Origin of the sequence: Nostoc sp. (genome assembly GCF_036917675.1) — a bacterium.
In the GTDB taxonomy this organism is placed as follows: domain Bacteria; phylum Cyanobacteriota; class Cyanobacteriia; order Cyanobacteriales; family Nostocaceae; genus Nostoc.
Genome location: NZ_JBALCT010000071.1, coordinates 115,343 through 173,013 on the forward strand (window position 1 = coordinate 115,343; position 57,671 = coordinate 173,013).

50 protein-coding genes (2 of these 50 running past the window's edge) are annotated in these 57,671 nt (G+C 42.7%); 25 read left to right on the top strand and 25 right to left on the bottom strand.

What is annotated here, in order from left to right:
• Together V7K31_RS27610 and V7K31_RS27615 are read left to right on the top strand one after the other, a co-directional pair.
• Positions 1 to 355: the 3' end of a hypothetical protein gene (locus V7K31_RS27610; RefSeq protein WP_335098786.1), read on the top strand. The gene continues 530 nt to the left of window position 1, outside the view; 355 of the gene's 885 nt are visible here — the last part of the coding sequence; the start codon falls outside the window, past its left edge; its stop codon occupies positions 353 to 355.
• Between the two features lie 66 nt (positions 356 to 421).
• Positions 422 to 1,249 carry a hypothetical protein gene (locus V7K31_RS27615; protein WP_335098789.1) on the top strand — a complete coding sequence of 276 codons (828 nt, stop codon included), beginning with the start codon at positions 422 to 424 and terminating at the stop codon, positions 1,247 to 1,249.
• A gap of 46 nt (positions 1,250 to 1,295) precedes the next feature.
• On the opposite strand, the gene clpP is transcribed toward V7K31_RS27615, so the two are convergent.
• Complete coding sequence (gene clpP, locus V7K31_RS27620) at positions 1,296 to 1,904, bottom strand: ATP-dependent Clp endopeptidase proteolytic subunit ClpP (protein WP_335098792.1); 609 nt, start codon at positions 1,902 to 1,904, stop codon at positions 1,296 to 1,298.
• A gap of 469 nt (positions 1,905 to 2,373) precedes the next feature.
• Between clpP and V7K31_RS27625 the strand changes: the two genes are divergently transcribed.
• The 4 genes from V7K31_RS27625 (at position 2,374) to V7K31_RS27640 (ending at position 6,272) form a co-directional block, all read left to right on the top strand.
• Entirely contained in the window at positions 2,374 to 2,529 is a 156-nt protein-coding gene (locus V7K31_RS27625) for a hypothetical protein (RefSeq protein ID WP_335098795.1), read from the top strand.
• A 286-nt stretch (positions 2,530 to 2,815) separates the two neighbouring features.
• A complete protein-coding gene (locus tag V7K31_RS27630) occupies positions 2,816 to 4,870 on the top strand; it encodes a thioredoxin domain-containing protein (protein ID WP_335098798.1) in 2,055 nt (684 codons plus the stop codon).
• A gap of 75 nt (positions 4,871 to 4,945) precedes the next feature.
• Positions 4,946 to 5,287, top strand: a complete 342-nt coding sequence (locus tag V7K31_RS27635; protein WP_335098801.1) for a hypothetical protein — start codon at positions 4,946 to 4,948, stop codon at positions 5,285 to 5,287.
• Between the two features lie 382 nt (positions 5,288 to 5,669).
• Positions 5,670 to 6,272, top strand: coding sequence for a molybdenum cofactor guanylyltransferase (locus V7K31_RS27640; protein WP_335098804.1), 603 nt, complete (start codon positions 5,670 to 5,672; stop codon positions 6,270 to 6,272).
• A gap of 23 nt (positions 6,273 to 6,295) precedes the next feature.
• Here V7K31_RS27640 and V7K31_RS27645 read toward each other — a convergent pair whose 3' ends face one another.
• Positions 6,296 to 6,934 carry a hypothetical protein gene (locus tag V7K31_RS27645; RefSeq protein ID WP_335098806.1) on the bottom strand — a complete coding sequence of 213 codons (639 nt, stop codon included), beginning with the start codon at positions 6,932 to 6,934 and terminating at the stop codon, positions 6,296 to 6,298.
• A complete protein-coding gene (locus V7K31_RS27650; protein ID WP_335098809.1) occupies positions 6,900 to 8,399 on the bottom strand; it encodes a family 10 glycosylhydrolase in 1,500 nt (499 codons plus the stop codon). The genes V7K31_RS27645 and V7K31_RS27650 overlap by 35 nt, the downstream gene beginning before the upstream one ends.
• 601 nt (positions 8,400 to 9,000) lie before the next feature.
• On the opposite strand from V7K31_RS27650, the gene V7K31_RS27655 reads away from it, so the two are divergent.
• Positions 9,001 to 9,936, top strand: a complete 936-nt coding sequence (locus tag V7K31_RS27655; RefSeq protein WP_335098812.1) for an ABC transporter substrate-binding protein — start codon at positions 9,001 to 9,003, stop codon at positions 9,934 to 9,936.
• A 65-nt stretch (positions 9,937 to 10,001) separates the two neighbouring features.
• On the opposite strand, the gene msrA is transcribed toward V7K31_RS27655, so the two are convergent.
• From msrA to V7K31_RS27690, 7 genes are all read right to left on the bottom strand, one after another.
• Positions 10,002 to 10,682 (bottom strand): peptide-methionine (S)-S-oxide reductase MsrA, encoded by a 681-nt coding sequence (msrA, locus tag V7K31_RS27660; protein ID WP_335098814.1) that lies wholly within the window; start codon positions 10,680 to 10,682, stop codon positions 10,002 to 10,004.
• Between the two features lie 654 nt (positions 10,683 to 11,336).
• Complete coding sequence (locus V7K31_RS27665) at positions 11,337 to 12,305, bottom strand: FTR1 family iron permease (RefSeq protein ID WP_335098816.1); 969 nt, start codon at positions 12,303 to 12,305, stop codon at positions 11,337 to 11,339.
• Positions 12,306 to 12,425: 120 nt separating this feature from the next.
• Positions 12,426 to 12,860: a ferritin-like domain-containing protein gene (locus V7K31_RS27670; RefSeq protein ID WP_334948209.1), complete on the bottom strand. Its 435-nt coding sequence runs from the start codon at positions 12,858 to 12,860 to the stop codon at positions 12,426 to 12,428.
• 123 nt (positions 12,861 to 12,983) lie between these two features.
• The gene (locus V7K31_RS27675) at positions 12,984 to 14,015 is read right to left on the bottom strand and encodes a helix-hairpin-helix domain-containing protein (RefSeq protein ID WP_335098818.1); all 1,032 of its coding nucleotides are present in this window, start codon (positions 14,013 to 14,015) and stop codon (positions 12,984 to 12,986) included.
• Positions 14,016 to 14,187: 172 nt separating this feature from the next.
• The gene (locus V7K31_RS27680; protein ID WP_335098820.1) at positions 14,188 to 15,213 is read right to left on the bottom strand and encodes a multicopper oxidase domain-containing protein; all 1,026 of its coding nucleotides are present in this window, start codon (positions 15,211 to 15,213) and stop codon (positions 14,188 to 14,190) included.
• Between the two features lie 724 nt (positions 15,214 to 15,937).
• Entirely contained in the window at positions 15,938 to 17,152 is a 1,215-nt protein-coding gene (locus V7K31_RS27685) for a hypothetical protein (protein ID WP_335098822.1), read from the bottom strand.
• Between the two features lie 38 nt (positions 17,153 to 17,190).
• Positions 17,191 to 17,382 (bottom strand): CbtB-domain containing protein, encoded by a 192-nt coding sequence (locus V7K31_RS27690; protein WP_335098824.1) that lies wholly within the window; start codon positions 17,380 to 17,382, stop codon positions 17,191 to 17,193.
• A gap of 961 nt (positions 17,383 to 18,343) precedes the next feature.
• Between V7K31_RS27690 and cofH the strand changes: the two genes are divergently transcribed.
• The 3 genes from cofH to V7K31_RS27705 all read left to right on the top strand — a co-directional run bounded on the left by cofH (position 18,344) and on the right by V7K31_RS27705 (position 21,737).
• Positions 18,344 to 19,486, top strand: a complete 1,143-nt coding sequence (cofH, locus tag V7K31_RS27695; protein WP_335098826.1) for a 7,8-didemethyl-8-hydroxy-5-deazariboflavin synthase subunit CofH — start codon at positions 18,344 to 18,346, stop codon at positions 19,484 to 19,486.
• 88 nt (positions 19,487 to 19,574) lie between these two features.
• Complete coding sequence (locus V7K31_RS27700) at positions 19,575 to 20,249, top strand: response regulator transcription factor (RefSeq protein ID WP_335099171.1); 675 nt, start codon at positions 19,575 to 19,577, stop codon at positions 20,247 to 20,249.
• Positions 20,250 to 20,504: 255 nt separating this feature from the next.
• A complete protein-coding gene (locus tag V7K31_RS27705; RefSeq protein ID WP_335098829.1) occupies positions 20,505 to 21,737 on the top strand; it encodes a sensor histidine kinase in 1,233 nt (410 codons plus the stop codon).
• 157 nt (positions 21,738 to 21,894) lie between these two features.
• On the opposite strand, the gene V7K31_RS27710 is transcribed toward V7K31_RS27705, so the two are convergent.
• Complete coding sequence (locus V7K31_RS27710; RefSeq protein WP_335098831.1) at positions 21,895 to 22,368, bottom strand: PepSY domain-containing protein; 474 nt, start codon at positions 22,366 to 22,368, stop codon at positions 21,895 to 21,897.
• Between the two features lie 408 nt (positions 22,369 to 22,776).
• Between V7K31_RS27710 and V7K31_RS27715 the strand changes: the two genes are divergently transcribed.
• The 4 genes from V7K31_RS27715 to psb27 all read left to right on the top strand — a co-directional run bounded on the left by V7K31_RS27715 (position 22,777) and on the right by psb27 (position 25,910).
• Positions 22,777 to 23,544, top strand: a complete 768-nt coding sequence (locus V7K31_RS27715) for a COG4705 family protein (RefSeq protein ID WP_335098835.1) — start codon at positions 22,777 to 22,779, stop codon at positions 23,542 to 23,544.
• Between the two features lie 190 nt (positions 23,545 to 23,734).
• A complete protein-coding gene (locus V7K31_RS27720) occupies positions 23,735 to 24,439 on the top strand; it encodes a COG4705 family protein (RefSeq protein ID WP_335099173.1) in 705 nt (234 codons plus the stop codon).
• A 146-nt stretch (positions 24,440 to 24,585) separates the two neighbouring features.
• Positions 24,586 to 25,266, top strand: a complete 681-nt coding sequence (locus tag V7K31_RS27725; RefSeq protein WP_335098838.1) for a phosphatase PAP2 family protein — start codon at positions 24,586 to 24,588, stop codon at positions 25,264 to 25,266.
• Between the two features lie 239 nt (positions 25,267 to 25,505).
• Entirely contained in the window at positions 25,506 to 25,910 is a 405-nt protein-coding gene (psb27, locus tag V7K31_RS27730; protein WP_335098841.1) for a photosystem II protein Psb27, read from the top strand.
• A 129-nt stretch (positions 25,911 to 26,039) separates the two neighbouring features.
• Here the strand turns inward: psb27 and polA are convergent, their stop codons facing one another.
• The gene (gene polA / locus V7K31_RS27735; protein WP_335098843.1) at positions 26,040 to 28,982 is read right to left on the bottom strand and encodes a DNA polymerase I; all 2,943 of its coding nucleotides are present in this window, start codon (positions 28,980 to 28,982) and stop codon (positions 26,040 to 26,042) included.
• A gap of 265 nt (positions 28,983 to 29,247) precedes the next feature.
• Between polA and V7K31_RS27740 the strand changes: the two genes are divergently transcribed.
• On the top strand, positions 29,248 to 30,117 hold the full coding sequence (locus tag V7K31_RS27740; protein WP_335098845.1) for a Cof-type HAD-IIB family hydrolase: 870 nt from the start codon (positions 29,248 to 29,250) through the stop codon (positions 30,115 to 30,117).
• Between the two features lie 620 nt (positions 30,118 to 30,737).
• Here V7K31_RS27740 and V7K31_RS27745 read toward each other — a convergent pair.
• Positions 30,738 to 31,436: a DALR anticodon-binding domain-containing protein gene (locus V7K31_RS27745; RefSeq protein ID WP_335098847.1), complete on the bottom strand. Its 699-nt coding sequence runs from the start codon at positions 31,434 to 31,436 to the stop codon at positions 30,738 to 30,740.
• 527 nt (positions 31,437 to 31,963) lie between these two features.
• Here V7K31_RS27745 and V7K31_RS27750 point away from each other — a divergent pair.
• Positions 31,964 to 32,683 (top strand): Crp/Fnr family transcriptional regulator, encoded by a 720-nt coding sequence (locus tag V7K31_RS27750; protein ID WP_292795523.1) that lies wholly within the window; start codon positions 31,964 to 31,966, stop codon positions 32,681 to 32,683.
• 78 nt (positions 32,684 to 32,761) lie between these two features.
• On the opposite strand, the gene V7K31_RS27755 is transcribed toward V7K31_RS27750, so the two are convergent.
• From V7K31_RS27755 to V7K31_RS27790, 8 genes are all read right to left on the bottom strand, one after another.
• Positions 32,762 to 33,808, bottom strand: coding sequence for a PstS family phosphate ABC transporter substrate-binding protein (locus tag V7K31_RS27755; protein WP_335098849.1), 1,047 nt, complete (start codon positions 33,806 to 33,808; stop codon positions 32,762 to 32,764).
• 205 nt (positions 33,809 to 34,013) lie between these two features.
• Complete coding sequence (locus tag V7K31_RS27760) at positions 34,014 to 34,991, bottom strand: hypothetical protein (protein WP_335098851.1); 978 nt, start codon at positions 34,989 to 34,991, stop codon at positions 34,014 to 34,016.
• A 95-nt stretch (positions 34,992 to 35,086) separates the two neighbouring features.
• Complete coding sequence (locus V7K31_RS27765; RefSeq protein WP_335098853.1) at positions 35,087 to 37,144, bottom strand: phospholipase C; 2,058 nt, start codon at positions 37,142 to 37,144, stop codon at positions 35,087 to 35,089.
• Positions 37,145 to 37,326: 182 nt separating this feature from the next.
• The gene (locus V7K31_RS27770; RefSeq protein ID WP_335098855.1) at positions 37,327 to 37,947 is read right to left on the bottom strand and encodes a PEP-CTERM sorting domain-containing protein; all 621 of its coding nucleotides are present in this window, start codon (positions 37,945 to 37,947) and stop codon (positions 37,327 to 37,329) included.
• 510 nt (positions 37,948 to 38,457) lie between these two features.
• On the bottom strand, positions 38,458 to 39,870 hold the full coding sequence (locus V7K31_RS27775; protein WP_335098859.1) for an ABC transporter substrate-binding protein: 1,413 nt from the start codon (positions 39,868 to 39,870) through the stop codon (positions 38,458 to 38,460).
• Positions 39,871 to 40,176: 306 nt separating this feature from the next.
• Positions 40,177 to 41,265, bottom strand: coding sequence for a substrate-binding domain-containing protein (locus tag V7K31_RS27780; RefSeq protein WP_335098862.1), 1,089 nt, complete (start codon positions 41,263 to 41,265; stop codon positions 40,177 to 40,179).
• Between the two features lie 26 nt (positions 41,266 to 41,291).
• Positions 41,292 to 42,695, bottom strand: a complete 1,404-nt coding sequence (locus V7K31_RS27785; protein ID WP_335098865.1) for a serine/threonine-protein kinase — start codon at positions 42,693 to 42,695, stop codon at positions 41,292 to 41,294.
• Between the two features lie 471 nt (positions 42,696 to 43,166).
• The gene (locus tag V7K31_RS27790; protein WP_335098868.1) at positions 43,167 to 44,180 is read right to left on the bottom strand and encodes a LysR family transcriptional regulator; all 1,014 of its coding nucleotides are present in this window, start codon (positions 44,178 to 44,180) and stop codon (positions 43,167 to 43,169) included.
• 212 nt (positions 44,181 to 44,392) lie between these two features.
• Here V7K31_RS27790 and V7K31_RS27795 point away from each other — a divergent pair, with 212 nt between their 5' ends.
• The 5 genes from V7K31_RS27795 to V7K31_RS27815 all read left to right on the top strand — a co-directional run bounded on the left by V7K31_RS27795 (position 44,393) and on the right by V7K31_RS27815 (position 49,036).
• Positions 44,393 to 45,109 (top strand): NnrU family protein, encoded by a 717-nt coding sequence (locus tag V7K31_RS27795; protein ID WP_335098871.1) that lies wholly within the window; start codon positions 44,393 to 44,395, stop codon positions 45,107 to 45,109.
• A 523-nt stretch (positions 45,110 to 45,632) separates the two neighbouring features.
• Entirely contained in the window at positions 45,633 to 46,019 is a 387-nt protein-coding gene (locus V7K31_RS27800) for a thioredoxin family protein (RefSeq protein ID WP_335098874.1), read from the top strand.
• Positions 46,020 to 46,216: 197 nt separating this feature from the next.
• Entirely contained in the window at positions 46,217 to 48,319 is a 2,103-nt protein-coding gene (locus V7K31_RS27805; protein WP_335098877.1) for an NAD(P)H-quinone oxidoreductase subunit 5, read from the top strand.
• A 193-nt stretch (positions 48,320 to 48,512) separates the two neighbouring features.
• On the top strand, positions 48,513 to 48,743 hold the full coding sequence (locus V7K31_RS27810) for an addiction module protein (protein WP_335098880.1): 231 nt from the start codon (positions 48,513 to 48,515) through the stop codon (positions 48,741 to 48,743).
• Positions 48,740 to 49,036 (top strand): type II toxin-antitoxin system RelE/ParE family toxin, encoded by a 297-nt coding sequence (locus V7K31_RS27815; protein ID WP_335098883.1) that lies wholly within the window; start codon positions 48,740 to 48,742, stop codon positions 49,034 to 49,036. Before V7K31_RS27810 ends, V7K31_RS27815 begins: the two co-directional genes overlap by 4 nt.
• A 44-nt stretch (positions 49,037 to 49,080) precedes the next feature.
• Here the strand turns inward: V7K31_RS27815 and V7K31_RS27820 are convergent, their stop codons facing one another.
• The 3 genes from V7K31_RS27820 to V7K31_RS27825 form a co-directional block, all read right to left on the bottom strand.
• A complete protein-coding gene (locus V7K31_RS27820; RefSeq protein WP_335098886.1) occupies positions 49,081 to 49,284 on the bottom strand; it encodes a hypothetical protein in 204 nt (67 codons plus the stop codon).
• A 461-nt stretch (positions 49,285 to 49,745) separates the two neighbouring features.
• Complete coding sequence (locus V7K31_RS32005) at positions 49,746 to 49,865, bottom strand: hypothetical protein (RefSeq protein ID WP_442941399.1); 120 nt, start codon at positions 49,863 to 49,865, stop codon at positions 49,746 to 49,748.
• Positions 49,866 to 50,114: 249 nt separating this feature from the next.
• Positions 50,115 to 52,637 carry an N-6 DNA methylase gene (locus V7K31_RS27825; RefSeq protein ID WP_335098889.1) on the bottom strand — a complete coding sequence of 841 codons (2,523 nt, stop codon included), beginning with the start codon at positions 52,635 to 52,637 and terminating at the stop codon, positions 50,115 to 50,117.
• Positions 52,638 to 52,883: 246 nt separating this feature from the next.
• On the opposite strand from V7K31_RS27825, the gene V7K31_RS27830 reads away from it, so the two are divergent.
• Both V7K31_RS27830 and V7K31_RS27835 read left to right on the top strand, forming a co-directional pair.
• Positions 52,884 to 53,111, top strand: a complete 228-nt coding sequence (locus V7K31_RS27830; protein ID WP_335098892.1) for a type II toxin-antitoxin system MqsA family antitoxin — start codon at positions 52,884 to 52,886, stop codon at positions 53,109 to 53,111.
• A 396-nt stretch (positions 53,112 to 53,507) separates the two neighbouring features.
• On the top strand, positions 53,508 to 55,085 hold the full coding sequence (locus tag V7K31_RS27835) for an NAD(P)H-quinone oxidoreductase subunit 4 (RefSeq protein ID WP_335098894.1): 1,578 nt from the start codon (positions 53,508 to 53,510) through the stop codon (positions 55,083 to 55,085).
• 186 nt (positions 55,086 to 55,271) lie between these two features.
• On the opposite strand, the gene V7K31_RS27840 is transcribed toward V7K31_RS27835, so the two are convergent.
• Complete coding sequence (locus tag V7K31_RS27840; RefSeq protein ID WP_335098897.1) at positions 55,272 to 56,150, bottom strand: DUF4351 domain-containing protein; 879 nt, start codon at positions 56,148 to 56,150, stop codon at positions 55,272 to 55,274.
• Positions 56,151 to 56,382: 232 nt separating this feature from the next.
• Between V7K31_RS27840 and V7K31_RS27845 the strand changes: the two genes are divergently transcribed.
• Positions 56,383 to 57,105, top strand: a complete 723-nt coding sequence (locus V7K31_RS27845) for a Uma2 family endonuclease (protein WP_335098899.1) — start codon at positions 56,383 to 56,385, stop codon at positions 57,103 to 57,105.
• A gap of 399 nt (positions 57,106 to 57,504) precedes the next feature.
• Positions 57,505 to 57,671, top strand: the 5' portion of a protein-coding gene (locus tag V7K31_RS27850; protein ID WP_335098901.1) for a DUF433 domain-containing protein. It continues 67 nt past the right edge of the window; 167 of the gene's 234 nt are visible here — the first part of the coding sequence; the start codon lies at positions 57,505 to 57,507; its stop codon lies off the right edge, out of view.

The window sequence follows — 57,671 nt, forward strand, 5'->3', positions numbered from 1 at the left end:
TCCAGTTGAAAACTTGGAAATAACCTTTGATAACCAGGTGGAAAATCAAACCTTTCCCGGAATTTCTGCCAATAATGTCACACCATTTACACCTCGGAGTTATAGCCCTCAAGAGGATGTCGGCATTCCGTCAGTCACAGGAAAGAGAAAGAAGAAAGCTGAACCCGTGGATTTATCGGATGTAATTGCTAAAACCGATGTCGAACTTCAGCGTTTAGGTTGGACACCAGAACAAGGTCGGGAGCATCTGATTAAAACCTACGGTAAGCGGGGGCGAACTTTGCTGACTGAAGAAGAATTGCATGGATTCCTCAAATACTTACAATCACAGCCTGACCCAATCGCGGGATTTTGATTTGTCATTGGTCATTAGTGAGTACTAATGACTAATAACGTAGGCTATTGAAACTGTGACGAAGTTATGGAACCTGTGAATTTTTCTGAAGTAATTGCTCAAATACGTGTCGAAATCCAGCAATTAGGCTGGACAACAGACCAAGTACGAGAACATCTCAAAAAAAACTATAGGGCGCATACTTTGCTGACAGAAGTAGAATTATTAGACTTCCTCCAATACCTTGCACCTCAACCGACATCAGGATTAGACGAAATTCTGATTGCCAAAATTAATGTTGAAATCGAACGGTTATGTTGGACACGACAGCAGGGACGGGAGCATCTGAAAAAAACTTATAGGAAGCGATCGCGTACTTTGCTGACAGAAGTAGAATTACTAGACTTCCTTCAATACCTTGCATCTTTACCTATGCCAACATTAGACGAAGCTCTGATCGCCAAAATTAATGTTGAAATAGAACGCTTATTCTGGACACAAAAGGAGGAAGAACAGTATTTCATAACAACTTATAACAAGCCTGTTCGCACTTTGCTTACCCAGGAAGAATTACTAGATTTCCTCAGATACTTGGAATCTCACTCTATACCAGAAGACAACTCCGAGCTTTACGCGGAATATGAAGAGTTACAAAATTTATCTATATACTCAGAAGAATCAGACAATATAACCACAAAAATGCATCCTGTACATTTATTGTATCCTGTGCATTTTTTTGAAGTACTGACTAAAACTGATGCTGAAATGCAGCGTTCAGGGTTGACGGTAGAGTGGGGACGGGAACATCTGATTAAAACTTATGGGAAGCGATCGCGTTTTTTACTAACCGATGAGGAATTAGAAGAATTCCTCAAATACCTCCAATCTCAGCCAGACCCGTTAGCGGGATTTTGATTAGTCATTAGTCTTTTGCTAATGACTAATGACTAATGATTAATGACTAAACAAGAGCAACTGCTGGACGGCTACCAGCAGCGTGACGGTCAATCACTTGGTCAATTAAGCCATATTCTCTGGCTTCCTCTGGCGACATGAAAAAGTCACGTTCAGTATCTTCAGCAATCCGCTCAATTGGTTGACCTGTATGTTCAGCTAAATAGTCGTTTAGCCGCCGCTTGTGGTACAGAATTTCCCGCGCCTGAATTTCAATATCAGTCGCCTGTCCTTGAGCGCCGCCTAAAGGTTGATGAATCATAATCCGAGAATGGGGTAAACTCATCCGCTTACCTTTAGCACCAGCGCTGAGGAGAAAAGCACCCATACTCGCCGCCAATCCGGTACAAATGGTACAGACATCAGGGCGAATATGTTTCATAGTGTCAAAAATGCCCATACCAGCCGTCACCGAACCACCGGGAGAATTGATGTACATATAAATGTCTTTCTCCGAGTCTTCAGCATCCAAATACAGCAGTTGGGCAACAATCAAGTTAGCAATGTTGTTATCAACTTGTTGTCCCAAAAAGATGATGCGCTCACGTAACAGCCGTGAGTAGATGTCAAAGGCGCGTTCACCTCGACCCGATTGTTCAATAACGATAGGAATCATGGAAGCGTGTTTGTGGCTACTTTAAATCCATTTTATCGGTGACAGCACCAAACTAGGGTTGATCTCTACTGTTCCCAGGTAGATAAATTAAATCTTTTTCGTTTTCCTTTGCCCAGCATTACTTAATTACGAATTATTTTAACCTCTAAGGGCACTTTTTAGTGACAAAAGCTGTCTAATAGAATATCCCGATTTAGGGAAGAATAAATCAAAAAACTCCAACCGCCGCCAATTTCATGTCTCGCCCTTTGCTGCCCAACCTTGGCGATGTGGTAATTAGACCGATAACCGCAATCCAACTTGCTTAAGTAATTACGCTAAATATCCAGTAACATTTTAAACATTTTCTTAGGATTTACCTCAGCAATTATGAAGTTATTTTTGTTAGATTCGGTAAATCGAGAGTACGAGGTGTATTTAGAATAACCAGTCCTACTTGAAATGCTATCCACTCAGAGAGAGACGTGCCATGCTGGAAAAATTTGTACAAGCCGCCATCATCACCTTGTTGCTCCACCTGATAGCAGGACTTAGCCCAAATATTTTAATTCAGACAAAGACAGCATCCCCTGTGCCAGAAACGCCACCAAATATGGTTAGCTTACTATTGCGATCGTTTCAATAAAATTGTTTCATAAATTCCACAGGTGTAGGCGATATCAAACAATTTTGGATTTTAGATTTGCAATTTTAGATTTGAGAGCAAGCATAGCGGCCTTGCTTGAACCGAAAAACCAATTCCATTATCCATTATCCAAAATCTCAAATTGGTACGGTCAAAGACATACACTACTTCTACCTAAGGGGTAATTCGCTTGTAGGGTTTTTTGCGTATCTACAATAGCCGTCTAGGCTAACACTCCTGGGAACAGGGTAGACTGAGCAAAGAAGGCAACTACTTGCATTTGATCATGACTAATCGCCTTGCTGAAGCTAAGAGCCTGTATCTCCGCAAACACGCCGAAAACCCGATTGATTGGTGGCCTTGGTGTGACGAAGCACTTGCAACTGCAAGGGCGCAAAATAAACCGATTTTTCTCTCCATTGGCTATTCTAGTTGCCACTGGTGTACTGTCATGGAAGGCGAGGCTTTTTCTGATATTGCGATCGCTGACTACATGAATGCCAATTATCTTCCCATCAAAGTAGACAGGGAAGAAAGACCTGACCTCGATAGCATCTATATGCAGGCTTTGCAGATGATGAGCGGTCAAGGGGGTTGGCCTTTGAATATTTTTCTTTCCCCAGAAGATTTAGTGCCGTTTTACGCTGGTACTTATTTCCCTGTAGACCCGCGTTATGGTCGTCCGGGATTTTTGCAGGTGTTGCAAACGCTTCGCCGTTATTACGATACAGAAAAAGAAGACTTACAGCAACGCAAAGCCTTAATTATTGAGTCTCTTCTCACGTCTGCGGTGTTGCAAGACGGTATGACAACCGAGCTTGAAGACCATAAATTACTTCGCCAAGGTTGGGAAACCAGTACAGCTATAATTTCTTCTAGTCAATCTGGCAATAGCTTTCCGATGATTCCCTACACAGAATTAGCACTGCGGGGAACTAGATTTAATTTTGAATCTCGCTATGATGGCAACCAAGTTTGTACCCAACGGGCACTAGACTTAGCACTGGGAGGCATTTATGACCATGTGGGCGGTGGCTTTCATCGCTATACTGTTGACCCGACTTGGACAGTACCCCACTTTGAAAAGATGCTCTACGATAATGGACAGATTGTGGAGTTTCTGGCTTCTTTGTGGAGTACAGGAGTGCAAGAACTAGCGTTTCAGAGGGCAGTTGCTGGTACTGTACTATGGCTAAAGCGGGAAATGACCGCGCCGGAAGGTTACTTCTATGCCTCTCAAGATGCCGACAGTTTCACTGAATCGACGGCGGTAGAACCAGAAGAAGGAGCCTTTTACGTCTGGAATTACAGCGAATTAGAACAACTGTTAACGCCTGAAGAATTAAAGGAATTAGAACAGTTTACGGTGACACCTAACGGCAACTTTGAAGGTCGTAATGTCTTGCAAAGACGCTATTCAGGGCAACTGAGTGCAACGTTGGAAACGGCACTGAGCAAGCTGTTTACCGCTCGCTATGGCGTTAGTTCTGAAGAAGAGGAAACTTTTCCCCCGGCTCGTAACAACCAGGAAGCAAAAACCGCTAACTGGCCAGGTCGTATTCCCTCGGTGACAGATACGAAGATGATTGTCGCCTGGAATAGCTTGATGATTTCTGGGCTGGCTAGGGCTGCTGGGGTTTTCCAAGAACCGTTATATCTGGAATTAGCAGCACGAGCGGCGAATTTTATCTGGGAAAATCAGTTTGTCGATGGGCGGTTCCACCGACTCAACTATCAAGGAGAACCAAGCGTTTTAGCTCAGTCTGAAGATTATGCCTTTTTTATTAAAGCTCTCTTGGATTTACAAGCTTCCAACCCTGAGCAGAAGCAATGGTTAGAAAAAGCGATCGCTATCCAAGATGAATTCAACAAATTTCTCTGGAGTGTAGAATTAGGTGGATATTATAACACATCCAGTGATTTGAGTCAAAATTTAATTGTCAGAGAGCGTAGTTACGCGGATAATGCTACACCAGCACCTAATGGAATTGCGATCGCTAACCTTGTGCGTCTGGCTTTACTCACCGATAATCTAGATTATTTGGATTTAGCAGAACTTGGTTTAAAAGCTTTTAGAAGCGTCATGCATCGCGCTCCCCAAGCTTGTCCCAGTTTATTTACAGCTTTAGATTGGTATCGTAACTCTACCTTGATTCGCAGCACAAGTGAGCAAATAAACTCTCTGATCCCCAAGTTTCTACCAACGGCTGTGTTTGCTATCACATCTGATTTACCAGAGGGAAGCGTTGGTTTAGTTTGCCAAGGTTTGAAGTGTCTGGCACCAGCAGAAAGTGTAGAGCATTTATTGCAGCAAGTAGACAAAAGTCAGAATAGGGGATGATTTTGAATAGGGATTGGGCATGGGGGAATACCAATTAGATAGTGAGGGACAATACATTAACATTAGGAAGATCAAATGAAGTTGTATTTACAGTACGGAGAAGATTTGTCGGGGCAATGGAAAAGCCTCTACGAAATTGAACTGAAGCCTCTACTGAACGTAAATCCACATCCTCTTTCAGAAGCTCAAAATGTCCTTGGTATTCATCTAGCCCCAGTAAGGCTGCCAAATGGTGAAGTTCTCAATGTTGACATCACGTACTCGACGGAGAACCGAGGAATTAATATTAGATTTTTGAGCGGAGACACCACCCTAATACAGGTTGGAGGCTTCAAGAAACAAGAAATATCTTATGATCCAAATGTAATATTTTTAACCCCAAATGGTATTCATGTTTCCGCTATGGTTGGAGCTTGATAAGACTTTCAAGTAGAATTACATCGATTCACAGGTTGAATCGAGCGAAACAAAACTAACATTAATTAATAGTAAAGGCATCGCGGGGGAGGCTGCGATCTCGACTGAGGTCTAGTTCTTCGGTGAGTTCAGCTAGGGGGGATTGACGGAAAAAATCTGAGAGTTTGCTTGGTTGATCTGGTTGGGTGTTGTTGTGTGTGGTCAGGCTTTGGGCAAGGAGTTGAATGATGTACAGTTTATCGTTGGGGGAAAGCTGAAGGAGTTATTGTTCGAGTTCTTGGATAGCCATGATGGGGTTTAAGTGGAGAATAAATTTATTCTACTTTCAGCATTTGGGGTTAATTTAGTTTGACTCGTTTTTTACCCTCTATTTTTTTGACGAATGACCATTAACTCGCGTAGCAAATTAACTGCCCTTATTTTAGCGGGCGGTAAAAGTTCTCGTATGGGTCAGGATAAAGCCTTGATTTCCATTCAAGGAGTGCCGTTGTTACAGCGAGTTTGTAGCATTGCTCAAAGGTGTACCGATAGTGTTTATATAATCACTCCTTGGCCAGAACGCTATCAAGACTTGCTTTTGCCTGGTTGCCAGTTTATTCGGGAAGTCCCTTTATCTGGAGAACCTCTAGCCCACGGACCTCTAGTTGGATTTGCCCAAGGACTAGCCGAAGTACAGACAGATTGGGTGCTGCTGCTAGCTTGCGATTTGCCGAGGTTGCGAGTTGAGGTGTTGCAAGATTGGGCAACTAAACTTGATAGCGTAGGAGATGATGCGATCGCAGCTTTAGCAGATCATCCCAAAGGCTGGGAACCTCTATGTGGTTTCTATCGCCGTCGCTGTTTGCCCCAACTCCTAGAGTTTATCAACCAAGGGGGGCGATCGTTTCAGCAGTGGCTGCGGCAATATCCTGTAGAAGTTTTGCCTTTATCAGAACCCGAAATGTTATTTAACTGTAATACACCAGAGGACTTGGCTTTAAGTTAATTCATGTCAAAAAAGGTAAAAACTTAATCGTGAACAGGTCCTGCGGAAACTCTGGTAATAAAGTCATTTTTCCCATCAGGATCGTTAGCATCTATCAAAACATAAGTAATTGCTTTCTTGCTACTGGGTTGTTGTACTTTGGGAATAGAGCCATCTGCATTAGCCGGAGGTCGAGGTACAGTCATCATTAGTGGTGAACCCCAATAAACCACCCTCCAAACATTTTTATTAATAAAACCTCGGTTTTTATCTGTGTAGGATAAGTATTCAACTGTGGTTTTAATAGGCGGTTGCGTTAAATTGGAAAGCGTAATTTTATTTGCTATTTCAAGCGCTTTTTGTGCTGACACAGTAAGGTCTGGTAAAGGTACTGCTGATTTGAATTCACCTCCATACCCTTGAAGAATTTTTTGGGCGTTTGCAGAAATATCAACAGGTTGATCTAGTCCTACCGTAAGAACTGGCTTTATTTTATCTATCGTGACTTTGTTCTGAGCTATCTTAGTTATGGTCTGAGCGCGTGAATTATAAGTGTAGATTAAAGCTAAAATGGGGATTGGCAGTACCAAAAGTGAAATTATCCATTTACGCTTCATTTTTATGCCTCTGTTTACGATTGCAAGAAGTCTACTTAACCCGACAGAATTTGCGATCGCTATCACTTTCAGGATATTGCCAAGAATAGGCAAAATGGCTAACTCCCTTCAGTTGGGGGGCAAATTGCCGAAGTGCCTGCATTTGCACTTCTAGGGGTGGACGATTACTGACGGATTTTCCCCACTGACCAGCTAAAGCCGGCATGATCTGCGTACCCGGTTTTGCCATACTCAAAACTCGTTGCACTTGCGTCACAATACAACTAACATTACCGCAAGTCCCATATAACATGGGATGCCACTCTAATGTAGTGGGGAACCGATCCCAAGGTTGCAAACGGGAGTCATACCCTTTTCCGACAGTTTGGTTGCCATCAGGGAAAAACACCACTCCTGTGGGAATACCTTGCTGCTTTGCTGGGTAACTAGCTAAGGTGACAAAATCTAAAATTCCTTGCATAGCGTGGGCAACGGCAAGCTGCCATAACTCCCATTGCAAAAGTGGTTGTCTATCAGTTACAGGCAAGATTGAGCTTGGCGCTGGTGGGGGAATGCGTCCTTGCCAGAGGGGTTCTCCTTCCTGGGGATAAAGTTTATCAACATCCGTTATATCGCCGCCAGTGACGTATCCCTTACTCAAAAAGCGGCGAATTAAGTCCAGCCCTTTGTAATTTTGTGCCCGTTTAAATAAAGCTTCTTGGGTTGCAGGACTAAATAGCCATAAATCTGAAACTTTGGTGGCGATAGAATCACTTCCAGCTTGTCGAGGATAACGCACATAGTCAAATAGCAAGCCATCTGGACGACGGCGCAAAATTTCTTGTACTAATTGGTAGTAATCACGTTTTGCTTGCAAGTTGTAGGGGTCGATAAATACTTGAGAGCCGTTATCTACAACATATAGGCTCGTTTGACCTTTGCCATTACGAGCGATCGCACCTTGTCTATCTCGGCGCTGGGCGTAAGTATACCCGAAATTTATAGTAAACATCCAGGCGTAGACCTTCAAACCGCGTTGCCGACCCTTTTTAATCGCTGTGGCAAGTATATCGACGTTTTCTGACCCTGGAGTGCGAATCACAGCAGGCCAAACCGTCGGGTTAGCTCTTGCTGGCAATAGTACCTGTCCGTCGTAAAATACTTCTAAATAAACTTGGTTATAGCCACGGTTAACAATCCGATCCATAATCTGATCAATTGTTCCTGGCTGAATGTCACACGGATACAACCGCAACCAAATGGCTTGGATTTGCGGCCAAGTCCGAGTGCGGCATTCTCGTAATTCTTCTCCATGTTTTTCTACCATATTCTGGTAGCTCGTTTGAGCATCTTCATTGCCTTTGAGGGCTGATAAACGTAAGCTTTCTTTTTCTTGCACCGCCGTTGATGATAACTGACAATACTCAGTTCCTTGCGCCCTTGCTGCTTTGCTCTCAAAGTTGGGGAGCAACGAACTACTAGTGAAAACAACAGCGAATAGACACCGCCAAAATAATGTTGATCTTGCAACGTTCAAGGAATGGTTAGACATACCTACCAGTAGATGGACACATTAACAATTCAAAATTCAAAATTCAAAATTTTATGACCTGAGTTGGAGCCACCAAAACTTTGAGCTACGTATTGACATTCAGTCTTAAACCCTTTAATTTACGATAATCATCGACCCCAACTCAGATAATTGTGGACAACGTGTATCGAATTATATAGTTAACTAGTAAAGGTTTTAAAATCTATTTTTTCAAGACTGCCAAAGACCTATTTGTGTTGCCACATTTTTGTATAAAGACATAAATGCATACAGGACAGTATAAAACACCTGAATATAAAGCAAGTTTAGTCTACTATTGGGTAGATTCCGCCTCTACCTTAGTACAACATCTCATTAATTCGTAGCGAATTCTCTGCGTGCCTCTGCGCTTCCCTCTGCGCCCCTTTGCGTTAAAATTCCAACCCTCAATTTGCCACAATTTTACGCAAAGCTTTACTTAGTTAGAGAAAATCTACCAAAACCAGTAGGATTTTTGAACCAAGAATACCCTGACTTTTAGCTCTGTAAACTAAAAGCAACATTTGTTATTTTTGAATATGGTGCTGAGTATGCCATTTTTACCCCCAGAAGGAATTTTAATATGCATCGTCGTTGGCTCTTATCTGCTTTAGCACTTTTGATCAGTATAGTTTTAGCTGCTTGCACGACTGCAACCAGTCAGCAGCCACAAACAAAAGTCACAAACCCTACTGAGACGACAAAGACAAATTCTCAGCAATTACCAAAAGGATCAGCAAAAAGAGTTGTTGCTCTTTCTTCTCTTGCTGCTGACATTATCTCTCGACTTGATCAAACAAAAATTGTCGGAATCACTGGTAGCAGATTATTTAAGAATGACTCCAGATTCCAGGATATTCCCCGTGTTAGTGAAGGTCAAAGTCCGCCAAATTTAGAAAAAGTCGTAGCACTCAAACCAGATTTAGTTATTGGTGCAGAAGGTTTTTCTAACATCCCAATTCAAAAACTTCAGCAGCTAGGAATTCCGACCTTTCTCACTAAGGTAAATAACTGGGAATCTCTAGAAGAACTTACTAAAACACTTGCTAAATCAATTGACGCTGATCCTCAGCCTTTGTTAAATCGTTACAAAACTTTCTTGCCAGAAAAGCCAACTCAGGGTTTTTCTACTCTAGCCCTGGTAAGTCGTCAACCAATTTTAGCCCCGAATAAAAATAGTTGGGCAGGGGATTTGCTGGCGAAATTCCAGGCGAAAAATATAGCAGCAGATTTACAAGGAAAAAGTCCAATTGGTGGCTATGTGACACTTTCGGCTGAGAAGGTTTTAGAAGCAAATCCAGAGGTGATAATTTTGGTTAATCCTCCACAAGGAAATTCGGAAGCGGCGCTTTTAGATTCGCTAAAAAAGGAAGCTTTCTGGCAGCAACTGCAAGCAACTAAAAATAACCGAGTTTATGTGTTTGATTATTTTGGTCTGGTGAATCCAGGTAGTATAGATGCAATTGAAAAGGCTTGTCAGCAGCTTAAACAAGCGTTGTTTGCACCACAGGGGACTTAAGTCAATAATTATAATTTAAAATCTCGTTTTCACCTTCTAAGTAAGTGGACGTGAATAATTAAAGCTTATTTCTTATATATATTGGGGAACTGTGATTGCAGTTGAGCCAACTTCGGCAAGTCATTTACCACCACGTAAGGGTAGTTCGGATTGCGGTCAATAAAGTTTTGATGGTACTCTTCGGCTTGATAAAAACTCTTTAAGGGAACTAGTTGAGTCACTATCTGCTTATGAAAGATGTGTGCTTTGTTTAGTTGATTGATATAATCAAGCGCGACCCGCTTCTGCTCGTCATTAGCAAAAAAAATCACTGAACGATATTGCTTCCCTGAGTCGGGGCCTTGTCGATTCAACTCTGTTGGGTCATGTGCCACCAGAAAGTAAATTTTCAAAAGCTGCTCATATGAGATTTGTGATGGATCGTAGGTGATTTTTACTGACTCAGCATGACCAGTCAATCCAGAACTGACAATTTCATAGTCTGCGGTTCCTGCACTGCCACCAGAAAAGCCAGAAACAACATCAGAAACACCTTTGAGATGCTCAAAAACCGCTTCCATTCCCCAAAAGCATCCTCCTGCGAGAACTGCCGTCTGTTTTCCCTTAGCTGTAGAAGTTGAGATATCGGTAGCGGGATTAAAAAGTATTGCATAGGACGCACTACGCATTATTACAACAGATGTCAGCGAAATGATGCACAAGCTGAGTAATAAGTATCGGGAGAGAATAAAACTGCGAACTGACATAAGACTTTAAAGCCCTGCGTTTATTGAATAGCAAACCGACACTACTAACTCCGAATAATTTTGTGGAGTTTCATCGGTGATTCTTTACTAATGTTGTCATCACTATAGGATTCATTTCTGAAAGCAAGATTAAAAAAATATTAGAAGTTGCCTGAGAGGATGCTGAGAATTTTCGGACTTTTATCGCTGCTGATGGAAATGCTTGCTGGGGTTGAGATTAATACTTTTTGGTTAAGGAAAGTTATGTGTTTAGGCAAGCTGTTCTTGAGCGAGAGCCAGCCTAGTTAAGAGCCTCTAGGCTCGTAACCAGTTAAGCCAATACATTTACAGCGTTTTTGAGGTAAATGAGGTACACAGGTAGGGGCACAACATTGTTCATACGTGTCAACTTAACGTAAAAACCAGTCTAGACAAAGCTTTGATAGATTCCCTCGTTCCCAGTCGGAGACTGGGAATGCCGTTCTAGAGGCTCCGCCTCTTGAAAAAGCGGCAGAGCCGCCAGGAGTGGCATTTCCAGCCTCTGGCTGGAAACGAGATTTGAAGAGGCTTTTAGCTTAAGTTGACAGAATGAACATTGTTGTGCCCTTACAATAATCTGTACGTGTATGCATGGGGTTCTCCCCCTGCTCCTTCTCCTCTTCGATGACTGTGCTTTTAATCTTTTGCAGAACTAATTGGTTTTTGAGCAAAGGGGATATTTTTTTTACCTTCAGGAGAAGCACCTCCAATGCTGCGGAAATACAGTCCTCCAATGGTGAGTAAAAAGGTCACATATCCCACTGCTTGGACAAGATAGAGATTGTCTCTGTAACCAAATAAAGATTTGAGGATAATACCAGGAAACTGTTCGTCAGGCAAGATTGTGGAAGTATTTGAAACCATTGGCCCCAAAATACAGGAGTGGACTTTAGTAAAGCGTTCGTAATAGAAACAAAGGTTTTCTGTGGCACGACTGCTAAGGGCAAGGTTAGCCACAGCCTCGTCAAAATGTTTCAAGGCTGAAACCACTAATCCAGCCACAATCAACACTAATAAAACGCCCATTACCTGGAAAAACTGGCGGATGTTAATGTTGACACCCCATTTAAATAGCAGCACCCCAATGGCAGATGCCCCTACCAAACCACCAATAGCACCCAACGCTGGCATTAATCCTTGTTGAAAATTAGCAGCAACAAACAAAACAGTTTCAAAGCCCTCGCGGACAACGGCAATTAAAATTAAGGTAAAAACGCCCCAACCAGCATTTGAGTTTTGTGTCAGCGCTTCTGTTACCGCTCCTTCAACTGTAGCTTTCATGAATCTGGCTTGTTTAGTCATCCAGATTAGCATCCAACTGAGCATTGCGATCGCTAACACACTAAACACACCTTCTAGCGCTGGCTCAACTACGGTGGTGTATTGAGGATTCGCCGCTCCCAATACTTGAATTACCCAACTGAATAGCACTCCTATTAAGGCACTGACGACAATGCCAACGCCGACACCAGCATATACCCAAGAGTTGAGTCGGGATTGTTTAGCTTTTTTTAGTAAAGCTAGCACAATGCCAACAACAAGGGCAGCTTCCACTCCTTCTCGGAGTGTTATTACAAAAGTAGGTAGAGCAGTACTAAAATTCATTTTTTGTCCCTTGTCTTTTGTCTTTTGTCATTAGTCACTTGTGCTTTGTCATTTGCCCTTTGAATTTGTTTTTGACTAATGACTAATGACTAATGACTAATGACTAATGACTATTAACTATTAACTAAAATCGCGTAGCATCTTTTTGAGTTCGAGATTATGCATCTCTTCTTGCCCAATCATACCGCGAGCGAATTCTTCCAGATAAATGCTGGCATTGGTGACAGTTTCGAGCAGATTTTTATACAGATCCAATGCCTTTTTTTCATGGGATAAGCTTTCTTCCAAGATATCCTTGACTTTATGCTGGTAAGTTTCTTCCATTGAGGCAATTTTCAGGGAGGGATGCCCATCTAAACCTGTGAGAATTTCTCCCACTTGTTCGGCATGAAGTAAAGACTCACTTGCCTGTGCTTTGAAAAAAGCCACAATTGGAATACGGTTAGGACCAGTCACCATCAAAGAATAATGTGTATAGCGCACTACCCCTGCTAGTTCAAATTCCATGATGGAGTTCAGCAAGTCAATGGTTTTTTTGTGGTCAAGTTCTTGCATCAGTTGTTAGTTCAGATAACGAATTGAGTGTAATTAGTTAGGAGTACGTAATTCGTAATTCCTAACTATTTCCTCATTTTAAACTCCTTATTCTATGCTTCCCATTAAATCAAAGTGTTATCGCTATACTTTGGTATTGGATTTGTCAACCACTTTTTGAGAGTTTTCCTCAATGGTTTTCACCAACTTGGTAACATCATTAGGAATTTTTACTGCTTTTGCTGGTGGGATGGCAGCAGGCCAAACTTTTATTAGTTCAGCGAAACTAGTGTTGATCGCTTTGTCTGCTTCGGGATCTGCTTGAGCGACTTGACTAGAAATTCCTTTGTATAAATCATTGGCATAAAAGACAAAACCACGGGAGTCTTGATACTCAATTGGCGCGGTTATTTTACCATCTGCGATCGCAGCGCCATATTCGGAGTTAGCTGAATCTAGCAATTCGTTAATTATCTGTAGCACAAATCCTGGTTTTGAGCGTTGATCTGCTGGCAAAGCTGCGATCGCGGAATCAACTGCTTGCATTGAAGAAGCAAAATTAGTTTTAACTTTGCTATCCTTCGGACTAGATTTCACCAAATCTTGCAAACTCACCAATGTTGTCTTAAATTCTTTGACTTTGCGCTCATTAAGTTGATCTTCTACATCAACGTAAATCTCCTCAACTGGATGTCCAATATGAGGTTCTGCCTGTTTCGGCTGATTCTGATCTAGGAGTTCTTTTGCGACTAAAAGATGCCCTTTCATTAAGCCTAATTTAGACATATAGTCAACATCTTTGGCCTCACCTGTGAGTACCACTTCCTGAACACCAACCTGGTCTTTAATTTGGTCGAACTGCTGTTGAGTAATTACTTTTTTAGTAACTAAATCTTCTGATCTGCCATAAGGACGATTTGCCTGAATTTTGTTGGATAAAGCCGGGACACCTAGCTTTGCTTCAAACTTATCCAATTCTGACAATATAGCACTGTTAATGTTAATTTTTTCTTTGCCACCGTGACCACTATGACTGTTCTCACTTACTGCCTCTGTAGCTTGAGGGCTAGTAACTGGTGCTGATGGATTTTCTGCGGTTGGTGTACTGCTACATGAACTCAAGGTAACTATTAAGGCTGCTGCTGCTGTTAAACAGATATAACGAAGTTTTATCATCTTTGCTCCTCGCACAACTAAAAAAGGTATTAATTGAAACATTTCAAACTATTACTAGAAAGTAGTTTGTTTGACACATTGTCATAGATTTTACTGTCGCATATAATGAGATTTTTTATCAACTATTTCCCTAAAACTTTCATGAATTAATTACGAATTACTAATAATATTGTCAAGAATTGTTAACAGGATTTTGAGAGTTGCTCTGGGCAAGTACTTCAAATTGACCCATGCAACCGTTTTCTGCGATCGCATCCTGATGGGGATGGAACATATACTTACCTGGATAGCGAAAAGCAAATTCTAAGATGTGCCTTTCTGCTACACCCATCGTAATTACATCTGTTTTCTCGCTAGGAGTCATACTCATGCCGTAGCGATACACATCAAAGAAGTTGGCGTGGAGATGAAACGTCACTGCTGGATCGTATTCAATGATGTTGAGAACATACAGCCGAATCAACTGATCTTTGTAAATGCGAATGGGATGATGCATGTAATAGTGGGGCTGACCGTTGAAGGCGTAATAGTCATTATGGCTATCATCATTCACGTCATATCCACCCATAACTAGTACAATCTCATCAGCCGGGGGACGGGGAGTAGGTGGATCGATGATAAACATTCCGTACAGCCCCTTAGCGATGTGACGGGTGACAGGTTGAATATGGCAGTGGTATAAGTGAACGCCATAGGGTTCAGCATCAAATTCATAAATTGTGGCACTACCATTTCTGATTGGGCGAATACCATCCATTTCTGCCGGATGAACGCCATGAAAATGCAAAGAGTGAGAATGTCCCGCATTGTTAAGAAATAGTACCCGGATGCGATCGCCCTGTTTTGCCCGTAGCGTTGGCCCTGGTATGCGACCGTTTAAATCCCAGATGTTGTAAGAGACAGCACTATTGAGTTTTATTATGGAAGTACCCGCAGTTAACTGAAATTCCCGGATAGTCCGCCCATTTTCTTGCTTCACCGTCCCATAATCAAAATCCCTTAACATCTTCATCGGGTTAGTACCGTCGTCTGGTGCTTCCATATCGAGTGGTGGCACTTTGACGATAGACTTACTTTGTAGATTTAGCATCTGCCAAAGTCCGGCTCCACCAATCACTCCAGCACCTGCTAGACCCAGATTCAGTAATTGACGGCGGCTCCACGGTTTTCCGTTACCTAGAGCGAAGTTGTTGGGCATGACATTTAGTTACGGTTAGCGCCAAAAAAGAATTGCAAAAGATTTGCAATTGCTTTTAAATATTAGAGGAATTAATAATTATTGTCAATAATTTTATACCACTTCAAAACTGCTACTAAAATTATTCGATTTAGATCGAGCTAAAATCTGTCTTGAAAATAGGGAGTAGGGTATTTCTTTTTTGTTCTTGGTTGTGGGATTTTACCGTGATTATCTGTCTTGCAAAACTCTAGGCCATTTTTCTCAGCTAATGGTACTTTTACTTAAATTAAAAGTATAAATAAATTAAAAATAAAATAGTTTTTTGTATTTATTCCTGATCTGACTAATGCTTTAACAATAATAGGATTATAAACAATGCATATCATAGTATTTAGGAACTAAATGCCAGCAATAAGCTATTGGTAACGTGTAAGGTAATTAATTAGCTTAGAGATAAAAATACATCGCATTTAAAGAAATTTTCGATACCTATAGGAATCCGGTTCGATTGCGTGAAAAGACACGTAGGGTGTGTTAGCAAGGAGAGTACGGCACCTAAGCCTTGATAATGGTGCGTTACGAACTTCGTTCTAACACACCCTACAATACCTAATTTTGTTCAGAAATCAAATATACCAAATAATAACCCCGCATTTGAGTAAAGCAAACGCTGCCCTCCCGAAGAGCTCTTAGGGGTTGGGGGTGGGGTGTTAGGGACTTTTGCAAGAGGTCTATTGACTTACTAAACACTACGCTTCCAAGTCAAGTCTGTACGCGGAGTCTGCCGCTTTCGTAGCCACAGTCCCAGTAGCAAACCAATTACCACAATTCCCGTGAAGTAAGTCAGCGAAATCAACCGGACTTGCATCGGCGGAGCGACACCTTCGACTGGAATATTCTCTGCAACTTGGAATGGTTGAAATCGCTCTTTTGCGTTTGCAAGCGGCGCAACTTCGACAACAACGCTATGGGGGGCACCGTCAAAGAACTCCTGCTCCCACGCCAATTTTCCGTTACTGTCTGGAGTCCCCTCATAAGCAAACGCCACCCAATTATTTTCGAGTTGGGTGGTTGTTACCTTCAACACCACATCTGTCACCGGTTGGCTAGTTTTGGGATCACTGACGCTAACTTGCAACTTGGCAGGTTGACCCACCGTTGCACTCTGATCACCCGATAGTTGCATATAAAGTCCTTGAGACTGCAATTTAGCGGGCTTACTAGAGGGCGGAACTTCTTCTCCCATACCTGGCATCGCCATCGACATATGTGATTCGGCAAGTTCAGCGCTGATGTTGACGAATAGGAGTGCAGAGATGGCTAGGACAATCAATCCACTCAACAATAATCGCACCTGTTGCGGGGCAATTTCTCCCGGTTGAATCGGTTGTCTACCCCCAATCACCCAACCTCCTATTAGCCCAACTGCCAGCAAAATCACAACCAGGATGCCAAAGTAGCGGAACTTTAAGGGATTTTCAGGCAGCGTCAGCGTCAGCTTTTGCTGAATCGGCTCAAATGCATTGGCAACGAGCGGAGTAACTGCTACCAGGAGTTGATACGTTCCTCGGATCGGCAGGGTTTGTTGAACCTGCAACTGACCTGTTGGTGCATTGCCCTCAATGTCCAGCAACTTTGTCCCCTCGACGATCGGAAAATCTGTTGTGAACCAGGGGTTTTTAGGACGGGTGAACAATTGCAAGTGGATTTTGGCATCCTTTAAAGATTGCCCTTGAGCATCGAAGGCTTGCAGCATCAGCTGTACTGGCGGATTGTAGTGCCCAGATCCCAAGACTGTGGTGGCTTCAGCCTCAAGGGGTCGAACCTGATTAATCGGTGGATTAGTTGTTAGCCGCACCGATGGTTGAGGGGATTGGGCAAGTCCGATCCAACCATATAGGATAATTCCGATCATGCAAATCGCACCGATCAGCTTAGACCACTTAAGTTTTGTCATTTGATTTCTTCACTCCTGCTAATCATTGACTCAATCAACTAATGGCAACTCACCATCAGTGTGTGGTGACGCAGAGTATGAGTCGTATCATGAATAGCGGGGTATGTAGTGAAATAAATTGTCCACAGAGTCAAAGAACACAGTCCAATATAGAGCGCTGATTGTACAGGCACTGATAGCACTTGACGAGCGACTCGTTGCTGGATCGAAATAGAAGATTGAACTGTCATTTTGTACCTCGCAGATAAAACGATATTAATGATTGATTCGGTAGGCATTCTGACTTCTATAGTTAGCAGTGAACAGTAAATCACTGAAAACAGATGAATAATATCATGTCCGGGTAATTCGTTGTGATTCCCATAGTCATTGCACCCCACCCCTTAATCCCCTCCCCACCGGCGGGGCGGGGAGACAAAGCATAGCTTTAGCGGGGTGGGGTTCTTCGGGTTTAATAAGCAAGCAATCAAGCGGACATGATATAAGACTCTGTATGAGCCGTTCTAGCATACTGAGTCAGTTGTTTCGTTTTCATTCATCAACATTGCCTATATTAACATTGACGTAAGGTTTAGTAAAACCTATCTAAATGACAGAGGTATTGCAATCTTATGTCGTAAGTGTGACTAGTTCGCTTGCTACTCACGGATGGTGCGAGAGTTATCCTTACCTTTTTGGCTAATTCATTAGTTTTAGTTATATTAAATTTCTCAATAATTTATCTAAAAAATGTATCTTAGAATACGGTTTTGTGGATAATAATTGGGTTTACAGCTATCGATCACAGAGCAATACCTTCTCTACGAGACGCTACGCATAGCTTACTTCGCCGTAGGAGTACGGTGAGCTTCTCTACGAGACGCTACGCGTTCGCTAACGCAGAACTTTTCGATCTACTGAAATTAATTATGCGAGGTAAAAAATAAGTACTTAGTCTCATATTTCACAATTGCAGAAAACTGCAAGTATTACTATAGGTGAAGGATACCGACATTGGTATGGCGCTTGGGTTGCTAATACAACATCGATGAACACCACCAGCAAGGGCAAATTAGTAAAGCTCTGCTCTTACTAAGGATTCTGGCTAATACAAAGATGTACATTAATAAATCAAAATAGTTGTGGCAAAACCACACTATTTTTTTTGTTAATGGGTTATATAAACTATAAAACTGAGAAATTAAGAAAGTAATGCTGACAAAAATTGCTGTTGAAAAAATTCTTGACCGTGCCTTGATGGGATACGACTTATCTCTCGAAGAAGGAGTGGTATTGTTAGAACAAACTGACCCGGAGGCGATCGCCGCAATACGTGTTACATCCGACACACTCCGCCACACTCAAGCCGGGGATACGGTTACATACGTAATTAATCGTAATATCAACTTTACTAATATTTGTGAGCAGCACTGTAGTTTTTGTGCTTTCCGTCGAGATAATGGTGATGTCGGTGCATACTGGTTAGATTCGGCGCAAATTTTGGAAAAAGCGACAGATGCGGTGCGCCGGGGTGCGACGGAAATTTGTATGCAGGGCGGATTAAATCCACAAGCGCAGATCAATGGCAAATCTTTGCGCTACTATCTCAAGGTAGTAGAAACCATCAAACAGGAATTTCCCCAGATACATCTACATGCTTTCTCTCCTCAAGAAGTGGAATTTATCGCCAGACTTGACGGACTTGAATATGCTGATGTAATTATTGCTTTGCGCGATGCTGGTGTTGGCTCAATGCCGGGAACAGCAGCTGAAGTGTTAGACGATGAAGTTAGGCGAATACTGTGTCCAGAGAAGATTGATACAGCCACTTGGTTAGAAATTGTCAGCACAGCTCACAAATTAGGCTTGCATACTACTAGCACCATGTTATCTGGGCATATTGAAACCCATGAGCAGCAAATTGGACATTTAGAAAAATTGCGATCGCTCCAAAAAACCGCCATCAATCAGGGATATCCAGCAAAGATCACAGAGTTTATTTTGTTACCCTTTGTTGGACAAGAAGCGCCCAAATCCTTACGTCGTCGTGTCGGACGTGATCAACCAATTTTAACCGATGCACTGCTGCTAGGGGCTGTGGCGCGGATTTACTTAGGTAATTGGATTCCTAACCATCAGCAGAGTTGGGTAAAACTGGGGCTTGCAGGTGCAACGGAAGCCTTAGTTTGGGGTTGCAACGATATCGGCGGCACATTAATGGAAGAACATATTACCACAATGGCAGGTGCTTTGGGCGGTACATGTATGGAAGTGGAAACCTTGCAAGCTGCGATCGCTTCTTTAGGAAGACGTTACCAACAACGCGATACTCTCTATCAAAAAGTTAGGAGTTAAGAGTAGCCCTTTCAAGGTGAGTAAAAATTTTGGTGAAAAATTCCTCTTTAATCTCTTTACTCTGTGGATAATTTAGAGGTGGAGCATGATGAGAATTTTGATAGTTGAAGATGATGATCGCATTGCGAAGCCATTAGCCGAGTTTTTAAGACGACAACACCATATTGTGGATATAACAACCGATGGGTTAGAAGCTTGGGAATGGTCGCAATCAGGATTATATGAGCTAATTTTATTAGATTTAATGCTTCCTAAATTAGATGGAATTACTCTATGTAAGCGTTTACGCAATGCTTCATCTAATCTTCTGATTTTAATGCTGACGGCACGAGATACAACAGGCGATAAAATTATCGGACTCGATGCTGGTGCTGATGATTACTTGGTTAAGCCATTTGACTTAAAAGAGTTAGCAGCACGCATCAGGGCTTTAGCTCGAAGAACTCCAGATATTCGTCCCCAGATTTTAATCCACGGTGATTTGCAACTAGACCCAGCAAGTCAAGAGGTTACTTATACAGGCAATATCATATCATTAACTCCTAAAGAATATCTGATATTAGAATATTTTTTGAGAAATCCAAATCAAGTTGTGACTCGTTCTGTAATTCTTGATAAACTGTGGGACTTTGATAAATCTTCGGGAGAAGGAAGTATTAAAACTCATATTACAAATTTGCGCAATAAACTTAGAGCCTGTGGAAGTTCAGAGGAATTGATTGAAAATATCTATGGCATTGGTTATCGTCTAGGACACAAGTAGAATAATTCGTAATTCGTAATTTGTAACTCAGTTTTGTAACGGGGATTTAGAAAGAGCCATAAAACTCAATACGCTTGGGTTAAAGTCAAAAACTAAAACCTGCGTAGGTTGGGTTGAGGGAAGAAACCCAACATTTTCGGTACTTTCTTGGGTTTCACTACGTTCAACCCAACCTACAATTAGCCTTAACCCAAGCGTATTGAATGTTAGTCAATTTTTAATTTAATAATTAACAATTTAATAGCAGAAAATAATGTGTTTCAAAGAATCAGATATCGTTTATTGTTGTCTTACTTGGTGGTGTTTGCATCGCTGCTGGGAATATTTGCGATCGCAGTCCGAGTTGCTTTCACTCGCAGTCTGACTGAACAAATCACAGATAAACTCACAGCCATAGGGAAAGGTGCGGCTGCAAATGTAGAGTTTGAAAAAGGTCGCCTGACGATTGAAAGTGACTTTCGTCCAAAAGACTTAATTGCTTATCATCAAGCATTACAGTGGTTTGATACTCAGGGAAATTTGATTAGCCAACAAGGACAAACTGTTTTAACTTTACCCTTGTTACCAAACAAAATGGTACAAGTTCAGATTGGCAAAATTCCTATTCAAGCAGTGACCGTACCAATTATCAAGAGCGATAATGGTAAGCTAGTTGGGTATATAAGGGTGAGTCAATCTTTAGAAGAATTTCATGAAACTCTCCAAAAACTAGACTGGGGATTAGGCGGCGGGATTATTATAACTTTGCTTCTTAGTAGTATTGGCGGAATTTTACTAACTCGTCAAGCAATGCAACCCATTGAAGAAAGTTTTGAAAGACTCAAACAGTTTACTGCTGATGCTTCCCACGAACTACGCAGTCCATTAATGGCAATTAAAATTAATGCTGAGTTGCCGTTACAATACCCAGAAGAAATCGGGCCAAAAGATGCAGAAAAGTTTCAGGCGATCGCCAGCGCTACTAACCATATGACTCGCCTTACAGAAGACTTACTGTTTTTGGCACGTACAGATAAAGTTCCGAATCGGGATTGGGATACTCTCAATTTAACGTCAATTTTAGAGAACTTAGTGCTACTTTATAAACCTCAAGCTGAAGCCAAGGAAATTAACTTAAAATTTCAATTAATTGCTAATCTTCAGCTAATAGGTGATTCAGTTCAATTAACGCGACTATTTACTAATTTAATTGAAAACGCACTTTACTACACACCATCAAAAGGCGTAGTTGAAATTAAAACTAGTCGTGTTGGTTCCCATCTTTATATCAACGTGCAAGATACAGGCGTGGGAATTGCACCAGAGTATATTGATAAGGTTTTTGAGCGTTTTTGGCGGGCTGATCAGTCTCGTTCTTATTGGAAAGGTGGTTCTGGTTTAGGGCTAGCGATCGCTCAGGCTATTGCTCAAAATCATGGTGGATTAATTAGTATTACAAGTCAGTTAGGAGTTGGTAGTTGTTTTACAGTATGCTTACCATCCTCTTAAATATGAGGTAATGTGATTTCAAAATTAAATAAAATACAAAACTTCATCCTGTTTCTAGCTTCCCTCTCCAATATATCGGAGAGGGATTGAGGGTGAGGTAAGCCAGGGACATAAATTGGATGTTATTTAATTCTTATTCTTTACTATCATCATTGGTTTAGCGATCGCCATCACTACTTTCTTTAACTTGAATACTACTCTTGGGATGAGTGGCTTCATCCTTCTCATCTTGTTGATTGGCATTTTCAACATAGAGAACTTTGCCATTACCAGCATCTACTGTAACTTCTTGCTGACCAATTTCTACAGCATAAATTAAGTTGCCATCTTCATTTTCGAGTTTGATACTTTTGGCTTTACCTTTCACAGATGTTTCAGCTGCTTGCTGTGCTTGTTGTGCTGTAATTTTAGCTAGCGGTTGCAGTTTTGCTGCTTCTTGCTGTTCTTGTGCATCGTCTTTGGTTTCACCGTGGCCATCACTGGCTTCAGCAACTTGGGTAACGTTATGATTCTGACGCGCAATTGCTAGGAAAGATTGTGGTTGTTTTGCAGACACAACCCTGGACAATCCAGCAAATCCCAAAGTACCAACAAAAGCTGCTGCAAAAATGATTTTTGTTGAAGTTTTCATACTTGTAAAATCCCTTCAAGTCTGAGTTTGTATTTTCATGGTAGGTAATAAAAGTCAAGAAATAGTCAAGATTAGTTTGAGTTCAATAAATTAAATATCAAATGGTGAAATTAACTTTTAAGTAGATATTTCAGCTATAGCATTTCCTAATGACATGAAGTACATCATAGCCCCCTCCCTCGCTTGCGGGGAGGGGGTTGGGGGTGGGGTTCTTGTACTTCACTCAACTGATAACCGCTATATTTTTAGTGCCTATATTCTGAGAAAATTCCGTTTTCAATCAAATCTTGACTATTTCTTGACTTTTGCTGTGTAAAGTACAATCACTCAGTAATTTCTGACAACACAGCTAACTTTAAGATGTGATGTAATCTCACTTCTACGGAAAAATCAAGAAGGAGAAAGATTATGAATAAGATGTTAAACAGGGTTCCAGAGGTTACAATTTACTTCTGGATTATTAAGGTTCTGGCAACCACGGTAGGTGAAACCGCAGCAGATTTTTTATCAGCAACCCTGCACCTTGGTTTAGGCATTACATCCTACATTATGAGCGGCGTGTTACTGATTGCGCTGTTGAATCAGTTTAAGCTTAAACACTATATTCCAGCAAGTTTCTGGTTTGTAGTCGTTTTGATAAGTATCGTTGGCACACTGATTACTGATAGATTGGTAGACGAACTTGGAGTTAGTTTGGTGACAACTACTGTAATTTTTAGTATTTCCTTGTTGGGAGTTTTTGTACTCTGGTATTCCAACGAAAAAACATTAGCAATGCACTCTATAAATACAGCTAAAAGAGAGCTTTTTTATTGGGTGGCTGTTTTGTTTACGTTTGCCTTGGGCACTGCAACAGGAGACCTCTTAGCAGAGTCTTTGGGACTGGGTTATGCACAATCTGCACTGATATTTGGCGCTTCAATTGCAATTATAGCGATCGCTTATTATTACTTCGGCATGAATGCAGTTTTGGCATTCTGGTTAGCTTACATCTTGACTCGTCCGCTTGGAGCATCTATGGGTGATTTACTATCTCAATCTCCTACAAATGGAGGTTTCGGTTTTGGTACGGTCGGAACCAGTATGCTTTTTCTCTCCATAATCGTAAGTCTGGTTATTTACTTAAGCCTTAAGCAGAAGAAGCCAGCCTTACTGCCGATTGACCGACAAGAGTAATTAGCGATTGATCGCCTTCTCAACTTGGGCATTTCTCTGTTTGTGACCTAGCAATTTGGTGGTAATTTGCGATGCCTGCGGCGAGCAAAGCGATCGCAGCAACAGTCAGCATTCTCTACGATGACTTACTATTTTTTATTGTGAAAAAGAAATGAACAAAGTTGCAAAAGTCACAATTTTCTTCTGGATCATGAAGATCATCGCCACGACGCTTGGCGAAACGGCAGGTGACTTCATCTCAATGTCTCTTGGACTGGGCTATTACGTAGCCTTTGCCATAACGTTCGCCATTCTGGCTATTCTCCTGTTTTTTCAAATCCAATCCGACAGATATCGTCCAGCCCTTTATTGGGCGGCTATCATCGCTACAACCACAGCTGGAACCGAAGTTTCAGACCTGATGGATCGATCTCTTGGGCTGGGCTACGCTGTGGGATCGCTTATTCTGGTAGCCGGTCTTCTGAGCGATCTTACCATCTGGTACTACCGCGATCGCGATCTGAGTGTTTATCCGATCATCAGGAAAGATGCAGAAACCACTTATTGGCTGGCTGTCGTCTTCTCCAACAGTTTGGGAACGGCCTTTGGTGACTTTCTGACAAGCAACTTGGGACTAAGCTATATCCAGGGAGCATTTGTGACAGCCAGCGTCATTGGTGTTGTCATTGCCCTTCACTACGTAACAAAGTTGAGCGATATCCTTTTATTCTGGCTTGCATTCATCTTCACACGTCCCTTCGGAGCCACCTTCGGAGATTTTCTGACCAAACCAGTCAAAAGTGGCGGTCTATCACTGCCAAGGGAATATGCTTCAGCGATCGCTTTTATCCTGCTAGCAGTTGTCCTATTCTTTTCGGTGCGAAAAGAGAGAAAAGCACGTCACCCAATTGAGTGATGCGTTTAAGCATATACTCGATTTTGGTACTATCGGCTGATCTTTAGTTCTTGTGTCAATACTTGGAGTTTGTTATCCTGTCCACAACTCTAAAGCAGAGAAGACTAACGGTGGCTGGCTTTTGTAAGGATGAATGACATTAAAGTATGCTCCGACAAATTTCTAATTTCTGGTTGCGTTATATACATCCTCGTTTTGCTACCTTAATTGCCACAATTGGTATTGTTGGACTTGCTAGTTGTCTGCTCATCCTTTTTGTTTTAGCAAAACTGGCTGAAGAGGTTTTGGAGCGAGAAGCTTTTGCATTTGATACTACTTTTCTGTTATGGCTACATCAGTTCGCCAATCCAAATTTAGATAATTTCATGCTGTTGATTACAAATTTGGGTAATCCTAGTACAGTGGTTATAGTTGCAGGCGTTACCGTCTTGTTACTTTGGTGGCGACGTTACCGAGAAGAAGCAAAAGTTTTTGTAATTGCTTGCTTGGGGGCTTTAATTTTAAATACAGGGCTAAAGTTGTTTTTTTCTAAACCTCGCCCTGAACTGTGGCATCAGTTAATTTCTGAAAAATCTTTTAGTTTTCCTAGTGGTCATGCACTAGGTTCGATGCTGCTTTATGGTTTTATTGCTTACGAGTTGGCAACTCATTATCCTCATTTTGCCAAAGTTATTTATAGTTTGACAGTTATTTTAATTGCTTCTATTGGTATCAGCCGCTTATATTTAGGAGTCCACTGGCCTACAGACATAATTGCAGGTTATGGAACCGGTTTTTTGTGGCTGATGATATGTATTACGATGCTTAAATTGCAAAAATTGAGGTAGGGAAAGTTAGATGACTCTAACTCACAAACTCTTGACAAAGCCTCTCCAAGAGTTGGCGTTGCAATGATAATTGTCCTATCAAATTTTTTAATCACCTGATTTTTTACCCAAGATGCTTGTAAATGAGCGCCTTTTAGTGAATGAAACAGCCCTGTCCCCTCACCTACTCCTAACTAAATTGATCCCCAAGATACCAATTCAAGTTACGATGGACATTAATTTACGTATTCTTTTACTTAATGCATATGAAGCGCTATTGGTCGCGTTTGCTTGCGCTGGTTTTGGTTGTAGCTATCGGCTTAATGGGCTGTTCTGGCAGTCCAGATAGTTTGACTGGGGATTATCGCCAAGACACCTTAGCTGTGGTCAATGTTATGAGACAAGCTCTGGATGTATCACAAGATTCACCAGACAAAGCAGCAGTTCAAGCAGAAGCGCGTCAAAAAATTACTGACTTTTCAGCTCGCTATCAGCGAGTTAACTCTGTTTCTGGTCTTGGCTCCTTTACAACCATGCGAACAGCCCTCAACTCCCTAGCTGGACACTACAGTTCTTACCCAAATCGTCCTGTACCCGAAAAACTCAAAAATCGTTTAGATAAGGAGTTACAGCAGGTAGAGATGGCGCTGAACCGTGGCGCTTAACTCCAGCATCAAGATTCAAGAGTCAAAAATATTAACTCTTGATTAGGGATTTCCAACAAATAAATTACTACTACTTGTGGGGTGGGCATCTTGCCCGCCTTGGGCTATGAGACACGCACCCCACAAGAATTACTTCGTCTCCATCCAATTTTCACCAACACGCGCATCCACCAGCAACGGTACACTCAACTGGACTGCATTTTCCATCACCGACTTAATCTGCGGTTGTAATTCTTCCCACTCTTGAGGAGGAATTTCAAACACTAATTCATCGTGAACTTGTAACAACAAACGCGCCTGATAGTTCTTCAAAACCTCATGCAGTCTCACCATTGCAATTTTGATAATATCAGCATTGGAACCTTGAATTGGTGCATTAGCAGCAGAGCGTAGTAAACCTGCATCATAAGCACCCAAATTCTTCAATTTACTTAGATCAATATCTTTTGGGTTACTACCTTTTAATTTGCGTAAACTGTTATGAGTAAAGTCAAAGTAACGACGGCGACCGAGAATAGTTTCTACATAACCAAGAGCGATCGCTTCTTTTTTGACTCGCTCCAAATATGCAAATATTTGAGGATATCTTTCATTAAACCGCTTAATGAACTCGTTGGCAATGTTTTTATCTATTCCAGTTGAGCGCGAAAACCTTAGAGAACCCATTCCATAAATCACGCCAAAATTGATAGTTTTTGCCATCCCTCGTTCTTCTGATGTGACATTTTCTTTTTCAAACACTAATCGCGCGGTAACAGTGTGAACATCTTCATTTTGCTGATATGCTTGCAGTAATATCGGCTCTTGACTCAAATGAGCCAAAATCCGCAATTCAATTTGTGAGTAATCAGCAGCCACCATTAACCAGCCAGCTTCTGGCAAAAACGCCTTCCGAATTTGGCGACTAAAAGCTGTACGAATGGGAATATTTTGTAAATTTGGATTAGAAGAAGATAACCTACCAGTTGATGTCGCTGCTTGATTAAAATCAGTATGCACCCGTTGGGTATCTGGACGCACCAATGCAGGTAATGCATCAACATAAGTAGACTTTAATTTCGATAGGGTGCGATACTCAATGATCGCCTCAACAAATCCAGTGTTATCATCTTCTTGGAGTCTTTCTAGTGTTGCTGCGTCTGTAGAATAGCCCGTTTGAATTTTACGAGAATGTTTGGTGCTTAACCCCAACTTTTCAAACAAGATTTGGCTCATTTGCTTAGGAGAACCCAAGTTAAAATTTTCCCCAGCTATTTCAGTTGCTTCCTCTTTTAACCTGGTTAACTCAGTTTCTAAATGCTGCGAAAGTTCTTGTAAATAAGCGGAATTAATGCGGACGCCTGTGTATTCCATTTGGGCTAAAACTGCTTCTAGCGGTTGTTCCACTTCCACTAATAGTTTAGATAAAGCTGGAAATTTCTCCAGTTCCTCACGCAATTTCGCCACTAAGCCAAAGGTAGTATAAGCATCCATACCGCAGTAATCTGCTACGGCGGAAATATCTATATCAGCGATGGTTTTACCTTTAGGAACTAAATCTAAGTAACTTTTAGCTATCAATCCCAAATATCGCTGCCCCAAATCCATCAAATTATGAATTGAATCTGGATTTAGAATGTAACTTGCCAGCATAGTATCAAACACTACTCCTGCCAAATTAATTCCTTGACACCTTAGAACTAAGCGGTCAAATTTGGCATTCTGTAAAGCTTTGGGATAATCGGTACTTTCGAGAATTGGGCGTAATGCTTCTAGCACCAAATCTTTATACAAATTTTCCCCAGTTTTGTGCCCCACAGGAATATAGGCTACCTCATCTGGTTGCGTTCCCCAACAGCAACCAATTCCTACTAACTCAGCATCTCTTGGTTCTAAATCAGTGGTTTCAGTATCCCAAGCAACGGGAGTCTCTGAGTTAGTGAATTTTCGCAAAAGTTTGACTAACTCAGTTAGTTTTGCTTCGGTATTGATGATGCGTGGTGTAATTGGGGAAGTAGATTGTTGTGGAACTGCTGCTGTATCACTAGCACTAAAAAACCACAAATCATTATCTTCATCAGCGCTAAATTCTGAGTTAGTATTGGGATTAATTGCGTCTGTTTTAGCTTCTTGATTTTCTTCAATCTTGCCACCAAAACGTTGCTGGAGGTCGTTGATTTTTCCTAAAAAAGACTTAAATTCTAATTTTTCTAAAATTGGTGATAAAACGTTTGTATCAAACCCTTTTAATTTGCAATCTTCTAAATCAAATTCTATTGGAACATCTAAAACTATGGTTGCCAAATAGCGAGACTTATCCGCATCTTCTTTACCACTTGCGAGTTTTTTCTGAGTTGCGCCTTTAATTTCATCTAAGGCAGCATAAATATGATCAAGAGAACCATAGGTATTTAGCAGCTGCACTGCTGTCTTTTCTCCAATTCCCTTGACTCCAGGAATATTATCTGATTTATCACCACAAAGAGCTTTGAAATCGACAATTTGTGAAGGTAAAACGCCCATTTTTTCTTTGACTTGTTCTGCTTCAAATTCCGTGATGCTATTTGTAGAGCGTTTTAGGGCATCTGGACTAAAATTTAGAACCGTGATTTGTTTGTCAGAGTCGATCAGTTGAAATAAATCGCGATCGCCCGTAAGAATCTTTACCCTATACCCAGAAGCAGTTACTCGCTGTGCTAACGTTCCCAAAACATCATCTGCCTCGAAACCAGGGGCAGTGAAAAATGGTAAATTGAAGCCATTGAGCAACTCATGCAGGTTTGCTAAATCGGGAATGAAGTCTTCTGGCGTTTCTGGGCGATCGGCTTTATAAGTCTCGTCAGCTTCGTGGCGAAAAGTTGCTTCACCCAAATCAAAAGCGATCGCCATTGCTTGGGGCTGTTGTGTTGCCATTACCTCTAGCAGGCACTTCACAAAACCAAAACATATACTGGTAGGAATCCCCGTTTTGGTACGCAGTCCTCCATCTCGCCCTTTGGCGAACGCAAAGTATGAACGATAAGCGAGGGAGTGTCCATCAACGAGGATGAACGTGGGGCGTGTTGCGGTTGCAGAAGTGAAAGTTTCAGACATAGCCCTATTTTAGCAATTTCAGATGCTTGTTCAGCTTGGCTTTGGCGACAATAGCGCCGTTTTTGCATACCAATTTCTCCTGCACATAATTTTAGACAAAGTGATGTCTACGTATTTACAGCTTTAGTACGGAAGCCCAGGAGAACCAACTTTTCGCAGGTATGTATAAGTACGTAAGTGACTAGAGAACTGAATTTTTTCTACTACTCCCCACTGCTTGCTAGAGCCTGTTAACCTCTTATTGAAACTTAAAATCTAGGAAATTATGCAGAAAGCATCTGCTACACATTTGGCATCTACTGATCATCAAGCTGCTGCAAAAGACATTAAACTATTAGTTTTGGATATAGATGGCACGATCGCCGGAGAGTCTAACACCGTCAGTACAGGTGTAAAGCAAGCTATTATTGCAGCCCAAGCACGAGGAATTCAAGTGGCGATCGCTACAGGTCGAATGTATCGTTCCGCCTTACGCTTTCACCAAGAAATCGGCTCTATTTTACCATTAATGGCTTATCAAGGAGCCTGGATTCAAGACCCGATCACCCAAAAAATTCATCGTCATTGGGCTGTTTCCAGGGAAATCGCCCACCAGCTAATCGACTATTTTGAACAACCGGAGTTGCGATCGCTTTTATCTGTTCACTTTTACATCAATGATCAGCTATACGTCCGTGAGTTAACTAGAGAAACCCAAATTTATGCAGAACGTTCTGGTGTTATCCCGATTCCCGTGGGTGATTTGCGCCAAACCTTAACGAATGAACCGACAAAAATTCTCGCTTTGTGTGATGACACTGATGTGATCGACAATCTATTGGGGAATTTGCGCCGTCAATACACACCTGCTGAACTTTATTTGACAAAATCTGTTGCTACCTTTTTTGAAGCAACTAACGCCTCTGTGAATAAGGGAACTGGTGTACGTTATCTAGCCGAAGAATTACTAGGATTACAGATAGCCAACGTTATGGCGATTGGCGATAACTTCAATGATGTAGAAATGCTGGAATATGTTGGACTTGGTGTAGCTATGGGCAACGCACCACCGGAAGTACAAGCGATCGCGCAGTGGGTAGCTCCTAGTGTAGAGCAAGACGGAGCAGCAGTAGCAATAGAAAAGTTTTTGCTGTAGTGAAGGTACTTTTTCAAACCTAACCCATATAAATCAGAAAGGACACCGACGACTGGCCGTGTTTCGTCTCGGTGCCCTAGCTGGTTCGCTCCTCACACACTTGCTAATGTAGCCGAGGTGGTGCATTGAGTCAATAGTTGTGATAAAAGTTTTTATTTTCTGATTAAGTAGAGAATTTCATAGCGAATTAAAATTGGCAAAATTCAGCGTCCCTCTGCGCTTCCCTCAGCGCATTGGTGTCAACTTAACGTGAAAACCTGCCTAGAAGCAGCTTTTAGATTATCTCGTTAAGAGTCTCCGACTGGGAATGCCGTTCTAGAGGCTCCGCCTTCCTCGCTGGCGGCAGCATTTCCAGCCAGAAGCTAGGAAACGAGGGTTATAAAGGAGTTTTACCTTAAGTTGACACGTATGGACTCAGCGTCCCTCTGCGTTTAAAAAAGCTACGAATTTCGGAAATGCTGTACTAAGTACAGAACACCATAAAAAGGGTATGGAATTTAATCATTCGTAGGTTGGGTAGAACGTTCGCGTAGCGTCCCGTAGGGAAGTGAAACCCAACATCAAGTCTCAATATTTCCAAACCCCTTTTACGGTGACGTGTACTAAGCAACATTACTGACTTATAACTCCAAGGGCGCAAAAACCCCCAAATTTTCCTCTAGCACATATTTTAATACTGACTGAGTAGCCATGAGCAATCCAAGTCTGGCTTGAGCTACCTCTGGTGAGGTAATTTTCACATCACCCCAAATCCGGCAATTAGACCAGAACTTTTCAAAAGCTTGGCTCAAATTCAGCGCTACTTTTTCCCATTTCACAGAACCGCTAACATCAGGGCACTCTATGTTGTCTATGACTTCTACTAACTCGGCAATTAGACGACGCTCATCTGGGTGATTTAGTCGCAATGTTCCATCACTGTTGAGCCAAGGTATGGGGTTGGGGGCGATAACACTCCAAAAAGCTGGACTACTATTTGGAACTGGTTCTCTAAGTTTAATCAATCCCTCTCGGTGAGCCAGCAACACTAGCGAACAGCAGCGTGCATGAGCATATTGAACAGCAAACAGCGAATTGGGCATTGGGCATTGGGCATTGGGCATTGGGCATTGGGCATCAATTGTCCCCTCATCTCCCCTTGCTCCCTGCTCCCTGCCCCCTGCTGCCTCTGAACTCCCGACTGCCACACTTTGTAACCAAGTCGCTAACGTCGAGTGAGTCAATTCAAAATATATCCAACCAGGGGGAACTATTTGGATGCTAAAAACGCCACCACAGATCCCTGATATATCTGAGGCGATCGCACTAGCAAACTCCATAGCTTTTCGATTCTGAGATTTTGAAAGTCGCAGGGCTACACCTGAGATATACAAAATTTTACTATAATCTCTATCTTTATATAGATGACTTTTCTCATCTTTTATGCTTCTAATTTTTACCTTATAAGTACTAATACTTAGTGATTTTATTAAATAGCTATATACTAGCTGTTTTATTGGCGTATATTTGCTGACTAGTAATTTATCATGCACGTAATTTTATTGAAATAATCATGTAAAATATATTTTTTAATTTTCTGTCATCTATCTTGGGGCATAAATCTAATCTTTATGAAGAAAAATGAGAGGAGGATAAAATTTAATGAATAATCGATGAATAGTAAGTAAATTTTACTACCATCATTGTACAGTAGGAAGTATAACAAAAGAGTAGAGAGTAATTTGCTTTCTATTCTTTGGATTGGCTGGCGCTGTTAGGCGTTAAGCCTGCCTCGCCAACACAAAGACACTCCTTGCACCTTTTTATTTACACGTCTTTGTTTTCAGCCGAACGCTCTTTGTTACCTATGCAATCTCAATCCTCCTTTTCTGAGGCATCACGGCCTTTTTTGACTTGGCAACGCATTCTTGACTGGGCTCAAGAACACTACCGCTGCCGCACCTTTAGCAAAGATGAGCGCATTCCAGCTCGACCTGGATTGCTATATTTAGTGCAAAGGGGTGCGATCCGCATGGTGGGAACCGCACAAGTTAGTGCGACTGCTAGTCAGCTAACGTCTCGACGAATCAACAGAACCCCAGAAGAAGCGTTCTTGGGTTTTGTGGGAGCGGGACAGCCATTTGAAATTGTTGCCCAATCACCATTCACACTTCAGGCTTACGCCCATGTTGACCAAACTGCGGTGCTGTGGATGTATTGGCACGACCTAGACAATTGGCCTCACTTCCGTCGTGAAGTCATGGATGCCTTTAGGTATCAGCACCAGCGTAAGCTGCTGTGGCTGAGTGCCTTGGGACAACGGCGCACAATTGACCGACTCTTAGGATTTCTCACATTGTTGATTGAGGAATATGGAGAGCCAGCAATGAGCGACACTGATCCTGATGTGATTCGCGGTTATTGTCTGCCTTTTCCCCTCACCCATGCCCAAATTGGTAGCGCGATTGGTTCCACTCGTGTAACCGTCACCCGTTTGATGGGCAAGCTGCGTCAACGTGGCTTAATCCTGACTCAAGGCGATAATCTCATTTGCTTGCCAGCAGAGTCAATTAATAGAGCTGGTTAAAGCACAGTTCAGAGCGGCGCTTTCCGCCACTCTGTCTGAGTGCGATGGTCTACGCCCCTCGGTCGGCGATCGCTCCTGTCAGCGAATTTTGACAAACCCAGCTTGGCTAATCAGTTCCTGTCCCTGTTCACTCAGCAGTAAGTTGGCGTAAGCGACACCTGCTTGCTGCTCAGTCTGACCATTTTGTTTGACCACCACAAACAGATTCCGGGTAATCGGGTATTTTCCTGATTGGAAAGCCTCAATGTTCAACTTGTTTCGTTTCCCAGGACATTCCGACGGGAGGACAGAAGGTTCTTGGTAAGGAGCAATGTATGTCCCTTGCGTTCGCCCCAACGGCAAGGCTTTGATTGAGCATTGAGGAATCACCTCTGGGGCAGAAGCGTAATAGATGCTACCAGGACTACCAGCCAATTTTTGCAAAGCTTGGGTGGTTGTGGAGATAAATTCCACATTGGAGCTGAAAGCTTGGCCACCCAAGATGTCTTGCACAAAAAGCTCAACCGTACCGCCATCAGCAATACGGCGGGAATAGGGCTTAATCGGAATATTGGGGCCACCCACCTGGCTCCAATTATTGATTTTGCCTGTGTAAATTGACTTTAACTGGTCTATCGTTATTCCTGGGATGTTGAGACTGGGGTTAACTGCGACTGCCAAACCATCAATTGCTACAGGAATTTGTTTCAAACTAAACCCACGCTGCTGGGCACGGCTTAATTCCTGATCTAGAACTGGACGGGAAGACTGGGCAAGAGCTAATTGACCGTCTATCAGCGACTGGATACCAGTACCAGAACCAGGAGATGCATTGCTGGGTTCTACATAACGCAGTCGAAACCCTGGTTGCGCCGCTTGAATTGCTGGATCAACAACTAGTCGAATCGGTGCCCAAGATGTACTGCCTCCGTAATTGAATAATCCTGTAGGAACATCCTGTACTGAGGTGAAAGTCTTGCCACTAGGTTGTTCTGATCCAGTTTGGGGCGTTTTGGTGCTAGGAGAATTAATTGTATTTAGCTCAAGACCAGACTTTCTGCTGAACCACCAAAAACCGCCAGCTACTAGCCCGACCGTGATTAGGATGGATAAGACAAGAATAGGTATTTCGTTTTTTTGGGACATAGTAAATTACCCGCGCGTCCATTCAATACAAGTGCTTAACTTGATAGGTGCTTACTACTTGAGATTGTATTTGGAGAACGGGTGTTTTATTAACGAATCCTGATAAATCCCCACTTCTGACTACTTTAGAAGTCAAGGTATAATAATTTTCCTCATCAATACCTTCGCCAAAAACTTTATCTGACACCTTTATGGTTAGTTGAAATTACTCAAGGAACGGGCTTAAAAGAAGTCCGCCTCGGAGATGGTTCGCATTTAATCCGCGATTGAGCCGGAGTAGGGAGCCTTTTCCCAGATGGCGATCAAAGATGTCGCCATAGTTACCTACAGATGTGAGAACGCGGCGTTGCCACTCCTGATCGAGATCGAGTTCTGGTGCGGAAATCGGCATCGCCCCAGCACCGCCTGCATACCAGGGTATTTCCGGTCTTTCTGCGTTGATTAATGTATGCACTGTCCACGCGACGATCGCAGACCACTGAGCGTCCTCGGTTCCGGTTGCAGCGATCACCGGAAAGGTCGTCAGTGGCTCCGGGAGGATGCGGCTCGATAATCGGTTTACTCCAGGGTCGAGGCGGATCTTTGCAAGAGTCGTAATTTCACCGGCGATCGCATGGCAATTTTGCACGTTGTATGTATCGATCATTTCCCCGTCCTCAGAGAATGGCCGACGGAACCAGTTCTTGTGGAGCGCACCGAAGTAAGCTGTGAGGCTCCGCTCGACCGAACTGCCAATCATGAAGCAGATGCTTTCTTTGGCCAGGTCGCTGACGTGGTGTGCAGCCGAGGTGGATGCCACCATCACCGCATTGGATTCTACGAAGATAGTCGGGCCAGGCAGCAGTTTACCGGCCAGCTTCTGCTCGTCAATCTCCGAACCTGTGAGAAAGTATACGTCGTCCTGCTGGTTACGCACAGCGTCGAAGTCCTTCGGCGTTTCGTACTGATGATATTCGATGCGGTCAGCAGATCCCAGTACGGCGGCGGCGATCGCCCGACAGACGTCAACGTTGAGACCACTCCAGCTTCCTGGCTCGGCTTCAGTTGCCAGACCTGTCCGCTCGACGCTGCCACAGCGAACCACATTGTGTTCCTTCACACGTTTGATCACCGAACCCGCCTGAGCGGTGGAAATCGAGCCGCAGACACCAAGTAGAGTCAGCAAGACTAAGACAAAGCGCATGAATTCTCCTCAGGGAATGTCGAAAAATGGGGATATTTGAAGATTACTGAGTAAAAAAGTGGGGAATCTCACTTCTTTACTCAGCACTCAGCACTTTAAGGGTTAGCCACTGGATACGTACTTGGTAGTGGGTTAAAGCCCTTGGGAATTTTGTTGACTATCCCCTGGCGCTTGTCCTCCGGCGTGATTCCGATCGCCCGGCAGCCTTGCCCACCGTAGTGCGGTAGTGTGTTCACAACGCTGTCTGGAATCTTCGCAAATGAGGCTGGCAGTGGCGGCGAGATGCCAAGCAGTCTCTTCGGATCGAAGCCCGACAACAGGCTGTCGGTGATTGGCGAATTGATGTCCCGTGGGCCGAGGTACTTCTGCTCAAATCCTGGTGGACCGAACTTGTTGAACTCTGGGGAGTTGCCAGCAGCGAGTGCCTGTGCCTCATCAGGCAGGCTGGCGAGGGCGGGCAAACCAAAGATCGTGTTGATAGTTTCGATCACCGAGTTGTGATCGCCCTCAGCGTGGGAGACGGCGTGCGTCCGCGCGTAGGGTGAGATTAGGATCAACGGCACACGGACACCACGGGAGAGCGGTAGCCCGTCAGGGCCATAGGATAAGATCCTTGGTGGCACATGGTCGTAGAAGCCATCGGACTCGTCGTAGGTAATGATGATAGCACTCTGCTGCCAAAGCTTTGGATTTGAGGCGATCGCGTTGATCACCCTGGCCGCCATCCCCTCACTGAGCTGGCGATCGCTGTAGCCCGGATGGTCGTCATCGCCCGACTTCGCTGCATTAATCGCGGCGATCTCATCCTCCGGCGTGTTCGGGTTAGTGATCGGCGGCTTCAAGCCCTGCTGGTTCGTGTAGCCGCCACGGACGTAGAACACGCCGCCTTTGGGCAGGGTATCTTTGGCGATGTCGGTGAAGAAGTCACCAAGCCCCCGGAGGTTTTTGCTCACCTCCGGCGTGTTGGCGATATAGCCGAAATACTGTGCCCCGTTGTGATGGGTGACATAGGCATTGTGGGAAGCGATGCCGTTGGTATCGGTCGGCTCAAGATTGTAGCCTTCTTGATACCAGTGCCAATTCACAGGCTCAGTTCGGAGTTTCTGGATATAGGGGATATCCTGCTGGATATCGGCTAGATCGAATGAATGATTTCTGTTGCCAGCTAAAACCGACCGAATATTGCGCCCCTGGAAGGTGAGCGGTAGACTGGCGAAGGTCAGGTTTGAGGAAATGTTGTTATCGGCGTAGCTCTCTTTCGGACCAGCAGGTTGCTTGTTGTTCGTCGTTGTGTCGAACTGGGAGCCATAGAATGGCTGTGGGTCGTTGACCAGGGGTACTCCCTGCGTCGTGCCAGTGTGGCTGCCCACGGTGTAAGATTTGCCGCTCGCACCGTGCTTCACCCACTGTGTTTCACCCGACTGCCCCGCGATCATCGCCACCGCATTCGGGGTTGAGGGCGTGTCTTCGGTTGCAAAGATGTTGTCGAAGACCGTGAAGCGACTAGCCCACTTCCAGAAGAAGGGAATGGTGTCGCAGTCGATGTGCGACATCACAAGGCGGGCAAACTGCTTGCCCTCAGCAATGTTGGCTGCTCCACCCTTCGATGCGAAGCGTGTGTACTCGTCGTTGACGAACTGATCCATCTGTGGCTTGCCGTCCACAACATGGAGCTTGGTTGCCAGTCCGGTATGCGAGTGGTCAACACTGTCAACGGCGCTGGCGTTCTGTTCAGACCCGATCCGGAATGGCTGAACCGTGACAGTCTCGCCTTTAGCATCCGTATAGGTCTGGGTGAAGCCCGGCGTTTTCTTTGAGTCACGAGGCTTTTGTCCATCTGAGTAGAGTCCGTTAACACCGGGCAAGGTGCCATACTCGTTGTCGAAGGAGTGGTTCTCGTTAAAGATTACGAAGACATACTTGATCCGCTCGTGAACCAGTTTGGCGAGCAACTTCGGCGGCAGATTGGGTTCCTTGTGCGGATCATTTAAGTATCGCGTCACGTCTGGCGTTGCATCTGGCTGAGTTGTGACGGTTGAGTTTGCTGGTAATCCTTCGTGTGCAGAGGAATCCTCTGCGATCGCCGAGCCGAGAAACATCGACGGTAGTAGCAAGAATGTTAGAGCAAAACATAACTTTGTAAATCGTTTCAAAGCACATCTCCTTGGTAATTTTTATCCAGGTAATATCACTATGCAAAATTAAAAATTCCTAATTCATATACAGCAAGCGTTTGATTGATTTAAAATAATTATTTTGGTTACGCTGTGCTTTATTGGTTCCGAAATTGACAAAAACTTAATACCGTTGAGCAGAAGCAAAATTATGCCGCTATTTAAGCTTTTTGCTTTCTTTTCAACCACAACCCGATAGTAGCAACAACTGCTATACCACCAAAATTTTGAGGTTCAGGAACAGGCTCACTTTTAGCGAAAGTAACGGCAGTAATGCCCGAAATTTGGACACTTCCAAGGTCGCTGTTGTCCAAAAATTTTCCATCATTGGTACTACTCGTACCTGTGAAATTGCTGTCAAAATATAGTTCCAAACTCTGCAAATTATTGTTTTGCTCTGCCAATAAGCCGCCGTCTGCAAAAGCAAGTATGTTCTCTTGAATGTAAGCTGTATTGCCAGCCAAACTGTTGGATAATGTTCGCAAAACAGTATTGTCATTGACTAAGTTGATAGTCCAACTTGTCAAATCTACAAAAGAATTAGAAGCGGGTAATTGATCCACATCCACTGTGTAAGTTCCATTAAAAGAAGCATTTGCTAAATTAACAGGTAGCCCTACTGAACTATCAAGAGCCGCAGGAGCAAAATTTCCGGAAATATTAAATGTTTTCAAATTGACAGCCTGAGCAGGATCTGTGCCAATAACTGCAAGCATAGTGAAACCAAGTACTGTGGTGGCAGTTACTTGCGATAACCTTTTTAAAGGTGTTGCATTTAGCATAATTTTGCTCTTAATTCTTGATTTTCCCCATAAGAGACAAGATATTAAACCACTTGTCCATTAGCCGTCTGCGTTCGGCAGTTACTCACTTGGAAAAACCTCAAGATTGCACTACCTCACCAGCTGCTAATAATCCCCACTTCTGTATTTTGTTACCTAAAAATTAATAACAAGTTAAGGAAAGGCAAAGTTTATTAAATAGTCAGGGCAGTATAGGACTCATATTTGATTTTTGAAAAAACTCAGTACAACTCAAAGAGGCTTCTTGCCTACTCCCCACTCCCAGCCTACGCAAATAATTTCAGAAATCAAATCGGATTGCTATATTACCCAGATTTATCACTAACCATACAAAATTTTATTGGCTCAGTTTTTTGCCTGATGGCAAAAACAAGCGTGTAAAATCTTAGGTTTACTCTATGCCAATACTCGTAAACAAAGCGAAAGTATTGCCTATAAAGCTGAATTTCCCATGTTGAGAGTTTTTCCAGGTTAACTATTGGTTAATTTTTAATTTTTTATTGCTGATGATCGCACTGGTTCAAAGTCATAATCAGTACCGGCGCGAGAACCAGGAACGATTTTTACAAGTTGGACTGGCGCATTGCGATCGCCTGATGCTAAAAACCGAATTGTACCAGAAGCGCCAGTGGCAGAAAAGTCAGAGGAAGTTAGTGCTTCTTGGACTCCAGATCGCGTGGGATTGCGTTCTAATGCCGCAATCAAAGCTACAGTGGCATCATCGCTGAGGGCGCTTCGCCAACTCACATCAGCGCCCCATAACTGCCGAGATTTTTGGGGAAAATCTGACTTGCGATCGCCATCAATATGCCAGGGAACTGCTACTATCATCCCCACAGCTTGCTGTCTGCCAATTTCTAAAGTTTTGGTGGTGTAAACATCATCTCCAGAAAGCAGAATTAACCGTTTCTGGTTAATCTGAAGTACTTGCAGCGCTTTATCCAAAGTTTCAGTGTTAGCAGCTAACATCAACACTTCTGCACCTTGTTTAGTTGCTTGTTCGACACTTTTAGCTGCACTAAAATCCGCATTGGATAAGTCAAATTCACTGGATACCTGTCCACCCTCCAGCAAAACAGATGAAACAAACTCAGACTTTAAAGACTGGCTATAGTTACTCTGAGAATTAAAGAAAACTGCTGCATTTTTTTTCTGCAAGGTTTTCACCATATAGTTGGCCAAACTTCTAGCAGCGATAAAATCACTGGGAACCGTGCGAAAAACGTAGCGGCTAAAGTTAGAAATTTTTACAGATGTACTGGTAGGGGAAATTGCTACAAGTTTTCCATAGTTATAAATAGTACCTGCGGCTAAGGTAGAATCGCTAGTAATCGGACCAACTACACCTAATACTTCTGAATTGCTGATTAGGCTGGAAGCGATTTGCTTGGCTATTTCTGGCTTGTCGTTGTCGTTAGCTATCCCTACCCTCAACGGCACTCCTTTGATTCCTCCAGAGGTATTAATTTCATTTTGGGCTTGGGCGATACCACGTAAAACTTCTAAAGAAGTATTGGGGTCAGTGCCTATTGGTACAGAAGCCACAATAGTGTAGCTCTTTGAAGATTTGATTCGGGCATTGTTAAGAAAGATCAACGCTTCTGGATCGTTACGGTTGAGTTCTAGGGCAGCTGTGAAATTGGCGATCGCCTGATCATAACTTTTAGCAGCGATCGCCTGTACTCCCGCTTTTTTAACTGGAGAAATTTCACCCGGAGTCAAGGATTTTTCCCCAAAACTAATGCGGTCTTGTAAGGATAGATTGCTGTCTGTTTCCTGATTTGGAGTATTACCAAATTTGAAACCAGAGTTGTTAGTAAACCACCAAAAACCACCGCCAATTATTCCAACTGTCAGCAACAGAGCCAAGGCTAAAATTGTGGTTTCATTCTTTTGGGACATGAACAAATTTGAATAAAGTAAAAATGTTTATTATTTGTATAGGACTCGTATTTGATTTTTGAAAAAAATCAGTACACCCCAAAAAGGTTTCTTCGCCACTCCCCACTCCCATTCGGCTACGCTCACGGCAAGCCTACTCCCTGTCTACGCAAATAATTTCAGAAATCAAAGCAGACTGCTATAGAACTTAGGTGTTGAGATAAAAAACGAACTCCTCCAGAGGCAGAGAACACTGAGAAATAAGAGTTTAAGAGAGTTTTTGCGTAAGTCCTAATTTGATTATTTTGCTAAATCTAACCACTTTGATCATTTAAGTCTGACAAATCCAGCCTTTTCGATCAGTTCTTGACCTTGAGGTGTCAGCAGCCAATTTGCATAAGCAACGCCTGCTTGCTGATCTGTTTGACCATTTTGTTTAACGATAACAAATAAATTGCGCGTAATTGCATAGTCTCCACTCCGAAATGCTTGACTATTCAACTGATTACGTTTATTGGGACATTCAGATGGAGGTATAAATGGTTCTTGGTAGGGAGGCACAAATTGACCCCTTGTACGCCCTAGTGGTATAGACTTAATCGTACACTGAGGCACAATCTCTGGGGCAGAAGCATAATAAATTCCGCCAGGACTTGCAGCTACTTTTCGGACGGCTTCAGTGGTGGTGTTAATATAACTAACGTTGGTACCAAAACTCTCTTTATTTAAAACATTTTCGACAAAAAACTCTGCTGTACCCCCAGCTTCTTTGCTGCGAGAGTAGACTGTAATTGGTAAATTTGGCCCACCCACCTGTTGCCAATTAGTAATCTTGCCTGTGTAGATGCCTTTAAGTTGGGCGACAGTTAAACCAGGGATATTCAGACTCTGGTTAACTGCGATCGCAATACCATCAATTGCCACCGGAATTTCTTTTAAACTAAATTCTTTTTGTTTAGCTTCTGCATTTTCTTCAGCTTTAACTGAGCGAGAAGATTGAGAAAGAGCTAGTTGATTATCTATCAACATCCGAATCCCAGTTCCAGATCCTGGATCACCTGATGGAGGTTGAGTATAGCGCAAAATAAAGCGAGGGCAGAGTTTTTGGAGTACAGAGTCTGCCTCTTTACGGATGGGTGCCCAGGTTGTGCTACCACCATAGTTAAATGTCCCCTCTGGGAGATTTGGTACAACATCACATTTGCTATTAATAGGAATGCGATCGCTGGGATTGGCATTTACCGACTGATTCCCAACAGGAATGCGATCGCTGGGATTGGTATTTACCGCCTGATTAGCAACAGGTTTATTTAATTGCGCCCACCGTTCCATAAAAAACCATAAGCCACTAAAGATTAAACCAATGGTGATGACAGAGGCTAAGAAAAGGGTAAGTGTTTCGTTTTTCTGAGACATAGGTGGCTGTTAGCAGCAAGAGTTTTTTAAAGTAATCGAGATAATAATTTATAGATAAGTCGAAATATGGCTGCCACTGAAATAGCTACTAAGCCTGCTGCAACTGCTAAAATAATTACTGTCTGAATGCCACGACCCCCTTGTAAAAAGGGGAGAAAAAAAATAATTGCAAAAGTAATTGTCGGAATAATTAATAAATCGAACTTTTCAATCCACCGCCTGGTTTGGACAAATATTAGTATCCCCAAAATTACAGATGCAACAATGAAAGTAGGTATTGGTGATTTTATTAGACTCAAAAGAGCGATCGCAATCAATGCACCCTCAAACCCACTAAATGCCGCCCCACCTAATAATTCCAGTGTAGAAAACGCTGGTTGAGTTGGTGGACGGCGGGGGACGACGGGACTAGAGCCTTTGGGTGGTTGTGGCGGAAGTGTTACAGAAGGCGAATTGAGTTGTGTAGGGGCTTGAGCCGCCTGTGAATTAAGTGCATCTAGAACCTCCTGGGCTGACTGGAAGCGCTGATTGGGAGCAGGAAGTAGCATCTTGTCTAAAATGTCAGCAAGGCGAGGCTTAACAGTCACTTGTGATCGCCATTTCCACTGGTTACTATAGGCATCAAATAGTTGAATTGCTTCCTGATTTGTTAACAAAGTAATAAGAGTTATAGCCAACGCGTATAAGTCTGTAGATGGGAATACTTGACCACCAGCCATCTGTTCCGGCGGTGCAAATCCCATAGAATAAATTCCTGTGGAAGATGCCGCAGAACCAAGTGCAGCGTTTGTTACTTGCTTGACTGCGCCAAAGTCTAGTAAGAAAAGTTTACCATCTCGACGACGCATGATATTAGAAGGTTTGATGTCTCTGTGGATAATGCCTCTGTGATGGACAAACTCCAGTACCTTCAGAATTTCTTGCAGCACCTCCAAAACTTGCTGTTCAGAGAATTTGCCATTTTGAATTAATTCTTCCTCTAAGTTTTGCCCATCAATGTATTCTTGTGCCAAGTAAAAAAATTGGTCTTGCTGTCCTGGTTGCAAGCTATTAACTACCACTGGAAAAAAGGCAAACAAGTCAGGAATTTGCTCGTGATCATTACCAAGTTGTGCTAAAACTTCTGCCTCCCTCTCAAACATTAACTGCGCTTGTTGCAATTGAGTTGAGCTTAAATTCCCTGCTGGTTGAAACTGCTTAACCACGCATTGACGCATTCCAGGTATTCGGCGATCGCGTGCCAAAAAGGCTGCTCCAAACCCACCCCTTCCCAGCAGCTTCGTTGTCACGTATCGACCATCTAGCATCAGTGGCATACCGCAGGTAGTACAGTACTTCTGCTGCATTGTTCTCAGCGTCGTAATATCATCTAAATCGGGGAAATAGTTTTGTGGGCGTGGACAACGTGGACGAGTGCAGTAAACTTCCATTTTCGTGATTAGTCACTACTCAAAATAATTCCTAATTGATAATGACGCTCGTTCGCCTTTGGCGTCTCCCAAGAGGAGACAATTCGCTAACGTAATTCGTAATTAGTTCAGGTTACAGACCAACTAAATTTATTTATGAAGAATAGGACAGTTTTTCCTGGTGTCAAACCGCCGGCTTGCCTACGACACTCTGCACAAACACCGATAGCTTAATAATTACGAATTACGAATTACCGAAGAAGAATAAAGACGCCAGTCGCCAGAATTCAGAATTGAATTCTGAACGAAAAAGTGGATGAATCGTGGTAAACGAGCAAGCGACTTAAGTCGTCCAGGAGAAGAAAAGAATTAAAGAGCTTGAAACCCCTGACTTGACTGCTGGGGTATTCTGACACCTCGGCGGAGCTTTCCTTGCTCCGCTCCTGAATTCTGACTTCTGACTCCTTTTCATGAATTATTTGTTACCTGATTTTAGCCTTCGCCGGATGAGATGGCCGTTGCTCCATCCAAGCTAGTTACCACTATGTTTTTTTGTGCCAATATTAACACATCTTGATTCCATCCAGGGTTAGCAAACTGGGGTAAAATTTCCCGACTAAAAGCTTCTGCGGCCTTGGATCTATAACGATTAGGATTAAAAATCAGCCACAGTGTCCGTTTGACGACGACGCCTTCAATGTTGGCACAGTGGAGAACGCCCATTTGTAATTCTTTAGCGATCGCACTAGTTGAGACAAAGGCAGCCCCCAAACCAGATTGCACAGCATTTTTAATTGCTTCAATGGAATTCAATTCCATTTCAACCTTAAAACGCCTGGTATCAATCTCACAGCGTGATAGCACTTGGTCAATTACTTTGCGGATAGTCGATTGGGAATCTAGGGCAATGAATTGTAATTTATATAGGTCTTCTTTGTGGATTTTTTCAAGTTTGGCAAAGGGATGAAAGACAGGTAGAATCAGCGCTAGTTCGTCTTCAGCGTAAGGAATAACTTCTAAAGATTCAGATAGTTCACCAGGAATTTCACCACCGATAATCGCCAGATCAACTTGTCCGTTAGCGACACTCCAAGCAGTTCGCCTGGTGGAGTGGACGTGTAATTGCACTGCCACATCTGGATATTTTTGTCGGAACATCCCGATCATTCTGGGCAAAAGATAAGTGCCGGTAGTTTGAGAAGCACCGACAATCAAAGTACCGCCTTGGAGATTTTGTAAATCCTCGATCGCGCGGCAGGTTTCCTGACACAGACTGAGGATTTTTTCACCGTAGCTGAGGAGTAGATGCCCTGCTTCGGTTAATTGGGCGCGTCGTCCTCCACGGTCGAATAAGGGGACATCTAGCTGCCGTTCGAGATTTTGCACTTGCAAGCTCACGGCAGGTTGGGAGACGTAAAGACTATCAGCGGCCCGCTTGAAGCTTCCTTCTTGAGCGATCGCTTTTAAAATACGTAACTGATCTAAAGTGAAAGGAAGGTCAGACATAAGGCTCAAACCACAAACTTTAAAAGGAGCGGATGCACGCAAAAAATCAGCTTTGGCAGCAATCAGCCCGTCATGATTTGTTGCATATTAAACTTGAAGGCTTGACTCGAAAAAGACATTAGCACAACATTTCGACTAAAGTCTCCTTTTGAATACTTTGTGGTATTGGTTGTACTGAGTTCCATTTTCTTTAAATTATTTCACCTGTGTATATGCTGCTGATTTCTTGGTTGACACCTAGTCATTTTGTCATACTAGGGTTACAAATAGCTTTTGCGATCGCTCACAGTGGAGGCGCTGCTTTGCGTCCTTGGGCAGAAAAATATATTGGACCAAGGCTTTATCGTATTCTCTTTGCATTAGTTAGCCTCCCGTTGGCTGTGATATTAATTATTTACTTTTTTGGACACCGTTATGATGGTTTGCAACTTTGGCAGGTACAAGGGGTGGTAGGAGTGCGAGAATTTGTTTGGCTGCTGTCAGCGATCTCTTTTTTGTTCTTATATCCTGCTACCTTCAATCTACTAGAAATTGCTGCCATTCAAAAGCCCCAAGTTCATCTTTACGAAACAGGAATTATTCGGATTACCCGTCATCCCCAGATGGTGGGACAAATAATTTGGTGTGTTGCCCATACTCTGTGGCTAGGTACTAGCTTTACCCTTGTGACTTCCATTGGGTTGGTGTTGCATCACTTGTTTGGGGTTTGGCACAGCGATCGCCGCCTCTTGCATCGCTATGGAGAAGCCTTTGAAATTGCCAAACAACGAACTTCAATTATTCCCTTCAAAGCAATTATCGACGGACGTCAATCTATCAAATGGCAGGAATTTCTCCGCCCTGCCTATTTGGGAGTTGCGATTTTTATCGCTTTGCTTTGGTGGTCGCACCCTCTGTTACTGGAAGCAACTAGTAGTATAGGATGGTAAATTTAGGTGATCCCCAGTGTCAGCAGAAAATCCTAAATAAATGAGAATTTTAGCTTATCAATTGCCCCCAAATCAATGTAGGATAAGTTCAAACATCTATCAGTGGAGGTCTGTTCAGTCAGCTTAAGATTTTACATTGGTAGTTGTTGGTCAGTTGCTTTTCCTTGGGAGTAAGTGGCAGATTCAGTCGAATTCCCAGCTATAGACGGCAATCAGGAGTTTAACTTCCAAAAAAGCCACCGTGAAAGTCGCGCTGGCTTTTTTATCAGAGACACATCAACGCGCTCAATTTTTCCCTAATTAATTATTCTGTGTCCTGAGATTCTGTTCCTGAAAGCGCCCCCACTTGACTCTTAAAGAAAAAGAAACGAGTTCCTCATTCAATCTCCTAACTTTAGTTATGGATTTCTACTCAGCACGGGCTAAACCCTAGCTATCGGCTAACAGGACTCGGAAATCAGCACTACTGAATTGGGTGCCGATAGGTAATTTGATATAAAAACCTTATAATCCAAGAGGTGTCATGGTGTTGTCGGTTAGTGAACGGACATTTACTCAAGAAGTTTTAGAATCTCCTATTCCTGTTTTAGTTAACTTTGAAGCACCTTGGTGTGGCTTGTGTCGAATTATCCACCCACTGTTGTTGGAATTCCAAGCCGAATGCGGGCAGGAAATTAAATTAGTTGGGGTTAACGCCGATCAAAATTTTAAATTGTCTACTACTTATAGGCTCAAATCACTACCCACTTTACTATTGATTGAAAATGGCACTATTCGTCATCGCTTGGAAAGCTTTCGCGGCAGAGAAGATTTACGTCTAGCTTTAGAAGAGATTAAAGCCAGCTACAGCAGTTACCCCAAAATCTACAAAAGTTCAAAAACAGTGGGCTTAGAGTATCGGTCAGCCTGATGGATATTGGCATTGGGCTTCGGATCAAGGGCAAATGACCAATGACTAATGACCAATCACAAATGACCAAATCTAAAACCATGCTTAACACCCCACCCAAAGGTCATTGGGTGGGTTATTTTATCCTAAAGGGTGTGTGTCACAATTATTAACAGTTCCGACACGCTAGTTAAGAATTCTAAAAGTAGGCGTCAGTGATGGAAGTAATCTATCAGTATGCCTGGCTGATTCCGGTATTACCTCTTTTTGGGGCAATGCTGGTCGGTCTAGGGTTAATCTCGTTGAATCAGGTGACAAACCGCCTCCGGCAGCTTAATGCTGTGGTGATTATCTCCCTAATGGGAGCAGCTATGGGGTTGTCGCTTGCCTTGCTATGGAGTCAAATTCAAGGACACGCGACTTATATCCGCACCTTGGAGTGGGCCGCAGCAGGTAATTTTCACCTGAACATGGGCTACACTATTGACCACCTGACAGCCCTAATGCTGGTGATTGTGACAACAGTGGCCTTCTTAGTCATGGTTTACACCGATGGCTACATGGCTCACGATCCCGGTTACGTGCGGTTTTATGCTTATCTCAGTTTGTTTGGTTCTTCAATGTTAGGTCTGGTACTCAGCCCCAACCTAGTACAGATTTATATCTTCTGGGAACTGGTGGGAATGTGTTCTTACTTGCTGGTCGGCTTTTGGTACGATCGCAAGTCAGCAGCCGATGCCGCTCAAAAAGCATTTGTGACCAACCGCGTGGGTGACTTTGGTCTATTACTCGGCATTTTGGGGCTGTTCTGGGCAACAGGAAGCTTTGAATTTGATGTCATCGGCGATCGCCTGTCCCAATTAGTACAATCAGGTTCTATCAGCAATTTTCTCGCTGTCCTGTTGGCAATTTTAGTTTTCTTAGGGCCAGTTGCTAAATCAGCCCAATTCCCCCTCCACGTCTGGCTACCAGATGCAATGGAAGGCCCCACCCCAATTTCTGCCTTAATCCATGCAGCAACAATGGTGGCAGCAGGTGTTTTCCTGATTGCCCGGATGTACCCAGTATTTGAACACGTTCCAGCAGCAATGAGCGTGATTGCTTTTACTGGGGCGTTTACGGCGTTTTTGGGGGCTAGCATTGCCATTACCCAAAACGATATTAAGAAGGGCTTGGCTTACTCCACCATTTCCCAACTTGGTTACATGGTGATGGCAATGGGAATCGGTGCTTACAGTGCTGGACTATTCCACCTGATGACCCACGCCTATTTCAAGGCGATGCTGTTCTTGGGATCAGGTTCAGTAATTCACGGCATGGAAGGTGTTGTTGGTCACGATCCCGCCTTAGCGCAAGATATGCGCTTGATGGGGAGTCTACGCAAGTATATGCCCGTGACGGCAATTACCTTTTTGATTGGTTGCTTGGCAATTTCTGGTATTCCGCCCTTTGCTGGCTTCTGGTCAAAAGATGAAATTCTGGGAAAGGCTTTTGAGGCTAACCCACTCCTCTGGTTGATTGGCTGGCTAACTGCCGGGATTACCGCTTTCTATATGTTTAGAATGTATTTCTCGACATTTGAAGGCGAATTCCGGGGTAATGACGAGAAAATCAAGCAAAAACTCAAGAAGGCGGCGGCGACAATCGTCCTGGAATTAGAGTCAGAAGAACCAGTCCCGAATTTTGGGCCTGGGGCGATGAAAAAAGGAGAATTGGCGGCAACTGGTGAACACCATGATTCCCATGACTCCCACGGGCATCATAGCGATTCTCCTCATGAGTCGCCGTGGACAATGACTCTGCCCTTGGCACTGTTGGCAGTGCCTTCGATTTTGATTGGTTTGGTGGGAACTCCCTACGCCAATTATTTTGAAGAGTTTATCTTTCCTCCTAGCGAAACTCTCTCCGAAGTTATAGAAAAGGCTGCCGAGTTCAATCCGACGGAATTCTACATTATGGCGGGTGCCTCAGTGGGAATTTCTTTGATTGCGATTACTTTGGCTTCGCTGATGTATTTGCGAGGGAAGATTGACCCGGCTGCGATCGCTGCTAAAATCAAACCACTTTACGAGTTATCTCTCAACAAGTGGTACTTTGATGACATTTACCATCGGGTTTTTGTTGTCGGCTTGCGTCGCCTAGCTAGACAAGTTATGGAAGTTGACTTCCGCGTTGTCGATGGTGCTGTTAACCTCACAGGCTTTTTCACCCTTGTTAGTGGTGAAGGTCTGAAGTACCTAGAAAACGGTCGCGCTCAATTCTATGCCTTGATTGTGTTTGGGGCGGTTTTGGGTTTAGTGATTGTCTTTGGTGTCACCTGATTTTCATAGGGGTGGGCAGTTGTCCGTCCCTAAGTTTTTCAATTTAAAGAGTCTAAATTAGACTCCTTTTTTTTTGGCTGATAGTTTATTTACAGTGAATTAACAAGTGGAAGAAACACTCTTGTTTCCTCTGCCCTGTGACCTGTCACCTGTACTTCCAGTAAAATAAGAAGTACTGTATGAGAAAATAACTATGACCCTTGAACAGCTTGAAGCTGAAGTTCTTGCACTTCCAAAAGATTCTCAAGTGATTTTATTGGCACGATTACTTGAACGATTGGGTCAAGAAAGTGAAATAGATCAAGAAATTGCAGCTAGTTGGGCTGAAGAGGCTGAGAAGCGTGATGAAGCTATGAACACCAATCAAATTACTGGTATTCCTGCTGAAGAAGTGTTTCGACGAGTTCGTGCATCTTTACAATGACAAGAATTGTATTTCATCCATCGGCAGAGCAAGAACTGGTTGATGCCACAAGTTATTATGAGGAAAAAAATCAGGGGCTTGGGCTAGATTACTTAACAGAAGTAGAAGGTGCAGTCAATCTCCTTATGTGTTACCCGGCTGCGGGTGTAGTGGTTCGAGGATTTGTTCGTCGGCTGATTCTGCCTAAATTTCCTTATTCACTCCTATACCGTGTTGTTAATGATGATTTAATTCGGATTCTAGCCATAGCACATCACAAACGTCAGCCTCTGTACTGGATTGGTCGAGAATAGAATTCAGGATCAATTAGTAGGGGATTTAGACCCCCTAAATTTTGTTAAATATTAAAATCTTCTTTTACATCATCTGGCGGTTCAAACATAATCTCAAAACCTCCGTTGGGAATAGTTCGACGCAAAAATCTTAAATGGTCGTCTGCATCTTGGCGGTTAGCAAAACGGGCGACGGTGTGAGATTGGGTAATCACTACAGTTTTTACTATCACCCAAGGATGATTTTGGGCAATAACTGGTTTTATCATGGTGAATGTCTCCTTTTGTTAGGGAGCCAAGAGCCAGCAGGAAGCCTCGGAAACTTATTTGCTGGCTTCTGACAAGATTTGTAATTTTGTTGCAGGGTTGTTGTAAGTTTGAGTGTGTTTTCATCGCTTCTAAACACTCTCATCTCATAGCTTTTGGGGTAAAAGCTGGGTTGCATCATGGTCATGAAGTCCTGGGACAACTAGCCATAACCACATTCGGCATTTGAATAACCGCAATGATAGAAGTTCTTCAGGGAATTTTTGATTTCTGTTACTTTGCCAGTGTCCAAGGTTGGAAAGTTGTTGTTTGGCGCAGGTTGGGCAGAGGTCGCCTGGTTTTCCTTTGTCTATGGTGTAGTTTGAGTCTTCAGGATTTAGGGGTTTGATGCCAGGAAAGCGCCCTGCTTGGGAATGGGGGCAGGGTTTGCCGTCGAGTTCTGCGGGGATGATGTTAGTGCAAATTAGGTTATCGGGATAAATGCGCCTTTGCTGCGATTACTCCACCACGCCCATTTACTTTTTGCTGAGTTGGGCAAAGTGTCCCTTATTAAAGTCTCAATTTCAGTAAAAGAAAGGGTTATTTAATTTTGCTCACTGCCACGCAAAAACTCTAGGAGTGGCTGGTATTTATAGCAGTCGCCAAAGCCGTTAGGACAGTTCGCGGGAAACGCGCCTTCAATAGCGTATTTTGTGATTTTATTGCTGTCCTAAGCTCCATGTCCGTTGCTATACTACCCTCCTTCATGTGATTTGTTTTCCTCCTGACCTCATTTTGTCTAGACTTTTGATCATTTTTTCAAAAACTGTCTCTATCAAATATTACTTAAAAATTATCTAGAGATTAGTTTTCTATCCTGAAAATCCCCTACATGACCTCGGTTTACAAGAAATCTATGCAATTGACTACAAATAACTCGAATAGTTCGTAAATTTTCTTCTGTTAAATACTTGCCATGCATTACACGGTTACGTAAGTCGCGAGCCTCCCCAATTTTACCTATGACGTTTACATTGTCATAATTATCAAAAATATCTTGAAATGGTTTATTTATTGTATGTCTTGCGTCTTCATCCTCTATAACTTTTTTCAAGTCTTTAAAATCTAAATAAAAAATTGGATGTAATTCAAAATTATCATGTAACGAATTTGTAGTTTCATTTGCTTTGTAATTATTAGCTTTTCTTACTAGATTAGTATCAATACCAGCATTATCCCACCACTGAGTACCATACTGAGAAATCATTACTTTAATAATTAATTCCCTAATAACATTTTCTAAGTCAAGGAAGAATGGAAAACTAGCTAAATTACGAGAACGACCGCATGAGCTATATAAATCATCAATTGCTTCTTGTATTTCAACAGAAATTAATCTTTGATTTTGATTACTTGTAATACGACCAGATTTGTCATAACCAATATCATCAATTCTTGCCATGTAAATGTCATAATCCTGATCATTTTTAGTATTTACTTGCTCAAATTCTCGCTTTTCTAAAAGAATTACACTAGTCTTCACACCAGCACCGTATGGCATGAATGTCTCTTGAGGCAAACTAATTACTGCTCTCAGTCTTGTCCATCGTAAAATCCAGTCACGTACATCTTGCATTGAACTATTTGCCAATATTCCATCAGGTAATAAAATTGCTAATTTACCTTTTGGAGCAAGATATTCCAAACAACGATTTAAAAAAGCAATTTCTTGAGGAATACTTTTAAAAACTTTGCCATTTTTCTTTGTAACCCCATCCCGTTCAGCAAAGTCTTTTAAAACACTTTCATTTGTCAATTTAGAACCAAATGGAGGATTAGTTAAAATCATTGTCAACCCTCCTAGATAAAAACCAGGATGTTCTGGAAGCCCCTCCGTAATTCCTCCTGTAATGTTACCCAATCGCTCCAGCGAATCCATTACCTTTAAATCGGCATATTGTGCGCCATTCATTAAAGTATTAACTCGCGCTACACGCATCACATTTAGAGAATATTCAGCCCCAAATAAATGATTATCTCGAAACTTAATAAACTCTTGCGTTGGTTCTTCAGGATTAATCCCTTCACCACTACCACCATTATTTGCGATCGCTTTTGCATACTCCTGCTTACGCACATAATCCAAAACGTGCGTCAACATCCACGCTAAACCGCAAGCAGGATCACCAACATAATCATTTACTGTTGGTTGTAAAATCCCCACCATTAAATTAATTACTGGTGTAGGTGTGGAATATTGCCCCAAATGATCGCGGAAAGTCTTGCTTAAAAAATCCTCAAACACCCCACCTTTCACATCTGCTGAAGATTTTCGCAAACTCCAAGGCTGTAAACGCTTAACGATTTCCATTGTGGTATGAGGCTTGAATTGCAACACATCAGCCTCATTAAAAGCGAAACGCGCATTCAAATCAGCACCAAATTTTTTCGCTAATGTTTCTCTTTCCCACTGCTTCGCTTTTTCAAAAGTGTCTCTTACTTGAACTAATAAACGTTCTGGGTCAGTTTCATTACTAACACTAAACACATAAGCCCGTGATTCTCCTGTTTGCTTTACCAAGTCAATTGTTGCCTGTTCGTCATACCACTTAGCAAACAAGAATTTAACCATTGCATCAACAGCTTCTTGTGGCTGCAAACCTTCGTTATCTCTCAGAATAGAGTGACAACCAGAACGCGTATCTCCCAAAACCTCACGAAACTTATCACGGGTTAATGGTATGAGTCCAGTTTGAATCCCATCCGGCTTATTTGCATCTAAGACAACTTTATAAGGGCTGTGTTCTGCTGCCTCACGCGCACTTTCATACTTGGGTAAATCACCAATTATTTCTAACTTTCTTGGATAGTCAAGGTCACGACGATAGATATCTGTGTGGTGGCCATTGGTTAAAATTGCATAACGGGCAGATGGTGAAGCGCTTATGTAAGCATTGAGTCGGTTAAGATGATCAACCCAACCTTCTGCCTCAGTGCCGCCAACTTTTTTACTTGGTTCCATAGCCTCTACCATAATGAAGGCTACATCCAAATCACCTACAGAATCAGCATAACGGTCATTATATACTACAACGTCTGTGCGATAAACTACAACGTCTGCACGTCCTTGATAGCGTCGTCCGCCTTGATAAGTTCCCTCGGCAAAATCTGCATTTAGTTCCAGTTGCATTGCTTCTAGTGGAACACCGTACTCTTCTACTAAAATCTGAAGCGCCCACATCGTCACAGGGTCTTCTGCTGGACGCACATAAGAACCATCAGCTTTAAATAACTTCTGTAGATTTATATGCTGGCGATACTTCTGTGGTATGTTAGCTGGATTTTGGTAAGGATTTGTGAAATCGGAGAAAGGCATGAAGTTATTGCTATGGAAGACAGGTTACACAGTAAACAAATGATATGCTATTGCGAGCGATCGCGCCTTCTCTATTAAAAAGCGATTTTTGTGCGATGCCTGGGTTGGGTTACGCCTACGCAATTTCGGCAATATGGCTATGTCTTTTTAATTGCATCTTCAATCTCTTCTAAACTGACATCTGCATGATCCAATTTTGCATAATATTAATATTTGGTTAGATGGTTTTACAACTGGGAGACGAAAATGATGAAATGCGTAATTTACCAGCATGGAGAAACTCAACCAGGTTTAGTAACTGTGACATTAGAAAGAGACGAATGTATTATTGTATTAAAAAAAGTTCCGGCAGAAATTTGTGATAACTGCGGTGAATATTATTTAAGTGATGCAGTTACCGAACAGATTTTAGAAAAAGCAGAGTCAGCTATTAATAATGGAGCAGAATTGGAGATTATTAGATATGCAGCTTAGTGTTCTTATTTGCGCCTCTACTACCAATCATGAATAACTTTGAATTTGTGCGATTATCATAGGCTTATCTATCCTGTTATGCTTTTTTGCACCAAATCGCTTTTTTCAACAACCACCAAGCAGCATCGTGTATTTTTAGAGATGGGTTGGATTACGCGATCGCACCACTATAATCCTAGTTTAGCGGCTTTTTTACGGTAAATTTTTCACTTGACTGAGAGTATCACAACCCACATTCCGCACCCCCAAGTGTCAAAAAAGATTCCCAAGAGAAAAAATAGGGGATTGCCAATTTAATTAAATCAACCTAACGAGGAAGACGAAATCCCCAAAAAGCTGTTACTTAATAACTAGTGACTTTTTGCCAAACATGATTTTGATAGCAGACGAATTGTGATGAATACAGCTAATTTTCCGTGGCTGACGACGATTATTCTGTTTCCGATAGCGGCGTCGCTACTTCTTCCCATCATCCCGGATAAAGAAGGCAAAACAGTGCGCTGGTACTCCCTCATCGTAGGGCTGATCGATTTTGCACTGATTGTTTATGCTTTTTCTACTGGGTATGATTTCTCCAATCCAGATTTGCAGTTGGTGGAGAGTTACCCCTGGGTACCCCAACTGGATTTGAATTGGTCAGTAGGGGCAGATGGCTTGTCCATGCCGCTAATTATTTTGACTGGATTCATTACCACGCTGGCGATTTTAGCAGCTTGGCCAGTTACCTTCAAGCCCAAGCTATTTTACTTCTTGATTTTGGCGATGTATGGCGGTCAAATTGCCGTGTTCGCCGTCCAGGATATGCTGTTATTTTTCCTGGTGTGGGAACTGGAACTAGTACCGATATACTTTCTGCTGTCGATTTGGGGAGGCAAAAGGCGGCAATATGCAGCGACTAAATTTATTTTATACACCGCCGGCGGGTCGTTGTTTATTTTGCTGTCTGCCCTGACAATGGGATTTTACGGCGATACGGTGACGTTCGACATGCGATCGCTCGCCTTAAAAGACATCGCCCTCAATTTCCAACTTGCCCTCTATGCTGGCTTCCTAATTGCCTACGCCGTCAAGTTGCCGATTATTCCTTTGCACACTTGGCTACCTGATGCCCACGGTGAAGCTACAGCCCCCGTGCATATGTTGCTAGCAGGGATTCTGCTGAAAATGGGCGGTTACGCCTTAATTCGGATGAATGCCCAAATGCTCCCCGATGCTCACGCTTATTTTGCACCAGTATTAGTGGTTTTGGGGGTAGTTAATATCATCTATGCTGCCCTGACATCCTTTGCCCAGCGCAACCTGAAGCGAAAAATTGCCTACTCCTCAATTTCCCACATGGGCTTTGTCATGATTGGTATTGCCTCCTTCACCGATTTGGGATTGAGTGGGGCAGTATTACAAATGGTTTCCCACGGGTTAATTGGAGCGAGTTTGTTCTTCCTTGTCGGCGCAACTTATGACCGGACACACACCTTAATGTTGGATGAAATGGGTGGTGTCGCTAAGAGAATGCCGAAGATTTTCGCCATGTTCACCACCTGTTCAATGGCTTCTTTGGCATTGCCAGGGATGAGCGGTTTCGTGGCAGAATTAATGGTATTTGTGGGGTTTGCTACTAGCGATGCTTATAGCTCTACCTTCAAAGTCATTGTGGTCTTCTTGATGGCAGTGGGAGTGATTTTAACTCCGATTTATCTGCTGTCGATGTTGCGAGAAATTTTCTACGGAGAAGAGAACAAGGAATTAGTTTCTCACCAAGCTTTGATAGATGCTGAACCCCGCGAAGTATTTATTATTGCTTGTTTGTTAGTACCAATTATTGGTATTGGTTTCTATCCAAAATTGCTGACTCAGATGTATGACGCGACAACTGTACAATTGACGGCAAGATTGCGTGATTCTGTGCCGACATTAGCACAGCAAAAAGACGAAACACTAAAGGTTTCTTTGAGTGCGCCCCAAATCGCTAATTAAGTTGCGATCGCTAGTTTAGTTTAAATATTTTTTAGTTTAAGGGCGGGTTTTGTACCTGCCCTTTTTGTTACTCACTCGTAACTTTTGATTCGTTAAAGTAAAAACAAATCATCGAACTGAGTCCAAAAAATCCTGTATGTGGTAAGTGAGTAGATGTATTTTTTACAATTTTTATAAAAATATATTTTAAGCTAATTGATTTGTTTGCAACCAGTGAAGTAAATCTTCCATAGCAGTAAAATCTAACAAAGCTTCACCAAGAGTTTCTACTTGATTTAAAGAAAGAGATTGGATACGCTCTTGCAATTCTGGTGATAATTCTCCCACTCCTTTTTGTAGTAACCTTAAAATAAGCCGTTGTTGACCTTTTTGTTTGCCGCGCTCGTAGCCGATGCGCTCACCTGTAGTTACATATCTCATAGTCCGCTCCTGCTCAAATTGTTTAAACTCTTCCCAAAACTGATTTTCCAATGCTTTTGGTAATATCATAACCCAATCTATAAATCGATACAGATTACGAATATCCTGTTCTTCTAAGCCCAAATCATATAGCCTGCGAATTAAGCTAAATTTCCATACTTTGCGTTGTTCGGGTGATGAGCGTGTCTGCTGCGTTTTCAAATGCGCCATGACGACAGTTGCAAATGGATTATCGCTATTTTCTAACTCCTGAAAGCGATTTTCGTAATCCAAAAGTTTAATACTGCCAAATTCAAAATTTAACCTAGTATTGGGATAATTGTAACTGTAATTGCTTGGTCGCCATTCGCGGTTTGGATCACAGAGAATTGCAAGGCTCGTTGCTGGTTGATCAAAGCGGTCAAATATGCGAAAGTTGTAGGTAAATATCCGCTTGGGAAAGTTATCTTCTTTTTGTGCCTGAATTTCAACATGGACTAATAACCAAAGTTCTTCGCCTTGGGTTTGCCAAACTTTGACTAATTGATCAGCATATCGTTTACCCTGTTCGGCTTCACGAGCTATTTGTTTAAATTCTTTATCTAGAAATTCGTAGGGACGTTCCCAATCAACTAATGCAGAAGTTTCTGGAAAAAAGAAATGCATTGCTTGGGGAAAATAAGCTTCTAGAATTTCTTTCCAAGGGCTATCAAAATCAGCGCGACGCCGAATAGCCCGTCGTAGACATCGCTAATATTGGTCATATTTATCCAAAAGGCTGATTTTCGTCAAATTGATGTGGATACTGGAATCCACAATCATTTTACCTTGGTATACCTATTTAATTATCGATACATTTCCTACAATCAAGGTACAATCAGATTTGGCAAAACCGCTCATGTTAAACTACAATCCGTTGCATTGTTTGCCATCTTCCGAAGAACTACCCGACTCAGATGATACTGCTGTGGATAATGAACTCCAAAATTTAATTCCCGGCTTGCTGAAAACGACACTAGCTTTGGTATGGTGCGATCGCTGGGATTGGTTCTTTGGTGTTGACATGGGTATTTATTATCACCCAGATAAACCAGCAATTGTCCCTGATGGGTTTCTCAGCTTAGGAGTTAAACGCTTTATTGATGAGGACTTGCGCCTGAGTTATGTGCTGTGGGAAGAAAATAAACTGCCAATTTTAGCACTAGAAGTTATTTCTCAAATATATCGGGAAGAATACAGCACCAAGAAAGAATTTTATGCCAAAGAATTAGGAATTTTGTACTACGTTGTATATAGTCCTCTTCGTCGTAAAAATCCACCTTTGGAGGTGTATCACCTAGTTGATGGGGAATATATTTTAATGTCAGGAAATCCCGTTTGGCTACCAGAGATTGGTTTAGGAATTGGGGGGGAACGGGGAATTTATCAAGGTATCGTGCGGGAATGGCTGTACTGGTATGACGAGGAAGGGCAAAGATTGCTGACACCAGAAGAACGCATCAGGGAAGCAGAAGAACGCACAACTTTTGAAGAACAGCGACGTGTGGAAGCAGAACAACAGGTGAAAATGTTAGTGGAAAGGTTGAAGGGGCTTGGTGTTGAGCCAGAAACTTTGTCATAGATTCACCAAATTTTGCAATGGCAAGTGATGTCTACGACGGGCTATTCGGCGTCGCGCTTACAATTCACTGATACAGAAATTCTAGACTTTATTGATTACCTGAAGTTACAACTAACCTAAACCTGCCCAACTTAGCTGCTGTTGGGTTAGCGTGCGATAACTGCGATCGCCTCGCCGAACAGCCCGCACTTCGACAAAGCTCAGTGACCGTCATAGACATCGCTTGTCAGTTGCACTTAGATGTTAGGCTGGGATAATTGCGATCGCAGAATTATAGTTAGATAAAACTACCAGATAAGCTGCCACGCATCTAGTTTTTTAGCTCACTCTGGGCTATATAAGGGTTTTAGACCCAAAATTATACAATTTAAATGCGCGACAGCTTATTAAAATACTTGCATGAACTTAAGGGCTGATTTGTTGACTCGTATTACTCAAACTCCTGGTCAGTGTGGTGGTCGTCCTTGTATTCGAGGCATGAGGATTCGTGTGAGTGACATTTTAGAAATGTTGGCTGAGAATGTCAGTTTTTCTGAGATTTTAGAGGATTTTCCCGATCTTGAACT

Excerpts from the sequence above, each read along its gene's own strand:
- V7K31_RS27615 (WP_335098789.1), top strand. The coding sequence starts at position 422 with ATGGAACCTGTGAATTTTTCTGAAGTAATTGCTCAAATACGTGTCGAA.
- clpP (WP_335098792.1), bottom strand. The coding sequence starts at position 1,904 with ATGATTCCTATCGTTATTGAACAATCGGGTCGAGGTGAACGCGCCTTT.
- V7K31_RS27625 (WP_335098795.1), top strand. The coding sequence starts at position 2,374 with ATGCTGGAAAAATTTGTACAAGCCGCCATCATCACCTTGTTGCTCCAC.
- V7K31_RS27630 (WP_335098798.1), top strand. The coding sequence starts at position 2,816 with ATGACTAATCGCCTTGCTGAAGCTAAGAGCCTGTATCTCCGCAAACAC.
- V7K31_RS27635 (WP_335098801.1), top strand. The coding sequence starts at position 4,946 with ATGAAGTTGTATTTACAGTACGGAGAAGATTTGTCGGGGCAATGGAAA.
- V7K31_RS27640 (WP_335098804.1), top strand. The coding sequence starts at position 5,670 with ATGACCATTAACTCGCGTAGCAAATTAACTGCCCTTATTTTAGCGGGC.
- V7K31_RS27650 (WP_335098809.1), bottom strand. The coding sequence starts at position 8,399 with ATGTCTAACCATTCCTTGAACGTTGCAAGATCAACATTATTTTGGCGG.
- V7K31_RS27655 (WP_335098812.1), top strand. The coding sequence starts at position 9,001 with ATGCATCGTCGTTGGCTCTTATCTGCTTTAGCACTTTTGATCAGTATA.
- msrA (WP_335098814.1), bottom strand. The coding sequence starts at position 10,682 with ATGTCAGTTCGCAGTTTTATTCTCTCCCGATACTTATTACTCAGCTTG.
- V7K31_RS27665 (WP_335098816.1), bottom strand. The coding sequence starts at position 12,305 with ATGAATTTTAGTACTGCTCTACCTACTTTTGTAATAACACTCCGAGAA.
- V7K31_RS27670 (WP_334948209.1), bottom strand. The coding sequence starts at position 12,860 with ATGCAAGAACTTGACCACAAAAAAACCATTGACTTGCTGAACTCCATC.
- V7K31_RS27675 (WP_335098818.1), bottom strand. The coding sequence starts at position 14,015 with ATGATAAAACTTCGTTATATCTGTTTAACAGCAGCAGCAGCCTTAATA.
- V7K31_RS27680 (WP_335098820.1), bottom strand. The coding sequence starts at position 15,213 with ATGCCCAACAACTTCGCTCTAGGTAACGGAAAACCGTGGAGCCGCCGT.
- V7K31_RS27685 (WP_335098822.1), bottom strand. The coding sequence starts at position 17,152 with ATGACAAAACTTAAGTGGTCTAAGCTGATCGGTGCGATTTGCATGATC.
- V7K31_RS27690 (WP_335098824.1), bottom strand. The coding sequence starts at position 17,382 with ATGACAGTTCAATCTTCTATTTCGATCCAGCAACGAGTCGCTCGTCAA.
- cofH (WP_335098826.1), top strand. The coding sequence starts at position 18,344 with ATGCTGACAAAAATTGCTGTTGAAAAAATTCTTGACCGTGCCTTGATG.
- V7K31_RS27700 (WP_335099171.1), top strand. The coding sequence starts at position 19,575 with ATGAGAATTTTGATAGTTGAAGATGATGATCGCATTGCGAAGCCATTA.
- V7K31_RS27710 (WP_335098831.1), bottom strand. The coding sequence starts at position 22,368 with ATGAAAACTTCAACAAAAATCATTTTTGCAGCAGCTTTTGTTGGTACT.
- V7K31_RS27715 (WP_335098835.1), top strand. The coding sequence starts at position 22,777 with ATGAATAAGATGTTAAACAGGGTTCCAGAGGTTACAATTTACTTCTGG.
- V7K31_RS27720 (WP_335099173.1), top strand. The coding sequence starts at position 23,735 with ATGAAGATCATCGCCACGACGCTTGGCGAAACGGCAGGTGACTTCATC.
- V7K31_RS27725 (WP_335098838.1), top strand. The coding sequence starts at position 24,586 with ATGCTCCGACAAATTTCTAATTTCTGGTTGCGTTATATACATCCTCGT.
- psb27 (WP_335098841.1), top strand. The coding sequence starts at position 25,506 with ATGCATATGAAGCGCTATTGGTCGCGTTTGCTTGCGCTGGTTTTGGTT.
- polA (WP_335098843.1), bottom strand. The coding sequence starts at position 28,982 with ATGTCTGAAACTTTCACTTCTGCAACCGCAACACGCCCCACGTTCATC.
- V7K31_RS27740 (WP_335098845.1), top strand. The coding sequence starts at position 29,248 with ATGCAGAAAGCATCTGCTACACATTTGGCATCTACTGATCATCAAGCT.
- V7K31_RS27745 (WP_335098847.1), bottom strand. The coding sequence starts at position 31,436 with ATGGAGTTTGCTAGTGCGATCGCCTCAGATATATCAGGGATCTGTGGT.
- V7K31_RS27750 (WP_292795523.1), top strand. The coding sequence starts at position 31,964 with ATGCAATCTCAATCCTCCTTTTCTGAGGCATCACGGCCTTTTTTGACT.
- V7K31_RS27755 (WP_335098849.1), bottom strand. The coding sequence starts at position 33,808 with ATGTCCCAAAAAAACGAAATACCTATTCTTGTCTTATCCATCCTAATC.
- V7K31_RS27760 (WP_335098851.1), bottom strand. The coding sequence starts at position 34,991 with ATGCGCTTTGTCTTAGTCTTGCTGACTCTACTTGGTGTCTGCGGCTCG.
- V7K31_RS27770 (WP_335098855.1), bottom strand. The coding sequence starts at position 37,947 with ATGCTAAATGCAACACCTTTAAAAAGGTTATCGCAAGTAACTGCCACC.
- V7K31_RS27775 (WP_335098859.1), bottom strand. The coding sequence starts at position 39,870 with ATGTCCCAAAAGAATGAAACCACAATTTTAGCCTTGGCTCTGTTGCTG.
- V7K31_RS27780 (WP_335098862.1), bottom strand. The coding sequence starts at position 41,265 with ATGTCTCAGAAAAACGAAACACTTACCCTTTTCTTAGCCTCTGTCATC.
- V7K31_RS27785 (WP_335098865.1), bottom strand. The coding sequence starts at position 42,695 with ATGGAAGTTTACTGCACTCGTCCACGTTGTCCACGCCCACAAAACTAT.
- V7K31_RS27790 (WP_335098868.1), bottom strand. The coding sequence starts at position 44,180 with ATGTCTGACCTTCCTTTCACTTTAGATCAGTTACGTATTTTAAAAGCG.
- V7K31_RS27795 (WP_335098871.1), top strand. The coding sequence starts at position 44,393 with ATGCTGCTGATTTCTTGGTTGACACCTAGTCATTTTGTCATACTAGGG.
- V7K31_RS27800 (WP_335098874.1), top strand. The coding sequence starts at position 45,633 with ATGGTGTTGTCGGTTAGTGAACGGACATTTACTCAAGAAGTTTTAGAA.
- V7K31_RS27805 (WP_335098877.1), top strand. The coding sequence starts at position 46,217 with ATGGAAGTAATCTATCAGTATGCCTGGCTGATTCCGGTATTACCTCTT.
- V7K31_RS27810 (WP_335098880.1), top strand. The coding sequence starts at position 48,513 with ATGACCCTTGAACAGCTTGAAGCTGAAGTTCTTGCACTTCCAAAAGAT.
- V7K31_RS27815 (WP_335098883.1), top strand. The coding sequence starts at position 48,740 with ATGACAAGAATTGTATTTCATCCATCGGCAGAGCAAGAACTGGTTGAT.
- V7K31_RS27820 (WP_335098886.1), bottom strand. The coding sequence starts at position 49,284 with ATGATAAAACCAGTTATTGCCCAAAATCATCCTTGGGTGATAGTAAAA.
- V7K31_RS27825 (WP_335098889.1), bottom strand. The coding sequence starts at position 52,637 with ATGCCTTTCTCCGATTTCACAAATCCTTACCAAAATCCAGCTAACATA.
- V7K31_RS27830 (WP_335098892.1), top strand. The coding sequence starts at position 52,884 with ATGATGAAATGCGTAATTTACCAGCATGGAGAAACTCAACCAGGTTTA.
- V7K31_RS27835 (WP_335098894.1), top strand. The coding sequence starts at position 53,508 with ATGAATACAGCTAATTTTCCGTGGCTGACGACGATTATTCTGTTTCCG.
- V7K31_RS27840 (WP_335098897.1), bottom strand. The coding sequence starts at position 56,150 with ATGCATTTCTTTTTTCCAGAAACTTCTGCATTAGTTGATTGGGAACGT.
- V7K31_RS27845 (WP_335098899.1), top strand. The coding sequence starts at position 56,383 with ATGTTAAACTACAATCCGTTGCATTGTTTGCCATCTTCCGAAGAACTA.